Source organism: Larsenimonas salina (assembly GCF_023736155.1).
Lineage (GTDB): Bacteria > Pseudomonadota > Gammaproteobacteria > Pseudomonadales > Halomonadaceae > Larsenimonas > Larsenimonas salina.
The window spans coordinates 344,480-402,150 of sequence record NZ_JAMLJJ010000003.1 but is presented as its reverse complement, the minus strand read 5'-3'; the positions used below and the strand labels follow the sequence as shown (position 1 = coordinate 402,150).

Below are 57,671 nucleotides of genomic sequence, written 5' to 3'. Positions count from 1 at the left end.
AAAATGGCGCCGAAGATGATCCAGAGGATCGACAGGGTCAGTAAAAGCCCCTGAATAATGGAGGCACCTACTCGAATCGCGCTCATCTGCCAGACGATTAGGGCAAGGGCCACGGTCACGGCCAGCACCAACGGCATGGCGCGTTTGGCAGGCCAGTTCAATCCCAATAGCAAGATCCCCGCCAATACCAGCGGAGTAAAGGCTACCGCCTGAATCCACATGCTCCCCATAACTTCGCTTCCTGATCTATAAGGCCGCTGCCTTGGTTGTGATTATTGTGCTGCGTGATAGAAACGTGCTGCTGCCGTTGGAATTGGATGGCCATGGCAGCCTGGCCGGAAATCAGTCAGACCGTGTGATCAAGAGCACGACCAGCGCTTTCGGGCCGTGCGCCCCGAACACCAGCGTCTGTTCGATGTCAGCGGTCTTGCTCGGCCCCGAAATCAGCAACGCATTGCTGGGCAACCCCTTGTGCCAGGACTGAGCCGATTGCAGCTCGAAAAAGCTCGAGTAAATGTGGCGTTCATCGACCACCACAATGTGGACAGGCGGAATCAGACTCAGGCTTCGGGGTTCATCAGCGTCAGGCCAAAGACAGACCGAACCGGTCTCTGCAATGGCACCGCAGGATGACGTCAGACCCGCCTCGAGACGCTCGAATGCCTCACGCCCTTTAACCGACGCAAACGACACCAGCCGCCGGCGGCCGTCCTTTAGGTCACGCCGCGCTGCTTGCGCCCAGGGGTGAATCTCGCCCAGCCCCAGCGCAGTGATTTCTCGTGAATCGAGCACTTTTGCCAGTGCATCCGTCCAGGTCGCTTCCGTGGTTTCGATGACCTCGGCTCGGGCTGCACGAAGCGATTCAAGGAAACGGGTCTTGCGCACGGCCGCATCAAGCGGCCGATGCATGACGCTGTAATCAAGCTCAGTAAACTGTGTAGGCGCTGGTGCGGCGCGCTCACGCAACCGCGAAAGGATACGATCGCGTGCACTCATGAGCGCCTCCGCTGTGCCAGTTGTTGTTTGAGCGAGGTTGCAGCCGGCGTCGGTCGCACTCGGTTGTCGGTCCAGGGCGCGACCCGCTTCGGCACCGCCGAACGGCACGCCTGCACGACTCGCACTCCCACCCGCCAGCAGCGGGGATGTCGAGCCAGCCAGGAAAACAGTTTCCAGCCCATGGCCTCCATCGGCCGACGTGCACTGCCGGCGCCTTCGATGTTGCCCTTGCCCTCGCCCACCGCCTCGTTTCGAAGCCGAACCAGCAATTTCGGGATGGGGATGCGCACCGGGCATACTTCTCCACAGGCCCCGCATAAACTTGAGGCTGTGGGTAAGTTTTTGGTGGTGTTAAGCCCTAGAAGATGCGGCATCAGGATCTTGCCGATCGGCCCTGGATAGGTCGTACCGTAAGTATGGCCACCCACCCGGGTGTACACCGGGCAGTGGTTCATGCAGGCGCCGCAGCGAATGCACTGAAGCGTCTCGGCATACTCCTCATCCTGATACATACGGGAGCGGCCATTATCGACCAGCACCAGATGCACTTCTTCCGGACCATCCACTTCCTGGCCCCGCCGAGGGCCACTGATCATGTTGAAGTAGGTAGTAACGTTCTGGCCGATGGCCGAACGGGTAAGAAGCGCATAAAGCGGCGGTACATCCTTGAATTCAGCCACCACCTTTTCGATCCCGGTGATCGCGATGTGCACCGGCGGCACCGTCGTGGTCAAACGGCCATTGCCTTCGTTTTCCACCAGACACAGGGTACCGGTTTCGGCCACCGCGAAATTGACCCCGGAAATGCCGACATCGGCCGTCTGAAACCGGTCGCGGAGTTGCGCCCGTGCGGCATGCGTCAGCTCCTCGGCATCATTTGTCTCACGAGTACCGGTGCGCTGATGCATCAATGTCGAGATGTCGGCGGTGTTCTTATGAATCGCCGGCATGATGATGTGCGAGGGCGTTTCCTCCGCCATCTGCACGATGTATTCCCCCAGATCGGATTCGAGCGCCTCGATACCGGCCTCGGCCAGCCGGGCGTTGAGCTCAACCTCCTCGGACACCATCGATTTGCCCTTGATCACGCTTTGAGCGCCGCGGGCCTTGCAAAGCTCCGTGATCACGCGGCCAGCATCGTCGGCGCTCTCGGCCCAGTGCACGGTAATGCCGTTACGCTGACAGTTGGCTTCGAGCTGCTCGAGAAGATCTGGAAGGTAGCGCAGCGCCTTTTGACGAATGCCCTGACCAAGATCACGCAGGGCCTCGATGTCCCACGAATCGAATGAGCCAAGACGCTTGGCCATCAATCCATCCATGGCGCCCCGGAAGTTATGCCTGAGCTGAGGGTTGGAAAGCGCCTGTGCCGATTGGTGGTGAAACGCTGCCGGGGTGAAGGTTTTTACACTCATGAGCTGCGCCGCCATAGATAGCTTGCAATGTGCTCACCTTGAACCTTGGCCTTGCGGTACTTAAAGTGCCCATCGATATTCATGAGACACCCGCAATCAGACGTGACCAGATGCTCCGCCTGCGCCGCTTCGATCGCTGCACATTTATCCTCAACCATGGCCTGAGAGACCTTGCCATGCTTGACCGAAAAGGTACCGCCGAACCCGCAGCACTCCGAAGCACGCGCCTGCTCGACCAGAGTAACGTTGCTCAACTGACGTAGAAGCGCCGGGCCGGTATCGGCAAGGCCCATCTCTCGTCGAGCGCTGCAGGACGTATGCATGGCTACCCGCTCATCCGGGCCATGATCCTTAAGCCGAACATGACAGACGTGTACCAGAAATTCGGTCAGCTCAAATATCCGCTCGGCTACTGAATTGGCGACCTGCTCTTCGGGCTGACCGTCAAAGAGTTCCGGATAATGACGCCGCATCATTCCCCCGCAGGAGCCCGAGGGCACGATGATCGGCCAGGGCTCGTCGAACAGACGCAGCTGATGACGAGCCACGTCGATGGCCTGGGCGCGATACCCTGACGTAAAGGCCGGCTGACCGCAGCAGGTCTGGCCGTCGGGAAAGAGGACCTCGATGTTTTCTCGTTCAAGCAACGAAACAGCATCCAACCCCGCGCCGGGATAGAACACATCGATCAGACAGGTTCCGAAGAAATACACCTTCTCCGGTTTTGGGGGATACAGCTTCACTGTGCTCATCCGAACGCCCACGGCTGATAATTGGTAAAACCAATTTATAGTTGGTGTAAGTTACGGTAGGCGCTTCGCTTGACCACGGTCAACGCCTTGTCAGCGAAGCCGGCGTATCAATTAGTATAACGCTATAAAAGATCAACAATTACAGGGCATTGCCCAGTCGTCAGCTTTAGATCCCTTACTATATATTGGTAATACCAATTTATACCTTTGGGCCGATTGTGGCTTTTGACACAATGACACCACTGCCGATCCCTGGTTGGCCCATTCTTTATCGAGCGAGAACCGCATGGCCTATCCTCCGCTTCGCCAGCCACGCCTGGCTGATGTCATTACCGAGCGCCTTGAAGCGATGATGCTCGAGGGCAGCCTGCTCCCGGGTCAGAAACTACCGCCGGAGCGGGAGCTGGCCGAGCAGTTCGGAGTCTCACGCCCCTCGGTTCGTGAAGCGATTCAAAAGCTGTCGGCCCGAGGGCTTCTAACCAGTCGCCAGGGCGGGGGCAATTTTGTCAGCGAACGCCTGAACGGCGGGTTCGACGATCCCATGCTCGAGATGCTGGCACGGCACGAGGAATTTCATCTCGATTTGCTGGAATTTCGCTCGGCCATGGAGGGCATTGCCGCGTATTACGCTGCACTCCGCTCGACCCAGGCCGACCGGGACAGACTTCAGGCCTGCTTCGACGCCCTGACCGACAGTTACAACCACCCCTCGAGCGAGCGCCACGCCCAGTCCGAGGCGCAGGCCGATGCCGCCTTTCACTTCGCCATCGCGGAAGCGGCGCATAACGTGTTGGTGCTGCATAACGTGCGCGGCATCTTTCATCTGCTTGAAAAAAGCATCACGGCCAATCTTGCGTTTCTGTTCGAAAAGCCAGGCACGCGCGACGTCTTGATCCAGCAACACCGGACCCTGCTTGAAGCGATTCTGGAAGGACGAGCCGACGACGCCCGCGCCAGCGCGCATGAGCATCTGGCATTCGTCGAGGACAATATTCTGGAGATGGAGCGCGCCGAAACGCGCAACCAGCGGGCACTGAGACGCTCCCAAACCCATCTTCCGCGCTAGGTCAGGTCACAAACAGCGACCAGGTGTGCTGAACCAGCGCCAACAGGGCCTCGGTGGGTGGAAGCCAGGGCGTGAGGGAGGCAAAGGCCAACAGCATCAATACCGCGGTGGCTGGAGAGCCATAATCGAAAAGCTTGAAGGCCGTTCCAAAGGAGCGCTTGATGCGGGTGCCGGCCAGATCGATGCTGTAGCACTCATCAAGCAAAAGATGAATGCAGGCACCGACGAACAGCGCCACACCATGGCACCACGCCTGCGTCGGCGGTTGCTGGAACAACTGATAGCTCAAGCCACTGACGGCGGCGCCACTGACGGCGGCGGCCAATAGTGAGTGCCAGATCCCCCGGTGGACCGAAAAGCGCTTGAAGATGGCGCTGCCCAGATACCGTATTGCGAGAAATGTCCCGGCACCAAGCCCGAGTAGCCACGGCATCGGTAACCTCGACTGATACATCCCGATGCTGATCACCACCCCGAGAATGGCAAGCACCGTGAACATCAACCGAATCGCGTGGGAATTGTCGGAATCGATGTCCGGTAAAATGCCGCCGAGCGCCACCAGCCCCGCAACCGTGAACGCATCCGTCCAGGGCCAAAGACCCGCCTGAAACCCGAGCCCTGCGGTAACAACGCCGCCGACAGTCGCCACACCCAGATGCGTGTTGAAGTTTGCCATAGCTGTTTACTACTGGATAAAAAAACAGAGTATGACCCAGAAAAAACAGCTATAACAATAGGTTGGATTAAAAAAGGCGGTGATATCCGATCACGACGCCAAAAACCGATCCTTGAGCGCGACGTAGTTGTTGGCCGAGTACTCGAAAAAGCGGTACTCCTCTTCCTTCAAGGGGCGAAGCGCCTTGGCCGGGTTGCCCGCGTAGACATACCCCCGCTCAAGCCGCTTGCCCGGCGGCACCATGGCGCCCGCCGCGATCAACACTTCACTTTCGACCACGGCGCCATCCAGCACGATAGCCCCCATGCCAACCAGCACCTTGTCGCCCACCGTGCAGCCATGCAGCACCGCACGATGCCCGACCGTGACGTCTGAACCGATCGTCAACGGGTAACCTTCCGGATTGAAGTCGCTTGCGTGAGTGATGTGGAGCACACAGCCATCCTGGATGCTGGTGCGTGCACCGATTTGGATGCGATGCATGTCGCCCCGGATCACCGCCGTCGGCCAGACCGAGCAGTCATCGCCCAGCTCAACATTACCAATCACCGTACTGGCCTCATCGATGAATACGCGCTCACCGCACTGCGGCGAGTGTCCTTCGAACGTACGAACGCCCATTGTCTCTTCTCCTGATTCATTTCGATCACTGCGGCGCCGAAGCGCCTTAGGTCAGCCAGCTCTTGATCAGTGGCGCCATGAGCACCACCACCACCAGTGGAATCGACACCCATCGCGTCAGCCAAAGCCACGTCTGGCACAGGGCGTTAGAGCCACCCAGCGCCTTGAACACCTCGTCCCTGTCCATGACCCAGACGGCAAAGACCGCAATCAACGCCCCGCCCAGGGGCAGGAAGATGTCGGTCGGCACCGTGGTCACGACGTCAAAGAAGTTGCCATCGCCCCAGAGGTACCAGGATTTCAGCGTGGAAAACGAAAGCGCCGAGGGCAAGCCTACAAGCCATACGCCGCCACCGACCAGCATCGCGGCCTGGCTCCGACTCATGCGATCGGACTTCACCATGGCAACCATCGGCTCGGCCAGATTGATCGAGGACGTCCAGGTCGCCATGGCCAGAAGCAGGAAGAAGGCCCCAAGCCAAAGACTTCCGCCGGGAAGATCGGCAAAGGCGATCGGGAGCGTTACAAACATGAGCCCCGGGCCTGACGCCGGATCCATTCCTTGCGAAAACACCACCGAAAAGATGGCGATACCGGATAATAGAGCTACCAGAATATCCAGCACGGCCACCGTCAGCACCGCCTTGGGCAGACTCTGATGTTCCGGCATGTACGCACCATAGGCCATCAGCGCACACGCACCGATCGCCAGGGTGAAAAACGCATGGCCCATGGCGTTGAGCACGACAGACGTCGTGATCACGCTGAGATTGGGCGTGAACAGCCAGGCAAGCGCGTCCTGAAACCCGGACGTCGTCGCTCCGTAGCCGACCAGCACGAACAGAACAATGTACAAAAGCGGCATCAAGACGTTATTGAGCTTTTCAAGCCCGCCGCCGATACCCGCCGCCACCACGGTCATGGTCATGAGCATGAAGACGGTGTGGTTGAAGATGATCCGAAAGGGATCCGCCAGAAAGCCCTCGAACGACTGGCCGATCACGGCGCCGCTCTGCCCGGCGAAACGCCCGGTCACTGAATCGAACAGATACTCGAGCGACCACCCCGACACCACCGAGTAGAACGAGAGGATGAAAAAGACGGTCACGGCGCCCATAAGCCCGATCCAGCGCCAATGGGGCGAGCGCTGATTATTGACCGCCAGATGCGACAGCGCCTGCATCGGGGTGCGGCGTCCGGCGCGGCCGACCGCGATTTCCGCCATCATGACCGGAAGCCCCAGTATCAGCACGAACATCACGTACAGCATCAAAAAGGCCGCGCCGCCGTTCTCACCGGTCATGTAGGGAAAACGCCAAATGTTTCCAAGACCAACGGCCGCGCCTGTCATCGCCATGATAAACGCCCGCCGTGATCCCCAGCGCTCGGCCACTTCACTCATAGGTCGTTTCCTTAATAATTCTCTGGCCTTGAAGATTCGTCATGAGTGGTGCGATTGAAAGTCGCTCGCCGCACCCTCATTGTTGTGAGTATATCTTTTCGCAGGCTGCGAGGTCTTTCATGTCCGACAATCCATTGCTCGATTCCCACACACTGCCGCCGTTTCAGGCCATTCACCCGGAACACATCGAGCCCGCCATCGATCAATTGATCGATGACAACAAGGCCGAGATCGAGCGACTGGTTGCCCAGAACACCTACAGCTGGGACGCGCTTGCCAAACCGCTGGAAACCCTGAATGACCGCCTTTCACAGGCATGGTCACCGGTATCACACCTCAACGCCACCATGAACACTCCAGAGCTTCGCGAGGCCTATCAGGCCTGTTTGGCCAAGCTTTCGGCATACGGCACCTGGCTCGGTCAGCATGAAGGGCTGTTCAAGGCCTATCAGGCGCTGAAGGACGGAAGCGACTTCGACACGCTGACGACCGCGCAGCAGACGTCCATCGAACATACCCTGCGCGATTTTCGTCTGGCGGGCGTCGCGCTGCCCGACGAGCAAAAAACGCGCTTTGGCGAGATCAAGGCGCGGCTTTCAGAGCTTTCGAACACTTTTTCGAACCACGTACTTGATGCAACGCAGGCGTGGTCGCTCGAGCTTGAGGATGACACGCGGCTGGCGGGCATTCCCCAAAGCGGACTCGATACGCTTAAAGCCAATGCCGAAGCCAAGGGCAAGGACGGGTATCGCATTACACTCGATTTTCCGAGCTTCTACCCGGTCATCACCTACGCCGACGACCGGGCGCTTCGTGAAACGGTCTATACGGCCTTTACCACTCGCGCCTCCGACCAGGGCCCGAACGCCGGCGAATTCGACAACTCACACATCATGAGCGAGATCGTCACACTGCGTCAGGAGCTCGCGAGCATGCTCGGCTTCGAGACCTACGCCGATTACTCGCTCTACACCAAGATGGCCGATAGCCCGCAGCAGGTGCTGGACTTCCTGATCGACCTGGCCGACCGCGCACTCCCCCAGGCGCAGGAAGACATGGCAACGCTTCGTCAGTTTGCCCTCGATGAGCTTGATATCGAGCACCTGAATGCGTGGGACATCGGCTACGTCAGCGAGAAGCTCCGCCAGCAGCGCTACGCCATCTCTCAGGAAGAGCTTCGCCCCTACTTTCCGGCACCCAAGGCCGTCGATGGCCTGTTCAAGGTCACCGAACGCCTGTACGGACTGACGTTCGAAGAACGCACTGACGTACCCAAGTGGCATGACGACGTTCGCTATTTCGATATTCTCGATCAGGGTGACATCATCGCAGGCTTCTACCTCGATCTTTATGCTCGTGAAGGCAAACGCGGCGGCGCCTGGATGGATGAGTGTCGCGTACGCAGAACACGCAGCGATGGCAGCCTGCAGTTGCCGGTGGCGTACCTGACCTGCAACTTCACTCGCCCCGTAGGCGACAAGCCGGCGCTTTTGACCCACGACGAAGTGCTAACGCTGTTCCATGAGTTCGGCCATGGCCTGCATCACATGCTGACCAAGCAGGACGTTGCTGATGTTTCCGGCATCAACGGTGTCGCCTGGGACGCGGTGGAACTGCCGAGCCAGTTCATGGAGAACTTCTGCTGGGAGCGCGAGGGGCTCGATATGATTGCCTCGCACGTCGATACCGGCGAGCCGCTGCCCGATGACCTGTTCGAGAAGCTAAAGGCTGCGCGCAATTTCCAGTCCGCCATGCAGATGATGCGCCAGATCGAATTCTCGCTGTTTGATCTGCGCCTCCACCATGAGCAGAGCGCGCCCTCGGCAGACGCCATTCAAGCGCTCTTGAACCAGGTTCGCGATCAGGTCAGCGTGACTCCGCGCGCCGACAAGAACCGTTTCCAGCACGGTTTCAGCCATATCTTCGCCGGCGGCTACGCAGCCGGGTATTACAGCTATAAATGGGCAGAAGTGCTGTCGGCCGATGCGTTTTCGGCGTTCGAGGAGGCCGGCACGTTCGACCGTGAGACTGGCCAGAGCTTCCGGGAGAACGTGCTCGAAATGGGTGGCGCCCGCGATGCAGCGACGCTGTTCGAAGCCTTCCGTGGTCGTGCACCTAGCATCGACCCCCTGCTTCGCCACTCCGGCATCGTTACCGACGACGTTGCCTGATACTGACGCTTTTTGCTGTACATCGGGGCCGGTCTTCCGGCCCCTTCTTTTAAGGAGGCCGTGAATGTCCACGCCAAAACGTTTTATTGCCGGGGCAATCTGTCCACGCTGCGCCGAGATAGATCGGGTGCGCGCCTGGGAGAGCCAGGGCGTTCGTTATCGCGAATGCGTCAGCTGTGACTTTTTCGAACAGCTTCCGATCGAGGAGCAGCCCGGCAACAACGAGCTCGATACACGGGTCAATCGTCCGCGCGATACCGAACAGAATAACGACATACAGACCGTCAAGATCATCACGCCGTCGTCGAAATCGTGATCGCTTTCCGCTGATCTCGACGTTTATATCGACGGCATCCGGCCGGTTCAGACACAAAAAAACGGCCTATCGATGGATAGGCCGTTTTGCGTTTGGCGGGCTTGATCGGCTCAGTCGGATTCGATGACGCCGCACGCCCAGCGCGCGCCACCGCCGCCGAGCTTCGGCGGTTCACTGTAGATGTCGCCACCTTCGTGGATCACCAGGGCATGACCTGCCAGATCGCTCTCCTTGAGGCGCGGCGCCAGAACCGGTGTGGTCGCATTGCCTTCATCTCCAGCCATCAGTACAGGCAGATCGCCTAAGTGACTGTCTTCGACGTACGGCCCCGCGTGGGTGCCGGTATCGGCCGGGTCGAAGTGACCGCCGGCCGCACCAGCCGGCGTTACCTCTCCGTCCTTGGTGCTCGATTGACAGCTCGGGTTCTGATGCAGATGAAAGCCATGCATGCTGCCGGGCGTTAGGCCGTGGATGTCCGGAGTAATCAACAGGCCGTATTGGGTGTCCTTGAGCGTGACGCTACCCACGCTTTCCCCGGTGCCAGACTCATCGACCTTGTTCAACGTGACATCGACGTCGGCCATGGCCACCGGCATTGCCGCTACGGACAACGCCGCAGCCACTAGAGTTCGCTTCAACATGTCAGTCTCCTTGCCTCGCGCTTTAATGCACCCTACAACGCTAGCTCAGAGCCCGCGGTGATGCGAATCAACGCGGCAGGGACAGCCCATCCAGAATGGCAAGGCTCGGCTCGGCCTGATTGAGCGTGTAGAAGTGGATGCCCGGCGCACCGCCATCGATCAACTGCTGGCTCAGATTCGTCACGAACTCCTGCCCAAAGGCCTGAAGGCTCTGGGTATCATCGCCGTACGCCTCGAGCTGGCGGCGGGCAAAGCGGGGAATTTCAGCCCCGCACAGCTCCGAGAACCGGGCCAGCTTCGAGTAGTTGGTGATCGGCATGATGCCCGGAATGATCGGCACGTCGCAGCCCTTGGCGCGCACTCGGTCGACGAAGTGGAAATAGGCGTCGGCGTTGAAGAAATACTGAGTGATGGCCATGTCGGCCCCAGCCTTGACCTTGTCAACGAAACGGCTGACGTCCTTTTCGATGGTGTCGGACTGTGGGTGGCACTCGGGATACGCCGCGACCGAAAGCTTGAAGTGATCGCCGGTCTCCTCCCGAATGAACTGGATCAGATCGGAGGCGTAGCGAAAATCACCGACGCCCATGGAGCCGGACGGCATGTCGCCGCGAAGCGCGACCAACCGCTCGATGCCAACATCCTGATAACGCTTCAGGAGATCGGAAAGATCCGAGCGCTCGCTTGAAATGCACGACAGATGAGGCGCGGTATCGACACCTAATTCGCGTACGCTCTGAACGGTTCCGAACGTTTTTTCACGGGTGGAACCGCCTGCACCGAAGGTCACCGAGAAGAAATGCGGCGAGCGCTCGGCCAGGCGGTCACGAACGAGGCGCAGTTTTTCCTCCCCGACTTCCGTGCGGGGCGGAAAGAATTCGAAACTGATGCTCAGGGAGGACTCGGTGCTCATGATCTATTCTCGTCTAGCGCCGGTAGGTACCGGATATAAAAGGGCTTATCGATGAGAGAATTGTGCCCGACTCCCCATCAGGAAACGAATGAATGTTTCTTGGAAGCAACTTCAATTTGATTCATACACGGCGTGCGCCCTAGACGGTGTTGCCGAACCTGCGTTGTTGCCTTCGTAGAACGGCGCAGTCGCCAGTACCGTCAGCTCGTAGTCGACCATGTGGAACTGTCCGTCCTTCATTTCCACCAGCGCCGTACAGTGCTCGACCCAATCGCCACAGTTCGCATACAGATACCCGTTGTACTCCCTGAGACTCGGCAAGTGGATGTGTCCACCCATATAGCCTTGCGTCCGCTCGGTTCGCGCCCGCTCGATCGCGGCGGTTTCGAATACGTTGATGTAGCGCTTGGTGCGTTCGGAATGGCGCTTGAGTGCGGCCGACAGTGACCAGTACGGCAGATTGAAGCGCTCGCGTGTCTGCGTGATCCAGCGATTGATCACCCGAAGGCCGTTAAGCATGCGACTCCCAAGCTGGTGAAGCCAGGGCGCCACCGCCTCATGCATCTGCTCGTCGAACTCATCGCCATGAGCGATCAGCATCTTCCGACCATCCTTCATCGTGAAAAAGCATTCCTGCTCGATGCGAATGTTGAAGATTTCCGACCCGCACAAGCGCCGAAAGGCAGCGTCGTGATTGCCGGGAATGTAGATCATGTCGCAATCGGTGCGGGCACGTTCGATCAACATTGAAATCAGCTGCTGCTGCGCAGGCGTCAACACCGCGCGGCGGCGCATGGCGATCAGATCGAAGATGTCACCGACCAGATAGATCCGGCTCGGGTTAATGCGCTCGAGCACGCTGATCAATCGACTGGCCTGGCAGTCGGGCGTCCCCATATGAAGATCGGAGATGAACAGGGTTTCGACGCTTTCGGTATCCAACGTCATCAAGGCTTATCCTTTATTTCGACTTCAATACGAAAGACACCCGCTGAACCCTTCGGTTCTCGGCGCCTTCCGCTCGCTATAGCTGCGGCAATTTTCCACGGCCTCGTTGTGGTTACGCCCCTTTTGAGCCCCTATCCTCGAAAAGGCAGCGTCCCGATACATCTGACGTTTAAACCTAGGAGGCCCCATGGCACCGAGCAAGCCGACACCCCGCGTCTTCATCAGCCCATCACGGTATGTACAAGGCCCGGGTATTCTCCTCGACAGCGCCGAGCACCTCAAGAAAATCGGTCAGCGCCACCTCATCGTCGCCGATGAATTTGTCTGGAACATGACGGGCAACGCCCTGCTGGGCCATTTGGATCAGGCCGGCATCCATGTCCACCATGAGCAGTTCAACGGGGAAGCCTCGGCGGGCGAAATCGAGCGACTCTCCGCGCTTGCCGAGCGCTTTGACGCCGACGTCATTGTCGGGCTCGGCGGCGGCAAGACCCTCGATACTGCAAAAGCCATCGCAGATGATATCGGCAGCGCCTGCGCGATCTTTCCAACCACAGCCTCGACCGATGCGCCCACCAGCGCGCTGTCGGTCATCTATGACGATCAGGGGCGGTTCGACCGCTACCGCTTTTACGACAAGAACCCCGACCTCGTCCTGGTCGACACCGAGATCATCGCAAAGGCACCAGCGCGTTTTCTGGCCTCCGGCATCGCCGACGCCATGGCAACCTGGATCGAGGCGCGCTCATCAATTGCCGCCAATTCGATCACCATGGCAGGCGGACAGAGCACTCTACTCGGCGCCGCCATCGGCGAAACCTGCGAAAAAACCCTGTTTACCTACGCACGCCAGGCCTTCCAGGCCAATCAGGCCGGCATCGTAACGCCCGCACTCGAGGCTGTGGTCGAAGCCAATACGCTGCTCAGCGGGCTCGGATTCGAAAGCGGCGGACTTGCCTGTGCGCACGCGATTCACAACGGGTTTACTGCGCTTTCCGGTGATATCCATCACCTGACCCACGGTGAAAAGGTCGCCTACGGTACGCTGTCTCAGCTGATGCTTCAGGGCACCTCGGATGAAGAGTTCGAACGTTACCTGGCGCTCTACATCGAACTCGGCTTGCCGGTCACGCTCGAGGCGCTGTCGTTGGACAGCAACGACACCAAGGCCTTGAACGCGGTCGCGACCGCCGCACTGAAAGACGGCGAGACCAGCCATAATCTTTCATTCGAGCCCACACCCTCGATGATCGTTGGCGCCATGATCGCGGTGGACCGCTACGCCCAAAGCTATAAGACGCGTCACGGCCTTTGAGCCTTTAGCGCGGGCGTGCGTAAGTAACCGCCGCCATTCAAAAAAAATGCCGCCCCATGGGGCGGCATTTCGCGTTCAGGATCCGTTTAACTCAGATCGTTGAACAGCGCCGATCAATAGCGGTACTCGTCCGGCTTGAACGGCCCTTCCTGCGGCACGCCCAGGTACTCGGACTGTTTGGCCGTCATCTTGGTCAGCACACCGCCGAAGCCTTCGACCATGTAACGTGCGACTTCCTCGTCGAGCTGCTTGGGCAGCACTTCGACCGTCAACCGCGCGCTGCGCTCGCTTTCCTCGAGGTCGGCGAACTTGCGCTCGTACAAGTGAATCTGCGCCAGCACCTGGTCGGCGAAGGAGCCGTCCATCACGCGAGACGGGTGACCGGTCGCGTTGCCCAGGTTGACCAGGCGCCCTTCGGAGAGCAGCAGCAGGTAGTCGTCGCTGGTCGGGTCGAAGTTGTCCTGCGAGCCGTCGCGGTAAATCTTGTGTACCTGCGGCTTCACTTCTTCCCAGCCCCAGTGCTTGCGCATGTAGGCGGTGTCGATTTCGTTATCGAAGTGACCGATGTTGCAGACGACCGCGCCTTTCTTGAGCGCCTTCAGCATGCCGGCGTCGCAGACATTGACGTTGCCGGTCGTGGTTACCACCAGATCGATCTTGCCGAGCAGGGTCGTATCGACCGCATCGTCACGTTCGGTGTTGGCGCCATCGACGTAGGGCGAGACAACTTCATAGCCGTCCATGCACGCCTGCATCGCACAGATCGGATCGATCTCGGAGACCTTGACGATCATGCCTTCCTGACGAAGCGAGGCCGCAGAGCCCTTGCCCACGTCACCGTAGCCGATCACCAGCGCCTGCTTGCCGGAGAGCAGATGGTCGAGCGCGCGCTTGATCGCATCGTTCAGCGAGTGGCGGCAGCCGTACTTGTTGTCATTCTTGGACTTGGTCACCGAGTCGTTGACGTTGATGGCCGGCACTTTCAGCGTGCCTTTCTTCATCATCTCGATCAGGCGGTGAACACCGGTGGTGGTTTCTTCACTGATACCGTGGATGGCGTCAAGCAGCTGCGGGTACTTGTCGTGCAGCAGTTCGGTCAGATCGCCACCGTCGTCCAGTACCATGTTGGGCTGCCAGCCATCGGGGCCTTCCACGGTCTGCTCGATGCACCACCAGAACTCGTCCTCGGTTTCGCCTTTCCAGGCAAAGACCGGGATGCCTGCCGCCGCGATGGCCGCTGCCGCCTGATCCTGGGTTGAAAAGATATTGCAGGAGGACCAGCGCACGCTCGCACCCAGCTCGATCAGTGTCTCGATCAACACCGCCGTCTGGATGGTCATGTGAATGCAGCCCGCGATCCGGGCGCCCGCGAGCGGCTGCTCGGCACGGTATTTCTCGCGAATTTTCATCAGCGCGGGCATTTCGGTTTCCGCGATGCGAATTTCGCGACGGCCCCAGTCGGCCAGCGACAGATCCGCGACCTTGAAATCACCGCCTTTGGTCGTGTCATACGCCATTGCGCACATACCTTTCTCCATTCTTAGCGAATGGGCGCCGTTGCCTCTTCATGAGCGCCCCTCGAGCCTCGCGGTCACCCGCTGCAGCGCCCCTCGAGCGGCACGTAATCAACCTGTCGACCGCCTGAATCCGTCAAAAGGTCCACAAGACGTCAGTATAACGAAGATGACTCGAATGCCGAACCGTCGGACTCGGCACCTGTTCACACGCCTAGTCCTTCTTTTCCATCTCTACTTCGCCTATCCCTGCTTCTTCGGCCATGAGGCAGCGGAGTTTAGATGATAAGCAATACGCAGTATCCCGCTGTGGATGATTTTCCCATGACACCGGCTGTGGATAGATCACATTGCCCGGGCCGCGCCGCTACTTGTGAGGCAGTACCGCCTTGACCAGTTTCCCGATCGTCAGACCCTGCACCAGAATCGAGAACAGCACGATGATGTAGGTGATGACCACAAGCGTTTCCCGGTACGGACTCTCGGGCAACCCCAGCGCCAGTGCCACCGAAATGCCACCGCGGAGCCCGCCCCAGGTGAGTACACGCGTCGTGCCCGCTCGAAAATCGAATGTCTTGCGCAACAGCGTGGTCGGAAGCCCGATGGTCAGAAAGCGCACGCACAGGATCAACGCAATCAAGGGCGCGGCAATCCAGAGGTAATCGAGTGTCAGCGGAATCAGTAAAAGCTCGAGGCCGATCAACACGAACAGAACCGCGTTCAGAATTTCATCGATCAGCTCCCAGAAGCCATCGACGTAACGACGGGTGTTATCGGACATCGCCCCGGTGCGGGCCATGTTGCCGATGATCAGCCCGGCCACCACCATCGCAATCGGGCCGGACACATGAAGGCTCGAGGCCAGGGCGTAGCCGCCGATCACCAGCGCCAGACTCAGCATCACCTCGACCTGATGCTGATCGATGCTTTTCATCAGGGAATAGACCAGCCCGCCAAGCGCCAGGCCAAATGCGATGCCGCCGCCGGCCTCTTCGAGAAACAGCAGACCAACGCCCGAGGGCGTGAGTGCATGGCTTGACGAGGCGCTCGCCGCGCCCAGAAGTGCGGTAAACACCACCACCGCAACGCCGTCATTGAACAGCGACTCCCCGACGATCTTGATTTCCATGTCGTCCGGTGCCCCGGCATTTCGCATGATGCCAAGCACCGCAATGGGGTCGGTCGGCGAAATCAGGGCACCGAAGGTCAGGCAGTAGAGATAAGGCACATCGACCCCGAACTGGGCAAACAGCCACCAGGCCGCCGACCCGATCGCCACCGTCGAGATAAGAACGCCAAAGGTCGCCAATAGCCCGATCGAATAGCGGTAGCGCTTGAGCTTGTCGAGATCAACGTGCAGGGCACCTGCAAACAGCAGAAACGACAGCATGCCGTCCATCAACAGGGCATTGAAGTTGATCTGGTTGAGCCAGAACTCGGCGTGATCGGTAATGGCGGTCATCCCGAAGTGATTGAGATTGACCAGCACCAGCGATAACGCAAACCCAATCACCATCACGCCGATGGTGGGCGGCAGCCGCAATACCTTGTAGTTGAACCAGAGAAAGAGCGCCGTGATGGAAATGAAAAGCGCGGCGATGTTCAACATGACCTTTTACTCGATCGATAAACGAAAATCGCCAGGGTGAATCCAGCCCTGACGGCGCATGAAAAGATAGCTTGCGAAGGCGATGAGTGCCGGGCCGAGCACACACAGTACCGCGATGCCTAAAAGCGATACACTTGAAACGCCCATCGTCTGAACCACCATGATTGGCCCGACCAGCCCACTGGTGCCCATGCCCGCACCGGCGGCGTTGCTGCTCAGCGAAAATACGGTCGTTCCCAGCGGCCCGAGCAGCGCCCCTGCAAGCGTCGGCGGCACGAGAATCAGCGGCTTGCGGGCGATATTGCCGATCATCAGCATCGATGTACCCAGCCCGAGCGCAAGCGCGGGCCCAACGCCGTTATCCCGATACCCGGCTGCTGCGAAGCCGATCATCTGTGCGGCACAGCCGACCGTGGCCGCACCGGCAGCCAACCCGTTCAGATCAAGCATGATCGCGATCGCCGCGCTCGAGATCGGCGCCGTCAGCGCAAGGCCCATGACGGTTGCAACGATTGCGCCCATCAGAATCGGGCGAAGCTCGGTGGCCCAACTGATTGTCTGCCCAAGCCCGGTCAGCGCCGAAGCGATGGGTGGCGCCACCAGCACCGAAACCAGATACCCAAGCACAAGCGTCACCAGCGGCGTAACCACGATGTCCAGTGGCGTTTCCTTGGCAACCAGCTTGCCTCCTTCGACCGCGACCAGTGTCGCGAGCAATGCGCCCGCCGGCCCGCCGAGCGCGGCGCCGAGGCCTCCGGTGACCAGCGCACTGTAAAGCACCAGCGGCGGCGCGCCGAGCGCATAGGCCACCGCCACGCCGATGGCCGCCCCCATCAGACCCATGGCGGTGGTACCAAGCGTCACCAACGCCTCGACGCCAAGCCCGTTACCCAGCGTCTTTAAAATCAACCCGATGATCAGCGAGGCAAAAAGCCCCAGCGCCATATGGCTCAAGCACGTGACACCGTAGAGCTTGAGCCCAGGCGTTACGCCCTTGCGTTGAGCGAAAGTCTTGAACGACACGCGTAATCCTCACTCGACGTCATCGAGCGCCAGGCGCTCATGAACAGGAAACCCACATGAAAAGACCCGAACGAAGTCGGGTCTTGGAAACGGCGTACAGCAATTGGTCAGAGGCCGGCGGCCGCCTTGAGATCATCAGCCTTGTCGACCTTTTCCCACGGGAAGGCCGTGAAGGTTTCGGTCTGGGCCTGGCCATTGACGTCGGTCCAGCTGTAGCTGTGCTCGAACGGCTCACGGCCAAAGTGACCGTAGGACGCTGTCAGCTGATACATCGGGTGCAGCAGATCGAGCATTCGCGTGATCGCAAACGGACGCAGGTCAAAGTGCTCGCGCACCAGCTCGATGATCCGGTCGTCGCCGATCTTGCCGGTGCCGAACGTATTGATCGAGACAGAGGTGGGCTCGGCCACACCGATGGCGTAGGAGACCTGAATCTCGCATTTGTCGGCCAGACCCGAGGCGACGACATTCTTGGCCACATATCGGCCAGCATAGGCCGCGCTGCGGTCGACCTTTGACGGATCCTTGCCGGAGAACGCTCCGCCGCCGTGACGCGCCATGCCGCCGTAGGTATCGACAATGATCTTGCGACCGGTCAGACCGCAGTCACCCACCGGGCCACCGATCACGAACTTGCCGGTCGGGTTGATGTGAAACTTGGTGGAATCAGTGATCCACTCGCTTGGCAGCACCTTGCGGATAATAAGCTCTTCCACCGCCTGGCGGAGCTCTTCCTGAGAAATGCCGTCGTCGTGCTGAGTGGACAGGACTACCGCATCAACCGCCACTGGCTTGCCATCGGCGCCGTAGCGAAAGGTCACCTGGCTCTTGGCGTCCGGACGCAGCCAAGAAAGCGTGCCGTTCTTTCGAAGCTCGGCCTGACGCTCGACCAGACGATGCGAGTAGTGGATCGGCGCCGGCATGTAGGACGGCGTTTCATTGGTGGCGTAGCCAAACATCAGGCCCTGATCGCCTGCGCCCTGATCTTCGGGCTTGGAACGATCAACCCCTTGGGCAATGTCCACACTCTGCTTGCCGATCAGGTTCAAGACGCCGCACGTCGCGCCGTCAAAGCCAACCGCGGAGGAGGTGTAGCCGATGTCGTTGATGACACGGCGCACCAGATCCTCAAGATCAACCCAGGCCGAGGTAGTGATCTCACCGGCAACAATCGCAACACCGGTCTTGACCAGTGTTTCGCACGCCACGCGGGCCTGCTTGTCGCGCGCGATCAGCGCGTCTAATACGGCGTCGGAAATCTGATCGGCTATCTTGTCAGGATGCCCTTCAGACACCGATTCGGAAGTAAACAGTGAGTATTCGCTCATGAAACGTCCTTGATCCTCACGTCCAGGAAGAAAAGACCGCTAGCAAACCGTTTTGCCGCGCGCGACTTTGTGAAAGATGAGCCAAAAAGTGTACACGCTGACCGATAACGTGCCTAGCGCGCGACACACACCTCGGTAACTCGGCCATACGTCGAGCAAGATCAAGGCTCTACGATCACCCTAACCTTCTGTTTTAAACGCAGGCGTTTAGTATCGAATGCGCCCCGGATTTGTGATCGAGGCGATCAAATCACACCGGCCTATCTCATACGGGGCTGAAACGCTATTCTGAGGGTTCGAAAGTCTTTGAACGGGAGAACCAGGCAGGTTCTTCTGATAATCACAAGCAGGAGCGTTAACGACATGTCATCTCGTCGCCAACTTGCCAATGCCCTTCGCGCCTTGTCCATGGATGCCGTACAGAAGGCAAACTCGGGCCATCCGGGCATGCCCATGGGTATGGCGGACATTGCCGAAGTTCTCTGGAACGATCACTTGAAGCACAACCCGGCCAACCCTGACTGGGAAGATCGCGACCGTTTCATTCTATCCAACGGCCACGGCTCGATGCTGCATTACGCATTGTTGCACCTGAGCGGCTACGACCTGCCGATGGAAGAGCTGAAAAACTTCCGCCAGCTCGGCTCCAAGACGCCAGGTCACCCTGAGCACGGCTACACGCCGGGCATCGAGACCACGACCGGGCCGCTGGGCCAAGGTCTGGCCAACGGTGTCGGCATGGCCGTAGCCGAGCGCACGCTTGCGGCACAGTTCAACCGTGACGGGTTCGACATCGTCAATCACCGCACCTGGGTCTTCGCGGGCGACGGTTGCCTAATGGAAGGCATCAGCCATGAAGCCTGCTCACTCGCGGGCACGTTGGGCCTTGGTAATCTGGTCGTGTTCTACGATGACAACGGCATCTCCATTGATGGCGAGGTCAAGGACTGGTTCACCGACGACACCGCCGGCCGCTTCCGCGCCTATGGCTGGCACGTCATCGACACCATCGATGGCCACGACCATGAGCAGATCAACCGAGCCATTGAAGAAGCAAAAGACGTTACCGACAAACCGACCCTGATCATCTGCAAGACCGTCATCGGCTTCGGCTCGCCCAACAAGGCCGGTAAGGAAGAATCTCACGGCGCCGCCCTCGGCGACGATGAGATCGTCGAAACCCGCAAGCAGCTTGGCTGGGAATACGGCCCCTTCGAGATCCCGGACGAGATCTACAGCGCATGGGATGCCCGCGAGCAGGGCCAGACGCTTGAAGACGAGTACAACCGTCAGATGGCCGAGTACGAGAAGGCCAACCCGGGACTGGCCCAAGAACTGAAGCGTCGCTATAGCGGTGAGCTGCCGCCTGACTTCGACGGTGACAAGATCATCAAACAGGCTCAGGAAAAACAGGAAAAGACCGCATCGCGCAAGGCGTCACTCGGCGTTCTCAACGAAGTCGGCCCGAACATGCCGGAACTCTTCGGCGGCAGTGCCGATCTCGCCCCCTCCAACCTGACGCTTTGGGAGGGTGCCAAGGCAATCCGCAAGGACGATTTCGACGGTAACTACCTGCACTACGGTGTACGTGAGTTCGGCATGGGTGCCATCGCCAACGGCATCGCGACCCACGGCGGTTTCGTGCCCTATGACGCGACCTTCCTGGTCTTCATGGAGTACATGCACAACGCCGTACGCATGTCTGCCCTGTCGCACACGCGCATCCTCCACGTTTTCACCCACGACTCCATTGGTCTTGGCGAAGACGGCCCGACGCACCAGCCGATCGAGCAGCTGGCGGATCTGCGTAACCTGCCGGGTCTGCACACCTGGCGCCCATGCGATGCTACCGAAACGGCTGCAGCCTGGGTCGAGGGACTCAAACGTGAAAAAGGCCCGACGGCACTGATCTTCTCGCGTCAGAACCTGGCCGGACAGGCCCGTAACGATGAGCAGTTGGCCAACATTCGCCGCGGTGGCTACGTCTTGAAGGATGCCGACGGCGGCGCGCCGGAGCTGATTCTGATCGCCACTGGTTCCGAAGTCGAAATCGCAATGGACGCCGCTCAAGCGCTCGAGGAAAAAGGCCGGAAGGTACGCGTGGTCTCCATGCCTTGTACCACGCTATTCGATGAGCAGGACGCCGAGTATCGCAACGCCGTTCTACCGAACGACGTGCGCAAGCGTCTGGCGATCGAAGCCGCAATTCCCTCGACTTGGTACAAGTACGTCGGCCTGGACGGCGATGTAATCGGCATGACCAGCTATGGCGAATCCGGCAAGGCCGAAGACCTGTTCAAGCATTTCGGCTTTACCGTCGACAATGTCATCAAGCGTGCCGAAGCGTTGAGCTAATCAACTCATCGAATTCGGACATGAAAAAGCCCGGCATCTGCCGGGCTTTTTTTGATCACGCACTTCGTATCCGAACGATGAAGCGATCAGGCGATCGTTACATCGTTTGACAGATAGACGTCCTGAATGGAGTTCAGGAGCTGAACCCCTTCCTTGAACGGCTTCTGGAACGCTTTACGACCGGAGATCAGACCCATGCCGCCCGCGCGCTTGTTGATGACCGCAGTACGTACGGCTTCGCCAAGATCAGATGCGCCCTTGGAACCGCCGCCTGAGTTGATCAGCCCTGCACGGCCCATGTAGGCGTTGGCAACCTGATAGCGGGCCAGATCGATCGGGTGATCCGAAGTCAGCTCGCTATAAACCTTGTCGTGGGTGTGACCAAAGCCGACTGCCGTGTAGCCACCGTTATTTTCAGGAAGCTTCTGCTTGACGATGTCGGCCTTGATGGTCGCGGCCAAATGTACGGCCTGGCTGCTCAGATCGGAAGACACGTGGTAGTCGGTGCCGTCTTTCTTGAACGCCGGGTTACGCAGGTAAGACCACAGTACGGTGACCATGCCAAGCTCATGCGCACGCTCGAAGGCTTCGCTGATTTCGGTGATCTGACGACGGCTTTCCGGCGATCCGTAATAGATGGTGGCACCCACCGCAGCACAGCCCATGCGATGAGCCTGTTCGACCTGCGCAAACAGCGTCTGGTCGTAGATGGCCGGGTAGGTCAGCGTTTCGTTATGGTTCAGCTTGACCATCATCGGAATCTTGTGTGCATAGCGGCGCGAGACGCTGGACAGAACACCCAGAGTGGAAGCGACGCAGCTGCATCCGCCTTCGATGGCGAGCTCGACGATGTTTTTCGGATCGAAGTACATCGGGTTGGGTGCGAAAGAGGCGCCTGCGGAATGCTCAATGCCCTGATCGATCGGCAGCATGCTGACGTAACCGGTGCCGGCAAGGCGGCCTGTATTGAACAGTGCCTGCATGTTGCGCAATACGTGCGGGCTGCGATCGCTGTCTGACATGACGCGATCGATGTAATCGTGTCCAGGCAGATAGAGGTCTTCTTTCTTGAAACCGGTACAGGTGTGATTCAGCAAATGATCGGCTTCGTCACCCAGCAGCTTCGCAATATCGGTCATTGATGCTACTCCTTGGCTTTTGATAGGGAACATGCCTTTACGGTCATGCTCATTGGGCACTCGGGCCCACTCTCTCGATTATTGTCCGACGGTCCATCGCGCACGGTTGAGCGCTACCTTACACACTACGTGCGGCACACTATCATGCAGGAGTGACCAATGATCGTGTGAACGCCCTCTCTTTATACAAAAGTAGAATACGATACAGTGCCAGCGCGACATTTCGAGCCGATACCTCTGCCGACAACTGCGTTACCATGCGTATTTACCGCCATCATGACGACAGACACATGCGCTATAGAATCGCCATAAACGGGTACGGCCGCATCGGGCGCAGTGTCTTGCGGGCGCTGTTTGAAAATAGGCTCGATGACCGCTTCGAAGTGGTCGCGATCAACGATCTGGCCGCACCGGACACCCTAGCCTACCTTACCCGCTTCGACTCGACCCACGGACGGTTTCCAGGAAGCGTTGAGCTCGAGAACAGCGCGTTGATGATCGATGATCACCCTCCGATTCGACTTCTCAGGGAGCCATCCGTGACGCTGCTGCCCTGGGCGTCTGAGAGCATCGATCTGGTCTTTGAGTGTTCGGGCTATTCAAGCACCCGTGAGTACGGCGAACAGCACTTGGCCGCCGGCGCCGGAAAGCTGCTCTTTTCGAATCCGGCCCGCGATGATGTAGATGCCACGATTATCGATGGCGTCAACCATGACACGCTCATGCCTGACGCCCGTATTGTCTCGACCGGCTCGTGTACCACCAATGCGCTTATTCCAATTCTGACCGAGCTTGATCGAGCGTTCGGCATCGCCCATGGCGTCACGACCACCATGCATTCGGCCATGAATGACCAGCCGGTAATCGATGCTGCCAATGGCAACGATCTTCGCCGCACCCGCTCGGCCTTGAGTTCGATGGTGCCGATCTCGACAAGCCTTGATATTGGCATCGCCCGGCTCATGCCTCATCTCGCCGGCCGCTTCGAGTGCCTTCATATTCGTGTACCGACGATCAACGTCTCCATGATCGATATGGCCATCACGCTTGAAAGCGATGTCGATACAGCCGCCATCAATGCCTGCCTTGAGCAGGCTGCTCGCACCCACTTGAAGGGCCGTCTAGGCTTTACCGACGAACCCGTGGCCTCAATCGATTTCAACCATGACACGCGCTCAAGTATTGTGGATGGCACCCAGACACGCGTGGCCGGCAAGCGCCTGGTCAAACTGGTCTGCTGGTTCGATAACGAGTGGGGCTATGCCAACCGTATGCTGGATGTCGCACAACGCTGGGTAGACCTATGTTGATCAACTGCCCTTCAATCAAGCCGTTTGATTCATCGCAATAAAAGAGGAGTACACCGTAATGGATGTTCGCAAGATGAGTGATCTGTCTCTGGACGGACAGCGTGTATTGATTCGCCAAGACCTGAACGTTCCGGTCAAGGACGGTCGAGTGACGTCGGATGCTCGCATTCAGGCAAGCCTTCCAACCATCAAGGCTGCTCTTGAGCAAAACGCGCGTGTCATGTTGATGAGCCATCTGGGTCGCCCGACAGAGGGCTCTCCGGAAGACGAGTTTTCAATGGCGCCGGTGGCAAACCGACTCAGCGAACTGCTGGGCGTGACTGTACGTCTTGAAAAGGACTACATGAACGGTGAGCCGCTGAATATCGAGGCAGGAGAAGTCGTTCTTTTGGAAAACGTGCGGTTCAACACAGGCGAAAAGAAGGACGACGAGGCGCTTTCGAAAGCCTACGCGGCCCTGTGTGATATCTACGTGATGGACGCCTTTGGTACGGCCCATCGTGCTCAGGCATCTACGCATGGCGTGGCACGTCATGCGCCGACAGCCTGTGCCGGCCCACTGCTTGCGAAGGAACTGGACGCACTCGAGAAGGCCCTGTCTCATCCCAACCGCCCCATGGTTGCAATCGTTGGTGGCTCAAAGGTCTCCAGCAAGCTGGATGTGCTCGTTGCCTTATCCGAAAAATGCGATCAGCTGATCGTTGGCGGCGGCATTGCCAATACCTTTATCGCTGCAGCGGGCTATAACGTCGGTAAATCTCTGCATGAAGCAGATCTTATCGATCAAGCCAAGGCTCTGATGGACAAGGTCAGCGTGCCGCTGCCGGAAGATGTGGTCGTTGCAAAAGAGTTTTCGGAAAGCGCCGAAGCCACTACCAAGCTTCTGAACGAACTCGACGATGATGACATGATTTTGGATGTAGGCCCCAAAACGGCAGCAAGCTTTGCGGCAACGCTCAAGGAAGCGGGCACAATTCTTTGGAACGGTCCGGTCGGTGTGTTTGAAATCGAACAGTTCGGCCACGGAACCAAAGCAATGTCTGAAGCGGTCGCTGAAAGCAACGCATTTTCCATTGCAGGCGGCGGAGACACGCTGGCTGCCATCGATAAATACGGGGTATCCAACGATATTTCCTATATTTCAACTGGTGGCGGTGCATTTCTAGAGTACGTCGAAGGCAAGGAGCTTCCAGCCGTTCAGGCGCTTAAAGCCGCGGCTAAAAGCTGAGGGGTTGGTAAGCTCTTCTACCATAGAAAACGGGCGCTCCACTGGAGCGCCCGTTTTGGCATTACTGCTTAAAAGAAGGTTAATGAGCCTATCTAGGCAGCATCGCGATGATTGAAGAAGCTTGGCTGTACGTCTGCCTGGTCCGCCGGATGGCTTACCGCGTACGCCAGCTGCTCTTCACGCTCACTTGTACGGCCCGATACCATCATTGCTCCAGCCATGAACAGGATAAGAAGGGCATAGAGCGCGCCGCCAACGATCAACAGTGTCATAATTATTTCTCCTCAGCCTAGTCTTAGGGCTATTAATAGTGGAGCCACCGCTTTCGGATCGAAGTAGTCCATCAGGCCGCACGTTCCTATGCGCTAATGCCGCTGTTTTCACAGCCCTGCCTGGAATTACCCGTTAACTTCTTGATCTTGAGCCAGTTTCATCGACAAGAAAATCGGCTGAAAATGGGTTTCTTTAACACCCTACCGTTATCTTTCTATGAATCTATATTGGCAAAAGCATGACTACATGCAGCACTACTTTAGTCACTCGATACATAAAAACACATTACCTATTAGTATGATAAAAGTACTAACTTTTACTTACAAAGCTAAAAAAGCTTTGCCATCTCTATAAAACTATTAAATTTCAATAATTTATTTTTAAAAACCATCAGAAATAGGTCGATCTTTTCATTTAGGCTAATGCTCTATTGAACCTAATGTAACAGTTCGTTCGCTGACAACCCCACTAAACGCTTACCTTCTGAAACATTAGAGAAGTTTTTTTCCGAGGATAAACCGCTGATGCCCAGGGCCTTAAGCCATTCTGACCGGCTTGGCGCTGACTTTTCCTTAAATATTGTTACTAAACGCGAGGCACGGCGTTTAGAAATGCCCGCTTCTATCAAGGTGTCGTACTCGAAATACATCCAGTCATCTAACCGCGTCACCAGTCCATGTTCGATCAGTGACACCCACGTCTTTTTACCAATACCGCGCATATCAAGCCCTTTTACTGAAGATAGCCATACCAATCTCGCCAGGAATTGCTGCATGCAGTGAGCGCTCAAGGTTAGACAGGAGGTCTCGTGGTAGCGGCGCTCATCGGGCGCTTCAGTCGTTGGTTTACTACCTGTAAGCAGCACTGAGTCGAGGACAGGAATCACATTGCCCGCTAAGCGGATCGTAATGACCGCGCCGGGTCCGATGCCGCTTTCCTTCCATCGCGTTACGGAACCGAGGCTTATGCGAGCAATTGATCGATCATCTAAAAGAGTAGGCTTTATAGTAACTACGGGGGTGATTCGGCCGGTGCGTCCGACGGTAAATTCAACACTCTCGACCGTCGTGAGGCTTTTTAATGCCGGGTATTTCCATGCACGCGCACGATCCACAGAGGGCGAAAGAAACGTTTTGTGCAAAACGACCCCATCGGTTGCAAAAGGAAGCCCGGTATTCCACCAATGAGCTCTAAACTCAGCAACGTCCTTAATATCAAATACATCATGGGTAAAGCGTGAACTGGTAGTGAATCCCCACTGGCGAAGCGTGGCTAAACGGTCTTCAAGGGAGGCATCCGACACCAGACGCCATGCGAAAAAACCGATCTTCTCCTGAACGGAAGGTGATAGTGAGGATTGGTTCATCCAACCAACAATCTCGCGCCTTGCGCCTTTTGTACCAAGCTTTTGAACATGCTGATGGCGCTTTGAATAAAGCTCCCCCTGAATGATTACGCTTGAATCAAAGGGACGAGGCAGCATTAATGGAACGGCAGCACCCGATGAAAGCTTATCGCGCCACTCTTGGCCGCGCTGGCCATCTCCTCGACTGATGATATGGGCAAGTGCGCCCTGCTTATAGACCAGTGTTACCGCAACACCATCTACCTTGGGCTGGACATAGAGCTTTTGATCGGACGCCGCTATCCAGCGTTGTAACTCGTGGGCATCGCGAACTTTCTTGAGCCCTGTCTGCACATACGGATGGCGAACGCGTTCTTCTATAGGGGGTTGGCCGGATACTGGGGCCTCGGATACCAATGCCTCTTCTCCAGTCGTTTTTGAACACTGCGCAAGCTGGTGACGCGCACTGTCATAGACGTCGTCACTTACAACGCGTCTTCCCTGTTCATGGTAGGCCTTGCGCCAGTTCTCGACGTTTTCACGAAGGATGCTTAACGTCTCTGGTTGAGAGCACGCCACTCTCTCGGACGACCAGGCAAAAACCGGCAGTATCCACCATAATGAAACAATCAAAATCGTAGTACGCATGAACCGTTCCATAAGCAAGTAACTTATTTAACGGCCAAGGATATTCAAGTTTCACTGACAAGGACGCACACTATGAGTACGAGAACAATCGAGTGGGATTCCCCGGAACATGAAGGTGTCACTGAGCACTATGACGATCTTTATTTTCTGAAAAAGAAGCCTTCAGAAGGAAGCATTGTTACTGCACGCTACAAGAGCACCAATGTCCGACTGAAAGTCGTCGAACGCCAGGGGGATTCAACATCGGTCGCCGAAGTCATTAGCGTCAACTCTACTGATGCAACCAATAACGGCGTCGACCTTCATGTGGGAGAGCACGTGCTGCTGCCCGATGATAAGCGTGCCTTTGTGAGCGGAAGCGACGAAGACGAGTAACCGCATTAATGGATTGATTCCATGAAAAAAGGCTTCCCGAACGGGAAGCCTTTTTTTAGTCGAACTGAGCAGTCGTGAGCGTTAGCTTCGTCTGCGCAGTTGATGAAGCGCACGCAGTTTGGCACTTGCTTCAGCAAACTGTGCCAAAGCGATAGAGTGCTGCTCGGCAGATTCATGCTCGCTAAGCTCACGCTGAGCTTCTTCACGAGCGCGTTCCGCTTCGGCTTCATCAATATCACGAGCGCGCATCGCCGTATCGGCCAGAAGAGAAACCACGTCTGGCTGGATTTCAAGAAATCCGCCGGAGACATAGTAAACTTCTTCGCGACCGTCTTCACGTATGACACGTACTGGGCCAGGCGCTAACTCGGTCAACAACGGCGCATGACCCGGGCGGATACCGAGATCGCCTTCGGTGCCGGCGGCAATGACCTGCTCGGCGTCGCCAGAAAAGATACTCTTTTCAGCACTCACGATATCGCAATGGATCTTCGTAGCCATATTGATGTCCTCTAGCCAGGCACTGGCTTACTTCATGTTTTTGGCTTTCTCGATCGCTTCATCCATGGTGCCGACCATGTAGAACGCCTGCTCAGGCATATCGTCATAATCGCCATTGAGGATGCCCTGGAAGCCACGAATGGTTTCTTTCAGCGAAACGTACTTACCAGGTGCGCCGGTAAAGACTTCAGCAACGAAGAACGGCTGCGACAAGAAGCGCTGGATCTTACGCGCACGCGCAACGACCTGCTTATCTTCATCGGAAAGCTCGTCCATACCCAGGATCGCGATGATGTCCTTGAGCTCTTTATAGCGCTGCAGAACACCCTGGACCTGACGCGCGATACCGTAGTGCTCCTCACCCACAACCAGCGGATCGAGCTGACGCGAGGTGGAATCCAGCGGATCAACGGCCGGGTAGATACCAAGCTCGGCGATCTGACGGGAAAGTACGACAGTCGCATCAAGGTGCGCGAACGTGGTCGCCGGCGATGGGTCAGTCAAGTCATCCGCAGGAACATAAACGGCCTGAACAGACGTGATCGAGCCCGTCTTGGTCGAGGTGATACGTTCCTGAAGCTGGCCCATCTCTTCAGCCAGAGTCGGCTGATAACCTACGGCCGACGGCATACGACCAAGCAGTGCCGATACTTCGGTACCTGCCAGGGTATAGCGGTAGATGTTGTCGACGAACAACAGAACGTCGCGGCCTTCGTCACGGAATTTCTCAGCAACGGTCAGACCGGTCAGAGCGACACGAAGGCGGTTTCCGGGCGGCTCGTTCATCTGGCCATAAACCAGTGACACCTTGTCCAGAACGTTGGATTCCGACATCTCGTGATAGAAGTCGTTACCCTCACGTGTACGCTCACCGACACCTGCAAAAACCGAGTAACCGCTGTGCTCGATAGCGATGTTACGGATCAACTCCATCATGTTGACCGTTTTACCAACACCGGCACCACCGAACAGACCGACCTTACCACCCTTGGCGAACGGGCAGACCAGGTCGATAACCTTGATACCGGTCTCGAGCAGCTCGCTCGATGACGACTGCTCGGCATAACTCGGCGCTGCGCGGTGGATCGGCATGCGCTCTTCTTCGCCGATATCGCCGGCTTCGTCGATCGGCTGACCCAAAACGTTCATGATGCGGCCGAGCGTCTTGGTACCAACCGGTACTGAAATCGGTGAACCGGTGTTCTTGATTTCGAGACCGCGCTTAAGGCCTTCGGTGGAGCCCATCGCGATGGCGCGAACCGTGCCGTCACCCAGCTGCTGCTGGACTTCGAGAACTGTTTCGCTGTTCAAGACTTCTAATGCGTCGTAGACCTTGGGCACATTGTCCCTCGGAAACTCGACGTCAATCACCGCACCGATGATTTGTACGATACGTCCGTTCATCTTGTTTCCTCTTAAACCTGCTTAAAAACCTGTAGACCCCAACCGTTAAACGGCGGCTGCGCCGCTCACGATCTCGGAGATTTCCTGTGTGATCGCTGCCTGACGAGCCTTGTTGTATTCCAACTGCAGCTCATCGATCATGTTGCCTGCGTTATCTGTCGCGTTCTTCATGGCGATCATTCGAGCAGCCTGCTCACAGGCAATGTTTTCCACGACGGCCTGATAGACCTGGGATTCGACATAGCGCACAAGCAGTTTATCGAGCAACGCCTTTGCGTCCGGCTCGTACAGGTAATCCCACAATGCGCGCTCACGAGTATCGGAGGCGTCATCGTTCGCGGGCTCGTCCACCGTAAGAGGCAACAACTGACGGACGATGGGTTTTTGGGTCATGGTATTGACGAATTCGTTGCAGACGACGTTGAGTCGATCCAATTCGCCGTTATCAAAAGCATCCAGCATGACCTTAACGCTACCAATCAGATCCTGGGTGGTAGGCGCGTCACCGACTCCGGTCTTGGCCGCCAATAGCTCACTGGCATTGTACTTGCGGAAGAAGGTACTGCCCTTGCTACCTACGGTGCAAAAGCGTACTTCCGCGCCCTGATCACGCCACTGCTTCACGTCACGCATGACCGTTTTAAGCAAATTGACGTTCAAGCCACCACACAGTCCGCGATCGGATGTCACGACGATGTAACCAACACGCTGCACATCTCGAGGCTGCATGTAGGGGTGGTGGTACTCAGGGTTAGCCTTGGACACATGGCCAACGACCTTTCGAATCTGGCGGGCATAAGGCTGACTGGCTGCCATGCGATCTTGCGCCTTACGCATTTTAGACGCAGCAACCATTTCCATGGCACTGGTAATCTTCTGCGTATTCTTGACGCTCCCGATCTGGGATTTAATCTCTTTTCCGGCTGCCATAGCGTTATCCTATTCGAGCAACTTTGGAAAGAACCCGCAGGGCGGGTTCTCTCGAGTCGTTAGTAGCTCTGGGTCGACTTGAAACCTTCGACGCCCGACTTGAGGCCCTGCTGGATTTCGTCATCATATCCACCTTTCTCGTCAATCTTGGCAAGAAGGCTTGAATGCTGAGATTTCATGTACTCAAGCAGCGCACGTTCGAAGTCCAGAACCTTGTCGACGGGCACGTCTTCAAGGAAGCCTTCGTTGGCGGCATAAAGCGACACAGCCATCTCAGAAACAGACATGGGAGAGTACTGTTTCTGTTTCATGAGTTCAGTTACGCGCTGACCATGCTCAAGCTGCTTACGTGTCGCTTCGTCAAGATCGGAGGCGAACTGAGAAAACGCGGCCAGTTCGCGATACTGAGCCAGTGCCAGACGCACACCGCCACCCAGTTTCTTGATGATCTTGGTCTGGGCCGAGCCACCGACACGCGATACGGAGAGACCCGCGTTGATCGCCGGACGAACGCCCGAGTTGAAGAGGTTGGTTTCCAAGAAGATCTGACCGTCGGTGATCGAGATCACGTTGGTCGGAACGAACGCGGAAACGTCACCGCCCTGGGTTTCGATGATCGGCAGCGCCGTCAGAGAACCAGTCTTGCCCTTGACTTTACCGTCGGTGAACTTCTCAACGTACTCTACGTTAACGCGAGCAGCGCGCTCGAGCAGACGAGAGTGGAGATAGAACACATCACCCGGATAGGCTTCACGGCCCGGCGGGCGCTTGAGCAGCAGCGAAATCTGGCGGTATGCCCATGCCTGTTTGGTCAGATCGTCATAAACGATCAGGCCGTCTTCGCCACGATCACGGAAGTATTCGCCCATGGTGCAGCCGGCGTAAGGCGCCAGGAACTGCATCGCGGCCGGATCGGCAGCGCCAGCGACAACAATGATCGTGTGCTCCATCGCACCGTGCTCTTCGAGCTTACGAACGATGTTGGCGATCGTGGACTGCTTCTGACCAACGGCTACATAGACGCACGTAACGCCTTTGCCTTTCTGGTTGATGATGGCATCGATCGCGATCGCCGACTTACCGATCTGGCGGTCACCGATGATCAACTCACGCTGACCACGACCGATCGGCACCATGGCGTCGATCGCTTTCAAACCGGTCTGCACCGGCTGGTCAACGCCCTGACGCGTGATAACGCCCGGCGCGACCTTTTCAACCGCGTCGGTTTCAGTGGTCTTGAGATCGCCCTTGCCGTCAATCGGGTTACCGAGTGCGTCCACAACGCGACCGACAAGCTCCTTGCCGACCGGCACTTCAAGAATGCGGCCGGTACATTTACCTGTCATACCTTCCTGAAGGCTCAGGTAATCGCCGAGCACAACAACGCCAACGCTGTCACGCTCGAGGTTCAATGCCATACCGAAGACGTCGCCGGGAAACTCGATCATTTCACCAAACATGACGTCGTTCAGGCCATGCATCTGGATGATGCCGTCTGCCACGCTGACGATCGTGCCTTCATTGCGCGCTTCGGCATCAACGTTCAGGTTTTCGATGCGACTTTTGATAACGTCGCTAATTTCGGAAGGATTCAGTTGCTGCATGCCATGTCCCTCGAACTCAGATATTCAAAGTGCTTGCTAGTTTGGCCAGTCGACCCCGCACGGAACCGTCGATAACGGTATCCCCTGCGTGAATGACGACACCGCCCAGCAGCGACTTGTCTACCTGAGTAGTAATAGAGATTTCGCGGTTCAAACGCTTTTTAAGCGCGCTTGCCAACGTGTTCTTTTGCTCGTCATCCAACGGATACGCTGAGATGATGACCACATCGATACGCTGCTCATACTCGGCACGTTCGTGCTCGAACAGTTCAGCGATTTCGGGTAATAACGCAAGGCGCCCTTGCTGAGCCAAGACATGAATGAAATTCCTGGCACGCTCCTCGAGATCATTACCGCAAACGTCGATCAAAAGCTCCGCTTTCTCTTCACGGGACTTGCGTGGGTCATGCAGAATCTCGTGAATCTTGTCTTCCAACGTGACGCTGGCGACCGTGGTCAGCATGGCTGACCACTGATCCAGGCTTGCGGACTCCCGGGCCAAATCAAATGCGGCCTTGGCATAGGGACGAGCAAGTTGTGACGTATCAGCCATGTGGCCTCCCCTTAGAGTTCAGCCGCGAGCTTGTTCAGCATTTCGCGATGCGACTGTTCGTCTACAGAGGATTCCAACACGCGCTCTGCACCAGCGATCGCCAAGGCAGATACCTGGGACCGCAAATCTTCCTTGGCACGATTGATTTCCTGCTCGATCTCGCTTCGTGCATTGGCAACCATTCGTTCGCCTTCGGCACGCGCCTGTTCACGAGCTTCTTCAATCATCTGATTGGATCGTGTACGTGCCTGTTCAAGAATCTTTGCAGCTTCGTCCCGGCTTTCGCGCAAGGTCTGCTCAGCTTGCTGGTTCGCCTCTTCGAGCTTTTGCTCGGCGTGGCTCGCCGCGTTCAGACCATCTTCGATTTTCTTCTGGCGCTCATAAAGTGCTTTGGTGACCGGCGGCCACACGTACTTCATGCAAAACCAGACGAAAACGGCGAAGGCGATGGACTGACCGATAATGGTTAGGTTCAGGTTCACGCCAGTACCTCTCGCTTCGTTTATAGGGTGAGTGACTTTCCGATGGCCTTAGGCCCCGGTGCCATTAGCCCGTAAACGGGTTAGCGAAGGTGAAGAACAGGCCGATACCGACACCGATCATGGAAACAGCGTCCAGAAGACCAGCGACGATGAACATTTTGACCTGAAGCTGCGGGATCATTTCCGGCTGACGTGCTGCGCCTTCGAGGAACTTACCGCCCAGAAGACCGAAGCCAATGGCAGTACCGAGTGCGCCCAGGCCGATCAAAAGAGAAACGGCGATAGCAGTCATACCGAGAATTAATGGATCCATGGTTACTCTCCAAAGTTGTGAATCGTCAGTGATGGTTTAAGGGTTAACGGTTATCCGATCAACGTCAGTGTTCTTCACTTGCCTGGCTGAGATACACGATCGTCAGCATCATGAAGATGAAGGCCTGAAGTACGATGATCAGAATGTGGAATGTTGCCCAGGCAAAGTGCAATGGCAGCTGCCAAAGTCCCAGAAGGGCAATAAGGATGAAGATCAACTCACCCGCATACAGGTTACCGAACAGACGCAGCGCCAGTGATACAGGCTTCGCGAGCAGAGTAACCAGTTCCAGCAACAGATTGACCGGGATCAGGATCAGTTGCGCCAATTTGTTCGAGCTGGAAAAAGGATGAAGCGTTAGCTCACCGATGAATCCGGAAAGCCCTTTCATGCGAATGGAGTAATAGATGATCAGTGCAAAAACGCTCAAGGACATGCCGAAGGTGGCGTTAATGTCTGTAGTCGGTACGATGCGGAAGAATACATGATGCGGATCCGCCCCGAAGAAATCGGTGCCAATGCGCTTGGCAAGCTCTGGAATCCAGTCAACAGGCACCAAATCCAGTAGGTTCATCAGGAAAATCCAGCAGAAGATAGTCAGCGACAAAGGCGCAATCAATTTGCTCTTGCCGTGGAACGTTTCCTTGACGGAGCTGTCAACAAATTCGACAAGCATTTCCACCATGTTCTGAAGGCCGCTGGGAACACCAGTGCTTGCCGCTTTTGCCGCCTTGCGGAAAACGAAAAGAAAAACCACGCCGCAGATAATTGACCATAGCATGGTGTCTACATGGATGGCCCAGAACCCCATATCCGCTGCTTGCTGCGCGTTATGAGCAAATGACAAGCCATTATCGGGATGATAGCCGAATGTCAGATTCTGAAGATGGTGTTGAATATAGCCCGATGAGGTCGGATTACTGCCTGCCATAACTCTGCCTCGGTTCTAGGGCGACGTAGTGCGCTTCACCAGTAAGGGACTTAACCAGTGAACGCCCAGTGCCGCCACGTATGCGCAAAAAAAATAAGCTGGGTTTGAGGGCGGCACTGCAGCGAAGATCAAGATGAACAACGCCACCGTCAAACCGAACTTACCGGCTTCTGCACGGTAGAAGTTGGTCATGATTTGTCGAGCATGTCGCGCGCCCTGAAGTCTGAATGCACGCCATGCAAAGTAGAAACCGGGCAAGAGACAGACCAGGCCGCCCTTAAGCGACGATAGTGCACCTGATGCACCATGTGTCCATCCACTCACGCCGATCATGAGTACGACGACTGCTATTTGTACTGCCAGGAGACGAACGACTATCGGTCGTCTGATCGCAGCGGGTTGTTGATTCGCCATGTCGTCGATGCTCGGTTACTAAGGCCCAGTGCACTTACCTTGCATCCAATGGGCAAAGCTCGGCGGATTATAAGAGAGCGGCGTCAGTGCTTCAATGCAAAAGGGCCTAAATTCCGTGATTTTTCGTTCGGTTACCACCAAAGTCCATCAATCTCCAAAACCTTGCCCCGAAATCCCTTTTGTCAATTAAGGCCGCCTTAAAACACCTTATTTTATGTGCGACAAAATGCCATCAAGCTCATCAAGGCTTGAGTAGCGGATCGTCAGTCGGCCCTTGCCAGTCTTGCCATGATTGATTTGCACGGCCGCGCCCAACAGATCCCCCAACTGCCCTTCCAGTTTCTTGACGTCAGATGAGCCCGGCGCTTCCTGTGTAGCCTGTGGTTTCGAGTCGGCCTGGATGCGCTTGACCAGCTCCTCGGTCTGCCGAACGGTCAGGCCGCGAGCCACTACATCTCTGGCCGCGTGACGCTGCTTTAGTCCCTTGAGCGCTAACAGCGCCCGGGCATGCCCCATATCCAGATCCCCTCGCTCTAGGAGCATCTGAACCTCGTCATCAAGGGCCAAAAGCCTCAATAGATTGGCGATTTGTGCTCGGGAACGCCCCACGGCATGAGCAGCCTGCTGCTGTGTCAGTTCGAACTCATCGATCAAACGCTTGAGTGCGACCGCCTCTTCGATGACATTGAGGTTTTCCCGCTGGATGTTTTCGATCAGCGCCATTGCAAGCGCCGTTTCATCATCCATGCTGCGCACAATGGCAGGAATCACGTTTAGCTCGGCGAGCTGAGCAGCCCGCCAGCGCCGCTCTCCAGCAATGATTTCGTAGTTGACCGCGCCGCGGTCGGTGACCGGGCGCACGACAATCGGCTGCATCACACCCTGAGCACGGATGGAATCGGCCAGTTCCTCAAGTCGTTCAGGTTGAATATCGCGTCGCGGTTGGTATTTGCCACGGCGCAACTGATTGACCGGGATAGATGTCAATGTATCGCCCTGGTCGCCGGTATCGGAGGCGGTTTCTTCAACGGGGGTCAACAAGGGCGTTGAGGCGTCGTGTTCCAGAGGGGCCTGCATTTGAGAGCGTTGTTTGGCACCGGAACCGATAAGGGCATCCAAACCTCTGCCTAGACCGCGCTTACGTGTCATTGGAATTCCTCACGTCAAAGCGAAAGACGACGACTTAATTCTTTGGCAAGCACGCGATAGGCATGGCTGCCTCGCGATAGCTTGGCGTACTTGGTAACGGGCAGACCATGGCTTGGCGCCTCGGCGACCCGGACATTTCGAGGGATGGCGGTCTTGAAGAGCGCCTCTCCAAAATAGTCCGACAGCTGTTTGCTGACATCGCGCGTCAAACTGTTCCGATTATCGAACATGGTCCGGATGATGCCGTAGATCTCAAGTGTCGGATTCACGCTGTCGCGAATCTGTTCGACGGTATCCAAAAGCGCAGAAAGGCCTTCAAGGGCATAAAATTCGCATTGGAGGGGAATCAGAACGCCATGGGAGGCCGTCAGCGCATTGACCGTGAGCATGTTCAACGACGGTGGACAGTCGATCAAGATCACATCGTACTCGTCGGCAACCTCGCCAAGTGCGCCATCAAGGCGCCGTTCTCGGCCCTGCTGATCAAGCAGATCCACTTCGGCTGCGGTCAGGTCACCGTTACCGGGAAGAACGTCGTAGCCTGCTTCTTCTGCAGAAACGATCACGTCCTTCGCCTGGCGTTCTCCCAGAAGAACATCCAACACGCTACCAGCACTGAGGTCGTGCTTATCGATGCCACTGCCCATGGTGGCATGTCCCTGCGGATCCAGATCCACCAACAGAATACGGTGCTTCAATCCGGCAAGTCCGGCCGCCAGATTAACCGCCGTAGTGGTCTTGCCGACACCGCCTTTCTGGTTGGTTAGGGCAATGATGTGGGACACGTTTACATTCCTTATTGACAGGCCGATCTGCACGCACGGTGGTCAGGCCGATAATTGACGCACCCGGATCAAGTGGCGTTGCCCTGATTCGTTCGGCACGTTCAGTTCGATCGTCTCGATCAGCTCGATGCCCAAAGGAAGTTCGTCGGGCTCAGAGTCCAGCCGCCCTTTCATCGCAAGCCATTCTCCGTCGGCTGCAAGCAGATGCTGACTCGTCTCGGTGAACTGACTCAACGTGGAAAACGCGCGACTGATGATCTGATCGAACCCCTGTTCGGGGTGGTACTGCTCAAGACGCTCGTGCACGGGTTCGACGTTTTCAAGACCCAGAGTCCGGCAGGCATGCTGCTGAAAGCGCACCTTCTTGCCATTACCGTCAAGCAGCGTTACCTGAAGCTCCGGTCGGGCGATGGCCAAAAGGATACCGGGGATGCCTGCGCCTGAACCCACATCGAGCACACCAGGCCCTTTCACCCAGGGCAGCACGCTGAGGCTATCCAGTACATGACGCGACACCATCTGGTCAGGGTCTCGTACGGCGGTGAGGTTATAAGCCCTATTCCACTTATGCAACAAGGCCACGAATTCACTCATTTGCTCGATGGCCTCGCTCGATAGCGGACAGCCCATCGCATCAATGCCTTGCTCAAGCCGAGTCTTGATGCTGGTCATGCCGACCGTTCCTGAGACGTTGCCACCAAACCGTGCTTTTTTAGATGCACCAGCAGAAGGGATACGGCCGCGGGCGTCACGCCTGAAATTCGGCTGGCCTGAGCGAGGGTCTCGGGACGGGCGGCGTCAAGCTTTTGTCGGATTTCGTTCGATAGCCCGTCGATACGGGTGTAATCAAGCGATGCCGGCAGAGTCATGGACTCGTGTCGACGCAGTTTGTCGATGTCCTGTTGCTGGCGAACGATGTAGCCCTCGTATTTCGCCTGGATCTGCACCTGCTCGATGACGGCTTCATCCTCGAGCTGTTCGCCGGTAACCGACGCCACATCGTGGTAGTCGAGTTCGGGGCGTTTCAAGAGATCAATAAGCCGATATTCGCGAGGCAGTGTACCGATTTTGGGTTCAAGCTGTTTGGCCTGGTCACTGCCTGCCTGGACCCAGGTCGATGCCAGACGCTCGGTTTCCGCTTCCATTTGTGCCCGCTTCTGCTCGAATCGGGTGAACCGGGTGTCATCGACAAGCCCTAGCTCACGGCCGATTGGTGTCAGTCGAAGATCGGCGTTGTCTTCACGAAGCAGCAAACGATACTCGGCGCGCGAGGTGAACATCCGATAAGGCTCTTGAGTCCCCATGCGGATCAGATCATCAACCATCACACCGAGATACGCTTCATCTCGGCGTGGCGTCCACGCGTCCTTGCCCTGGGCACGCCGTGCAGCATTCAAACCCGCCAGAAGTCCCTGCGCGCCGGCTTCTTCGTAGCCCGTAGTGCCGTTGATTTGACCGGCAAAATACAGGTTGTCGATGAACTTCGTTTCCAGCGAGTGCTTCAAGTCGCGGGGGTCGAAGAAATCATACTCGATGGCGTAGCCGGGACGCGTGATGTGCGCGTTTTCCAATCCCTCGATGGAGCGCACCAGTGCCAGCTGCACATCGAAGGGTAACGACGTCGAAATACCGTTCGGATAGAGCTCATGGGTATCGAGCCCTTCGGGTTCCAGAAAGATCTGGTGGCTCGTCTTGTCAGCAAATCGATGGATCTTGTCTTCGATCGACGGACAGTACCTCGGCCCTACGCTTTCGATGCTGCCCGAGTACATCGGAGAGCGGTCCAGATTCTTACGAATGATGTCGTGAGTGCGCTCATTGGTGTAGGCAATGTGGCAGCTGACCTGAGCCGGATGTTGATTCCGCGAGGCCATGTAGGACATGACTGGGACGGGTGTATCGCCCGGTTGCTCGGCAAGCCTTGAGAAATCCACGGTACGGGCGTCGATTCTGGGCGGCGTGCCTGTCTTGAGACGACCGACGTTGAACGGTAATGCTCTGAGTCGTTGTGCCAGTGCATTGGCTGGAGGGTCGCCCGCGCGCCCCCCGGTTTGACGCTCCATACCGATATGGATAATGCCGCCTAGGAAGGTCCCGGTGCAGAGCACAACGGTTTGACTTGTAAACCGAATGCCGCCGCTGGTCACAACGCCTTTGACACTTCCGCTTTCAACGATCAGGTCATCGGCAGCTTGTTGAAATAGCGTCAGATTCTCTTGGTTTTCCAGCATATGCCGGATTGCTGCCTTGTAACGCACTCGATCGGCCTGAACGCGCGTTGCACGAACAGCAGGGCCCTTGCGTGCGTTCAGTACACGAAACTGGATACCCCCTTGATCCGTGGCAAGTCCCATGGCGCCACCGAGCGCATCGATTTCCTTGACCAGGTGGCTTTTTCCGATGCCCCCGATAGCAGGATTGCAGGACATCTGTCCGAGCGTCTCGATGTTGTGTGTCAGAAGTAGGGTTTTGGATCCTGTACGAGCGGCGGCAAGTGCGGCTTCGGTTCCTGCATGGCCACCGCCGATGATGATGACATCAAAGCGGTCCGGATAATCCACGGCGCGACCTCGTCAATACGAATGGGAGTGGGGATAACTGTGTACCTGAATAACGCGCATTATAACGTCCCTGTGTGTAACCGTCAGTCTTTTCCACACCTTCCTGGCTCTACGTCTGAACGACCTTTCTATTAAATATAAAGAGAATTATATAAAGAAGTTTTGTAGTGGTTGTGATTGTAGGGGACGCTATTTCTTGTGGTTAACTCCCCTTTTTACCCACATAACAATGGATTAGACTGTTCAAAATGAGGCAAAAAACTGCGTTAAGCCCTGGTGAAGACGTTCTAATAAGTTGTGTATGAGTTGCCGTTTCATCCACAGGAAAATTGTCCACGTGTTTATCAACGTGCACATACCATGTCTGTTACCAGGGTTTTCAAGAATTACGAGTATCCTGAAATCGGGGCTGCATCGCCTGTATGGCGCGGGAAATACGAAACACGCCTGAAAAGTTATCCACAGGGGGTTTGCGAAATAATTTGCGAAAAATGAGGAAAAAATAAAAAAAGCGGGCCATAAGGCCCGCTTTTATATGCGTACTTGAGTCTACCGATGAGGGTTAGACCATGAATGAAGCTCCACAACCACAGGTCGTGGTGGCATTGGGGTTCTGGATCAGAAACCGCGCACCGGCGAGCCCTTCTTCGTAATCGACGGTAGAGCCAACTAGATATTGATAACTCAGTGGATCAACTGCGAGTGTTACGTTCTCGCGTGTAATTAGCGTATCGTCTTCGGCGGTCGCCTCGGTTAGGTCGAAACCGTATTGGAATCCAGAGCAACCCCCACCAGTTACGTACACTCTAAGCTTGAGAGCGACATTTTGCTGTTCTTGCATCAGCAATTGGACGCGGGCAATGGCCCGATCCGTTAATATCAAGGGCGTAGGAACAAATGAACTTACCCCGCTCATTGCAGACTCCTGCGTTCGCGTGGAAATGATGAACATTATCGTGGGCTTTGTCGCAGTGGGTCAAACTGGATGCCAGATAATTTAGTACGTCGGTCACGTGTCCGGCGTCAAAGGAGAACAGTGTGCGTCGCCGCCTTAATAGGTCCTATTCCTTCACGCTGGATACGTTCCGGCGACAATTAGCCAGTATCGACGCGCTTCCCCAATTATGCATTCTCGGCGTGCTTTCTGGTGCATTGACAGGCGCCATCATGGTCGGTTTTCGAAAGGTCATTTCGTTCGGGGCCGCATTGTTTATGCCCAATGGCAGCTCAGAAGCATTTGAGCTTTTGAATCCATATATCCGCATCGGACTTCCGATTCTTGCTGCACTACTCATCATGACCGGTCTTGCCTGGCAGCCTATGAAGCACCGAAAGCTCGGCATTGGTCACGTTATCGAACGCCTTACTTATAACCAAGGCCAAATGCCGAGCACTAATTGGCTCAACCAGTGGTGGGTGGGCGTACTGTCTGTACTAGGTGGTCTCTCTGCGGGCCGCGAAGGGCCCGCCATACATTTAGGCGCGGGTGCGTCGAGTTGGATGGGCGAGCGATTGCGTCTACCTCATAACAGTTTGCAGGTGCTGGTTGGCTGCGGTACCGCCGCCGGAATATCGGCGTCTTTCAATACGCCAATCACTGGCGTCATCTTTGCCATGGAAGTGGTCATGATGAGCTATACCCTGACAGGGTTCATGCCGATTATTCTTGCTTCGACGATGGGGGCGGTCGTGGCTCAGTTGACCTATGGCGTGGAGCCAGCTTTCACGGTTCCAGACAACATTACCGGCCACTTGATCGATCTGCCCTGGATTATCGTTATGGCACTGGTTATTGGGTTTCTGGCCGGATGCTTCATTCGATTAGTACGCTTTGCTCAACGTAAAAGTGGTATTCACTGGTCTTTGAGAGCTTTAGTGATCGGCGTGGCGACTGCAGCCGTTGCATGGTGGTATCCGGAAGTTCAAGGCATTGGCTACGATACGGTCGGTTTTACGCTGACCAAAGACCCCTCGCTTGGTCTTTTGTTGGTCGTAGCCGGCGGTAAGTTGATATTGACTGCTCTGACCTTCGCTTGGGGCATTCCCATCGGCGTGATCGGTCCCATTATGGTGATCGGTGCGACCGCCGGGGCCCTTTGTGGTATGGCCGGTGTGGCACTTTTCCCGTCGCTTGCCTCTGACCATGATCTTTATACGATGCTTGGCATGGCGGCAATGCTTGGCGCCGTGCTGCAGGCGCCGCTGGCGGCGCTGATGGTGTTGATCGAGCTGACTCACAATACCGAAATCATTCTCTACGGCATGCTGGCGGTGGTCGTATCGGGTTTGACCAGTCGCCAGTTCTGGCATTGCCGAGGGTTTTTCATTTCGACACTGACCCAAGAAGGCCTGCATCCGCTCCAACAGCCGCTCATGCAGGCGCTGTCTAGGGTAGCCGTACCCGCCGTGATGGATCGATCGATCGCGCGGGCAGTACCTGTTATTGAGCGGGCTAAGGCGCAGCGGTTAATGGAAGGCAAACCGGTTTGGATCATTGTCACTCCGGACGACGACGATAAATCGTCGGTGGCCCTGGCAGCAGCGGATCTGGCGCGTGTATTGCTTGATGAGCACTGGGAAGAAGTTGAGTCGATCGATCTGATGGATATCCCCGCGCAGCGACTAGCACTGGCTCCGATCGATCTGCAAGCAACGCTTTCCGAGGCGTTTGATCAGCTCAACGAATATGGCGTCGATGCCTTATATGTCGAGCACACCACGGCGCCCCTCGTGCGTAAAATCTCAGGTATCATCACGCGGGAAGCCATAGAAAACTATTATCGATACCGGCGCTGAACAGCAGTCGGGTCTTGTTGAGGAGAAGGCATGTTTCTTTGGGTCAAGGCGTTTCACCTCATCTCACTGGTGGTGTGGTTTGCGGCGCTCTTTTATCTACCGCGCCTGTTCGTATATCACACAAGTGCCCTTAAGCAAGGTGACGTGCAGGGCGGTGAGCGATTCAAGCTGATGGAGCGCAAGCTCTATCGCGGCATCATGACGCCGGGCATGATCGCGACGCTCGTATTCGGGCTCTGGCTGGTGGTGCTTGCGCCCGGCGTACTGCAACAGGGGTGGTTCTACGCAAAGCTTGCCCTGGTCGTGGCGTTGATCGGGTTTCATCATATGTGCCTTGCGCAGGTGAAACGGCTTGCAGCCGATGAAGCGCCGAGAAAAAAAGTGTTTTACCAACTGCTCAATGGTGTTCCCATCCTCGTTTTGGTCAGCGTGGCGATTTTGAGCGTGGTCAAGCCGTTTTGACTCGTCCGGTCATTCTTGTACTCAGCGGGCACGACCCCACGGGCGGCGCCGGGCTAATGGCCGATGCCGAGGCAATCGCGGCCAATGGTGGGTGGCCGGTGACTCTTGCAACCGCCATGACCGCTCAGAACACCTACGGGGTCGAGGCCGTCTGGCCTACCCCGGTAGCGGCGTTGGAACGGCAGCTGTCGGCGCTGGAAGCCGATATAGCATTTGATGCCATAAAGATCGGGCTGATTGCGGACGCCGAGGTGCTCGAGTTCGTGGCTAAGGTGCTTGCCCGTTACAGCGCGCTGCCAAGCGTGCTTGACCCGGTCGTGGCATCCGGCACGGGGCAGGCGATGAATAGCAATGTGCCTCCCGGTGCGCTTCGAGCGTTGCTCGATAACGTGACACTGACTACTCCAAATACGGCGGAGCTACTGCGCATGAGCGTGGCGCCCGACACAGAACGCGCCATCGAGCGGCTTTCAGCGCAGAACGCGCACGTACTGGTCACTGGAACCGACGTCGATCCGAGCACTGACCGAGTTACGCATTCTCTCTTTCATGCCGGCCGTGCGATCGAACACTGGTCCTGGCCGCGCCTGCCCGGCAGCTACCATGGATCGGGGTGTACGCTGGCGGCAAGCTGTGCGGCGCTACTGGCAAAGGGGTGTTCCATCGAGCGCGCCTGCGCGCGTGCCCAGAACTACACCTGGCATGCGCTCGAACACGGCATCGGACTCGGCGGCGGGCAATTCATGCCCGGCCGATTCTGGCGTTACCCTCTGTCAGCCACGGAGCATAACGATGACTGAGTCCCTTTCCTGGCAGCGCGGACTCTACGTGCTGACCGATGAAACGCTTTTGCCGGATGACGAGCGTTTGTTCAACGCCGTCGATGAGGTGCTGGCGGCAGGCATTGCCCTGCTTCAATATCGTAATAAACGTGGCAGCGCCGACGAGCGGCTTCGTCAGGCGCAAGGGCTTTACGCGCGCGCTCAAGCGGCAGGCACGCCGCTGATCATTAATGATGACGTTGAACTGGCGTATACCGTCGGCGCCGGAGTGCACCTGGGGCAAGGCGACGGCTCGATTCGAGACGCCCGGTTGCGGCTTGGACCTGACGCCATCATCGGTGCCACCTGCCACGATTCGCTTGAGTTTGCGCGTGCAGCTCTCGATGAAGGAGCGGATTACGTCGCGTTCGGCCGGTTCTTTGACTCTCATACCAAACCCGATACCCCGCCGGCCGCGCTCTCGGTGCTGACCGAGGCGCGCACACTTGGGTGCCCGGTCGTGGCGATCGGCGGCATCGACCATCGGACCACGCCACAGGTTCGAGAGGCCGGGGCCGATCTGATTGCGGTGGTGGGCGCTGTCTTTGGTGGCGGCGGCCCTGCCGATAATGTCGAGCGGCTCAGGCGAGTGCTGGGCTGCTAATCTTTTGAGACCTGATTCACTTTTTTATCGCTTATTCATGGATACGTTATGACGACTTCTGAACAGCTCTTTACCCAAGCGCAGCGCCACATTCCAGGCGGCGTCAATTCACCGGTGCGTGCATTCAAGGGGCTTTCCAGAGCGCCGCTGTTCATCGAGCGTGCCCAACATGCTTATCTGTTTGATGTCGAAGGCAAGCGTTACATCGATTACGTCGGCTCCTGGGGCCCGATGATTACCGGCCACGCTGACCCGGACGTATTGGACGCCGTTCGAAGCCGACTGGACGACGGCTTGTCGTTCGGTACGCCGACCGCCATCGAAACGGATATGGCGGATCTGATCTGCGACATCATTCCCTCGATCGACCTGGTGCGCATGGTCAATTCCGGTACCGAGGCGACCATGTCTGCGGTGCGACTGGCACGGGGCTACACCGGCCGGGATAGAATCGTCAAATTCGAAGGCAACTACCATGGCCATGTGGACTCACTGCTGGTCAAGGCCGGCTCCGGGGCCCTGACGCACGGCGAGCCGAGTTCACCGGGCGTACCGGCCTCGCTTGCCGAGCACACCGTCACGCTCGATTACAACGATATTGAAGGCGTCAAACGCTATTTCGATGTCGAAGGCGATCGGGTCGCGGCCATCATCGTCGAGCCGGTGGCCGGCAACATGAACTGCATTCCGCCCGTCCCCGGCTTTCTGGAGGCGCTGCGCGAGGTGTGCGATCAACACGGCAGCGTATTGATCTTCGACGAAGTCATGACCGGTTTTCGTGTAGCGCTTGGGGGGGCTCAGGCCCACTATCAGGTAACGCCTGACCTCACCTGCCTTGGCAAGATCGTTGGTGGCGGTATGCCGGTGGGGGCCTTTGGTGGCAAGCGCAAGATCATGGAGTACATCTCGCCACTGGGGCCGGTCTATCAAGCGGGCACGCTGGCGGGCAACCCGCTGGCCATGGCGGCGGGCATCGCGCTGCTTAAAAAAGTGCGAGCGCCCGGCTTTCATGACGCGCTGACTCAGCGAGTCGACACGCTGTGTGACGGACTCGAGGCCCGCGCGAAGGCGCACGGCATCAACATGATCACCCAGCGTGCCGGGGGTATGTTCGGTCTGTTCTTCACGGACGCAGAGCAGGTGCAGAACTTCACCGAGGCGACTGGTTGCAATACCGAAGCGTTTCGTCAGTTCTTCTTGGGCATGCTTGAAGAGGGCGTCTATCTCGCGCCGTCAAATTATGAAGCCGGGTTCATGTCCAGCGCGCACAGCGAGGATGATCTTCAAGCGACGCTCGACGCTGCTGAGCGCGTTTTCGCAACGCTTACGCTTTAACGACAAGAACGCACGACGCACGTCATGGGAGACGGATTTTGAGCCAGACGCTGATCAACGCTTTGCAGCAGGCAAAGTGTTACCCCCACCCCGTCGAGGGCTTTGATCTTCGAGAAACGCATATTTCGTGGATCGTGATGACTGGGCGCTACGCCTATAAGATCAAGAAACCGCTGGATTTTGGGTTTCTTGATTTTTCGACGCTCGAAAAACGCCGCCATTGCTGCGATGAAGAGATTCGACTCAACGCACGACTGGCAGGCGATCTTTACCAGTCCGTTGTCCCGATCACCGGTTCTCCCGAGGCACCGGTCATCGGTGGTTTGGGCGAGCCATTCGAGTACGCAGTGTGTATGGAGCAGTTCGATGATGAAGGCTTGTTCAGCACCCTGCAGGCCACCGGACAGCTCACTCAAACTATGATGGATGATCTGGTCGATCAACTGGTGGCGTTTCACGCCCGGGCAGAGCGAGCCGGGGCCGACAGCGAATTCGGAACGCCCGAGGCGGTTATTCATCCGGCGCAGGAAAACTTTGATCAGCTCAAGCCGCTTTTGTCAGACGCTGATGATCTGAAGCGTCTTTCAGAGCTCGAAGCGTGGACACAGAATCTGTTCGAGCGGTTTACGCCCCTGTTTAAGCAACGCCATGATCAAGGTTTCATCCGCAACAACCACGGCGATATCCACCTGGCCAATGCCGTTATGCATGAAGGTCACGCCCTGATTTTTGACTGCATCGAGTTCAACGATCATTTTCGTTGGAACGACGTATGTTGCGAACTGGCGTTCTTGCTGATGGACCTGGAGGCCCGTGGTGAGCAGGAGCTTGCCAACCGGGCTTTGGACCGTTACCTGGAACGAAGCGGGGATTTCGAGCTGGTCAAGCTGCTGCCTTTTTATAAGGCCTATCGTGCGATGGTGCGAGCCAAGGTGGCCATGTTCCGCTATCAGCAACCGGATCTTCACCCTGTGGACCGGGACGCGGTATTGGCTGACTTTAGACGCTACCTGACCCTTGCCGAGCGCTACAGCGAATTCAGTATGCCTTATATGCTGATTGCAGTCGGTGTGTCCGGCAGTGGCAAGAGCCGTTTTACCGAGCAGGCCGTGCGGCAGCTTGGAGGGATCCGGGTACGCTCTGATGTGGAGCGCAAGCGGCTGCATGGTATTGATCCCTTTGCACCCGCAAAGAGCCATGAACTCGGACGTGGATTGTACTCACCAGAAGCGACACGAAGTACGTACGATCGACTTTCAGCACTCAGTGGCATGCTGTTGCAGGCCGGACACAGTGTGTGCGTCGATGGCACCTGTCTATCGCATGCTCAGCGTGAACAGCTTCGATTCGAAGCCGAATCGCGTGGTCTGCCCATGCTTTTGATCAGTTTCGAGGCCGACGAGGCAACTTTGAAACGGCGGATTACCAAGCGCAGCCAGCGCCGCGATTCGGTTTCGGATGCGGGATTAGACGTCCTGGAGCATCAGCTTCGTTCCTTCGAGCCATTCACACCCGATGAACAAGCGCATCTGGTGCACCTGGATACCACGGCCGAAGATGCCAATTTAACGCTTGTTGCTTTGATAAAAGAGCATCTGCAGCTTGCATGAGTCGCGATGCGTCGGTCGTCTGACGATTTAGACCGGCGTATCCGCTTGTTGGCGTAAAAGATTGAGCGCCTGTGCGCGGTTTTTCACTTTCAGCTTTCGAAAGATGTGGTACAGGTGCGATTTTACGGTATGTTCACTGATGCTCAGTTCCTGCGCGATGTCGAAATTGCTCGCGCCTGTTTTCAAAAGCTGAAGAATTTCCACCTCTCGGCGCGTCAAGCTCTTGAACGGCATATTGTCGTTACGTTGGCGCTGCCAGTAGGCTGTCAGCAGCTTTTCCATCAAGGTGCGCGATAGCCACATTTCTTCGTTGAACAGCGCATTGATGCCTTTCGAAATAAGCTTCAAGGGATCGCGTCGATAGAAAATGCCTTGCAGCGGAAAGCGCATCATCAACTGCATGGCATGCTCTTCGGAGTCGATGTTGAATCCGGAGAGGATGATGCGGGTATCGCCGTGCGCGCGCCGTGACCAGGCTTGAGCAATGTTGTCATCAACATAATCCTGATCCAGCAGTACGAGCATCCTGTCGGCATCCGGCGCCGCTTCTTGTGCGTCCGGCTCCAAATCCATGACCTGACAATCCTGTTCGCTTCTCAAATAGTCGAGAAACAACTCGTTTTGCGGATTTTTAGACGTCACCATCACGATGACAAAAGATTCTTGAGTCATTTTCGGCTCTAACTTTTCTTAGGCTGGATGCTGAACAAGACCATTAAGATACCTGCGTTAACATTTAACCTGTAAATTATAAAAGTTTAATTTAATCTGATTTTTTAATTTATATAGTTAAACTCTGTTTAAGTACTTTGATCTAGCCTAGAAGATCATTTTGAATAAAGGTAATCACTCCGAGCTGTTTTGTAGACAAGTTAAGCACTTGAGTAATTATACTTTAAAAAGAGCGTAACCCCAGAGTTTGCGCAAATTTTCGGTTCAAATGGCGCAATAGGCACAAGGCAAAGTGGGAGTCCTCATGAAAAAGCGTTGTATGTCTTGATAGGGCTCAGAAGAAAAGATGAATGCTATCGTCATAAGGTGGGTGGCACGCCTACTTAGACGACGTATTTCATTGAAAACCAAGTCCGATCTGTTAGAGCAGGTCTGATAAAAAAAGTGGTATTGCATACTCCGGTTTATGTTGATCAACACAGGCCAGTTACAGTGATTAACTAAGGAAGCAGTGGATGAGAATTAGTTAAGCCTGATGCTTTGTTTGGTTAATTTGCCTTTGAGGACGCATGCTCGAAAACGTTATAGATAATAATGAAGATGAAAATCGCGTTTATTAGGCCGCAGCACTGGTTTGTTGAGCGTCTTCTTTTAGAATTTATTATTTAATTTATTGAGTGGTGCCATTAAAAAGGTGAGTCCTTTTTAAATATAAAAAATAAAAGAGCGGGCCAGGATTGTGCTTACTTCAAGTTGCTCGATTTTAAGGCAGTAAAGAAAGCGTTGAGCAAGGGGCAAAGCGCATAGTTTATACGAGGCGCGGGAACGCTTAGAAAGCCTGGATACAAGCTGGCTCGATGAGAGCTACCTGTTCATTACTTATCAAAGGAGGGCGCATGCCTGCCTTTCCGTTTACGCTCAAGCACTGTGCTCGCGATATACCCGCTGGCGCAGTGGTGTTTCTTGTAGCGATTCCCCTGTGTTTGGGAATCGCGCTCGCCTCTGGAGCACCGCCGATCTCGGGGCTTTTGGCCGGTATTGTCGGAGGCGTTGTAGTATCCCTGTTCAGTGGCTCTGCGTTAAGTGTCAGTGGTCCTGCTGCAGGCCTTACCGTCATCGTGCTCGGGGCCATATCGACCGTCGGGTTCGAAAAGCTGATGATCGCGACGGCTCTGGCCGGCGTTATTCAAGTGGTATGTGGCTATCTGCGCCTTGGCAAGATCGGCTCGTACGTGCCCAATGCCGTCATCAAGGGGATGCTTGCGGCTATTGGCCTGATTCTCATCATGAATCAGCTGCCTACTGCGTTTGGGCTCGATGTCGATGCAGCACTTGATCTGAGTGCGCCTGCACAATGGCTGAGCGCGATGGCGCCGCTGGCTATCCTGATTGCGGGCGTGTCGTTGGCAATACTCTGGTTCTGGGAGCAGCCGGCCAGCCGTGTGCTTGGCCCACTTCGGCGGATACCGGCACCGCTTTTAGCTGTGTTGGTTGCGCTTGCGCTCGATCATCTCGGACCAATGATGGGGCTTGGCGCGCTCTCGGCCAATCAACACGTCTCTTTACCGGGTCTTGAGGGGCCTGCCTCGTTTCTTTCTCAGATCGCGTTACCTGACCCGAGCGCCCTTTTGGACCCGGCGGTACTGACCACCGCCTTGACCATTGCGCTTATTGCAAGCCTTGAAACGCTTTTGAGCATTGAGGCTGTGGATAAGATAGATCCCCTTGCGCGCCATTCGCCGCCCAACCAGGAATTAAAGGCACAGGGGGTGGGTAACTTTGTGTGTGGTCTCATTGGGGCGCTTCCTATCACAGCCGTCATTGTCAGAAGTTCGGCCAATGTGCAAGCTGGGGGGCGGACACGCCTTGCAAGCTTTATTCACGGCGGGCTCTTGCTGATTAGTGCAATGTTTCTGGCCTTTGCGCTTGAATGGATTCCACTTGCCTGTCTCGCGGCAATCTTGATTCATACAGGATTCAAGCTTGCCAAACCTGGCATGATAGCGTCGCTTTATCGCGCCGGGTGGAATCGTTTCATTCCCTTCATTGTGACTGTTGGTACGGTCGTGATGACCGATTTAATCAAGGGTGTGGCCGCCGGTGTTATCTGCGGGTTGTTTTTCCTTCTTAAATCAAGCCACCGTTCGACGATCTCCTTTACCAAGAACGGCAAGCAATGTGTCTTGAAGATTCATCAGGGTATTTCCTTCATCAACCGTGCTCGAATGCGGCAATACCTGGATTTAGTGCCCGAAGGAAGTCATCTGGTCATCGATGCGCGCAACGCCTCCTTTATTGACCCCGACATTCAGGAGGACATGGATGCTTTCATTGCGGCGGCAGAAAGGCGAGACATTACCGTCGAACTTCAGTCCTTAGATGGTGTGACGGCGACCTTCTCTCCACAGACGCTGCGTTTGCAGCACGCGGCTTGAAGTCAACCAGTATAGGGTGATGCGACCGCTCGCCCCCGGGGTTTAAAACGGGGGCGTGTTTTTGGCGATACGGTCAAAGCATCAAGAGTAGTAGAGCGCTGTGTCAGGCCAAGAACGACTGGCCTTCTTAAGAACGAGACAGGGACTGTATGAAGATTCCAGCGTCATCAGCCTTGGCTTAATACTAGACGTGATGCCGGTCAGTTCGATTTTGCGATTGTCGTAAGCTGCTTTGGCCCAAAATGTCGCGACGAGGCATTCAGGGGGTGTAACACTTGTCAGCCATTATTGGCAGATGAGGTATATCCAAGGTTTTGTCGGACCCAGTTCATTGCTTGAATGCGATTTTTGACCTTCAGCTTTCTAAAAATATTGTACAAGTGAGACTTGACCGTATGCTCACTGACAAAAAGCTGATTCGCGATCTCGGTATTCGATGCGCCTGTCCCCAGTAAGCGAAGAATCTCGAGTTCACGATGGGTCAGACCACATGATGGCCGATAGGCATTGATCTGTTGACGGCGATAGAATTTGATCAACCGTGTCATCAGAGTCCGCGACATCCATAATTCGCTGTTGATAAGCTTGGCAATGCCCTTACAGATCAAGGCCAAGCTATCTCGGCGATAGAAGACACCTTGAAGCCTAAACGTGGTGGCCAGCGTCAGCGCCTGGTTTTCATCGCCCAGGTTGAATGCGGCCATCGTCATGTTCGAGTCTTCTTTCGCCGTGCACTCTTCCCACTGATGCATGTCTTTTTCATTGACGTGGTCGGCGTCCAACAGCACCACGAAGTGTGTTTCCAGATCTTCGGGTACGTTATCCTTTGGCCCCATTGCTTCTACGTCGCAATTCAGCTTGTCACGTACGTACTGTACGAAAAGCTCGCTTTGGGGATTGATTTCTGTCACGAGAAGAACAGTGACGTTGATATCTGTTTCCACACAGCCTCCTGAATGCTGTAGGCGCAAAGGAAGATCACTTGCTCCAGCGGAGGAAAGAATATCCATTTACTTGGATCATACGCCTAGTTTGTAAATTAAAGTAACATTTTTTCGAGGCCATCGCTTCACGAAAGCATGCCGGAGTGCTCAAAGCGCTCCCGATATTTTCTAATGCCGGATCCAGCGATCGCCCTTTAGCTCATGATGCTATTACGGCACATCTATGCCATTTTAAAGCGGAAAGTTTATCGCACCCCCGCTTTTTGAGCATTTTCGAGGAGGGCTTTCGCAGAGCTGGTATGGCTCATCAACAGACAAAAGGCCCCATGCATGTCTTCTTCACTGGTTCTTGCAAGTGGTAACAAGGGCAAACTCGACGAATTTCATCAACTGCTTGCGCCACTTGGTGTCCGTGTTCACGCTCAGTCTGAATTTAATATCGATTCTGTCGAAGAGACTGGTCTTACCTTTGTCGAAAATGCCTTGTTGAAAGCACGCCATGCATCACGACTTTCTGGATTACCAGCTCTCGCTGACGATTCGGGGTTGGCGGTCGATGCCTTGAACGGCGCGCCTGGTATTTTTTCGGCACGCTTTAGCGGCGTAAATGCGACGGACGCGCAAAACAATGATGCCTTGCTGAAGGCGCTTAGCGGCACAGCTCCCGATAATCGTCGGGCACGTTACTGGTGTGTTCTAGTCTATCTCGCTCATGCTGATGACCCGGTTCCATCGATCGTTCAAACCTCATGGACAGGCCGGATTCTGACAGTGCCTCAAGGTAATAACGGCTTCGGCTACGATCCTCTTTTCTATCTTCCGGAGCTTGGACGGACGGCGGCCGAACTCGAGTCAGTTGAAAAAAACAGACTCAGCCACAGGGGCCGGGCCATGCAAGAACTGCTCAAGATGCTTTCAACCCGATGATCTTACCTTCTATTTCACTCTATATACATGTGCCTTGGTGTATCAGAAAGTGTCCTTATTGTGACTTTAACTCACATGAGGTAGGCGCTCATGGAGTAAACAATGAAACCGATTACGTCGAGGCGCTGATTGCTGATTTTAAGCGCGATGCTGAGCTGCTGAACGGTCGACGCATCAATTCGATTTTCATTGGTGGGGGAACGCCGAGCCTTTTCTCTGACGCAGCCTATGGCCGGCTGCTCGAGGCGGTTTCAAGCATGGCAACGCTTGAGGCAGGCGCCGAGATAACGCTTGAAGCCAACCCTGGCACCACCGAGCGTCGCTATTTAGCCGGGTATCGCCATGCCGGTATCAATCGATTGTCTCTTGGTGTGCAAAGTTTCAATGAGCAGGCGCTTTCGGCACTTGGGCGTATCCATGGTCGAGGTGAGGCGCTCAGCGCCGTTGACGATGCGCGCCGGGCAGGGTTTGATAATTTAAATCTTGATCTCATGCACGGTTTGCCACAGCAGAGTGTCGAGCAAGCGCTCGAGGACCTCGATACGGCGATCGGCCTTTTCCCTGAACATCTCTCCTGGTATCAACTGACGTTTGAACCGAACACTGCGTTTTACTCCCAGCCGCCGGAGCTTCCCGACGAAGACAGTCTGATCGATATTCAAGAGCTTGGACATCAGCACCTTGAGCAGGCCGGTTTCAAACGCTACGAAATCTCGGCCTATGCAAAAAGCGATGCGCTGCGCTCAAGGCATAACCTCAATTATTGGCGCTTTGGCGACTATCTCGGCATCGGTGCCGGTGCCCACGGTAAAGTCAGCCGCGCCCAGGACCAAACACTTTTGATCGAGCGTTACTGGAAGACGCGTCAGCCGGAAGCCTATCTTCGTCGCCGCAATGATCCGAGAGGGTTTCTGGCCGGATCACGGATGCTTGAGACAGAAGAGATCCCGACCGAGTTTCTGATGAATGCGTTGCGCCTTGTGGATGGGGTTCCATCATCGCTATGGTATGAACACACAGGTCTTTCGCACGACACGCTGCGTGCGCACTTGAGTCAGGCCCGAATGCGTGGGCTCATAAATGATAACGACGCTGTTATACAGGCGAACGAGAAGGGATTGCTCTTTTTGAACGACGTGCTCGAACTTTGCGACAGCACCCCAACCTGATGGAGTAAGGATGAAAAAAATAGCCTGGATTGCGCTACCTCTGACCATGGCAGTCGGTTTGGCCGGGTGTAGTACCTATAACCCCTATACCAACGAGCAGCAGACCTCGAGCCTTGCCAAGGGTGCCGGTATTGGTGCAGCAGTCGGCGCCGTGGCCGGTGCGACCAAAAGTGGCAACCATCGTACCGACAAGGCCCTGATCGGCGCAGCCCTCGGCGCGGCGGCCGGCAGTGGCATTGGGTACTATATGGACCGTCAGGAAGCGCAGCTGCGTCAGAAAATGCAGGGCACCGGTGTAAGCGTGACCCGCTCTGGTGACCAGATCATCCTGAACATGCCGGGCAGCATCACGTTCGCCTCCGATTCGACCCAACTGACGCCGCAGATTCAAAACGCGCTCAATGGCGTCAACGAAGTACTTAAAGAGTACGGCGATACCAACATCAACATCACAGGCTACACCGACTCCACCGGGGCGGCGTCCTACAACCAGCGTCTGTCCGAGCAGCGCGCACAGTCGGTTGGAAATTACCTGGCGCAAAGCGGCGTCGATTATAATCGCCTCAATATTCGTGGCGGCGGCGAGCAAAACCCGATTGCAAGCAACGATACGGAATCGGGTCGCGCTCAAAATCGGCGTGTCGAGCTGACGTTGACGCCCAAACAAGGCTGATTGCGTTTTCCCTCGAAAAGAGGCGCCTGTTAAGGCGCCTCTTTTTTTGACTCTCGTGTTTTCATCAAGGAATCAACACCGTGCTTTCCTACCAGCATGCCTATCACGCAGGTAATTTTGCGGATGTCCATAAGCACCTCGGTGTCCACGTCATGATGGAACATCTTTTACGTAAAAAATCATCCATTACGTATATAGACACGCATGCAGGACGTGGCCTGTATCCGCTCTCCGGTAAGGAGATGACACGGGGTGCAGAGTATCAAGACGGCATCGTTCCGCTGTTGAAGCACGCCACCGATCATTCTGACGTCGCCTCATGGCTTGCCGCGCTCGATACGCTACAAGCCAGTGGTAATTCTTCACCGTCTCTGCGCTTCAAGCGTTATCCCGGCTCACCCTGGTGGCTGGCTCGTGGTCTGCGTTCAGGCGATCAGGCGCATTTCTTCGAGTTGCATCCAGGAGAGTTCAAGCACCTCGAGGCGCAGTCATTTGTTGGCAGTGCGCATTGTTACCAGCGTGATGGGCTGAACGACGTCGTTGCGATGCAGCCGGTTGCCACGCCGCGTCTACTTTGCGTGATTGACCCATCTTACGAGGTTAAAACGGATTATCAGCAGGTGGCTTCGACGCTTGGCAAATTACTCAGCAAGTCGCGGCACGCGGTCGTGATGGTCTGGTATCCCTTGTTGCCGGATGGCCGTCATCAGGTTCTTCTGGATCACGTAAAGGCATCGGGACACAAGAAAATCTGGAAAAGTGAGCTGATGCGCTGGCCTGAAGGCCATACGCGAGGCATGCATGGTTCAGGTCTTTTGATCGCGAATCCGCCCTGGCAGTGCCCGGAGACGCTCACCGAGGCGTATACGAGCGTTGCTCGTGTGTGGGGCGGCTCGGCTCGCCATCACGGCACTTGGCTTTGCCCGGAATAGTTGCGCTTTCAGCGTATGTTTCGTTGCGCCCGCTGCCTGTCGTGTTGAACTGCCGCCACTAAGCAAGTGGCTATCAGCATGCGAGCGCGAAAGGAAATGGCTGTTATTGAGATTGCTCTTCCGTGGCGGTTTCTGTGTTAGGCGAGCTGGTTGGTGAAGGCGTGCTCTGTACTGCTTTGATGCGCGCAGCAATCTGGTCGCTGCTGCGCGACCAGGCCGTGCCGAGGGCCCGAACCAGAGCCGGATAGCCGTCTTCGGCAAGAGGCACGGTATGTTGAAACCGGTCCTGAATTCGCACATCGCCATCAGCATTCGTGACACGGTACTGGCCGGAAGCAACCGCCTGGCCATCGAAGCGCCCCTGAAACTGCTCCACATCGACTGTCAGGGTCATTCCATCGCCTGGCTGTGAATCTATGCGTGTCGCGGGCAACGCGTGTTGAAGCGACGATTGAAGGCGCTGGGTGAGCTGGTGGCCCAGCTCACCCGCCCACAAATTCTGCTGGGCCGCCTGCAATTCGATGTCGCTCACCTGCATGACGATGCCATTGCCTGCCAGCATGCCCGAAAGGCGGACACCGGGCACCGCCAATACATGCAGCGCCGGGGAGGGCGCCGAGCTGCTCGGCACTTCTGCAAGCGCATAGCGATGAAATTCAGTGCTGCCACCGCTGACGCACCCGGTTAGAGTGAGCGCTGTAATCGCCAGCGTGCAGCCGCGCGTGAAGTGTGAAAGCGATCGCATCATGGGGCCGCCTTGGGTTGGGGGTCGGTGATGACCTCTCGGTTGAACAAGAGGGCGTTCGGCTTTTCGCTCAGCGTGCGCGCCGCGGGCTGCAAGTCGTTCAGAAGCTGCTGCAGTGACTTGAGCGTCTGCGTCAGCTCGCCGTAGGCCGGTGTATCCTGTGAATAGCTATCCAGCGTGCCCTGGACCGATTCAAGGGTCTGGCGCGTCTCTGAGGGCAGCGCGCGAGTGGATGGATCATCCAATAGCTCATTGAGGCGCGTACTGGTCGCCGTCAGCTCCTTGACCAGCGCATCGGAGCTTGCAAGCGTCTGATCCAGGTGATTCAGGGCAGGCTCGATTTGAAGATCATTGAGCTTGTCGAGCAGCGCCGATACCTTCTGTTCGATCTGCGCGAAGCTGCCCGGCTGGCTTGGCAGAATATCGATGCCTTCAAACTGATTAATCGTATCGACAGGCTCTGCGCTGTCGTCGAAGTTCAGATCCACAAACAGCGCGCCGGTAAAGAGATTACCCGCCTTGAGTGAGGCACGAAGCCCTTCCTTGACCAGGCGGTTGACCCGAGCGCGCCACTGCTCGATGCCTTGCTTATCGAGGTTGCTTTGGATGCGCTGAGGCTCGATGCGAATCAGTACCGGAATGCTGAAGTTGGTCAGCGAGCGTTTTTCGACCTTGATCAAATGGTACGCCACGGTATCGACGGTGCCGATACGAACTCCTCGGTACTCGACCGGTGCCCCCTTGTGCAGGCCGCGTACCGTGTCATCGACCATCACGATGTACTTGAGGTAATGGCTGAAGCTGCCCTGCCGCGCGGTTTCTTCATCGCCGTAGAGCTCGAACGTATTGTCGGTCTGCGCGATGGGATTGCCGGGGGCAATGTCTTCAGGCACACCAAAGGTGACGCCCCCACTGATCAGGGACTCGATCGAGGCCAGATCCAGGGTAAAGCCTTCCGTGCTCAGATCGAACCGCACGCCTGAAGCGGACCAAAAACGGGTATTGGTCGTTACAAGTGAGCGATAGGGTTTGAAAATGTAGAGGCGATAATGCATCTGGCGGTCCGAGGTGTCGAAGTTGGACGCCTCGACTCGGCCCACCGTGAAGCCCTGAAAGATGACCGGGTCGCCCACGCTCAGTGCGTTGGCGTTGGCGCTGGTCAGGTTGATGCGAAGGCCGCCGGCATCCGGGGGTGCGACCGGTGGCTTTTCGAGCATGTCAAAGCGGCGTTTGGTTTGCTCGGCGCGCCCGGGCTGGAGCTGAATGTAGGGGCCGGAAAGCACGGTATTCAGGCCACTGATGCCCTCACGACCGACGCGCGGCTTGACTACCCAGAACCGGCTGTCGGTCTTCAACAGGTTTTCGGCGTCTTCATGCATGCGCGCCGTGACCACTGCGTGACTGGTATCGTCGGACAACGACACCGAATTGACCCGGCCCACTTCGACGTTGCGCGCCTTGATCAGTGTCTTGCCGGCCTCGATGCCTTCGGCGTTATCCATGATCAGGGTGATCTCGGGCCCGCGTGAGGTGAAGGTGTGGTAGAGCATCCACCCCCCGATGAGCACGGCCAGAAGTGGTACCAGCCATACGGGAGAGATCGATTTTTGCCGTTTACGAAGTGCTTGTGGGAGCGACGAACTCATTCACACTGTCCTGTTGATCTCGAGGGTTGTCCCACAGTAAGCGGGGATCGAAGCAGATAGCTGCCAGCATAGTAAGAATGACGACCCCGGCAAAGGCGATCACGCCTAAACCCGGGTAGACCGACATGACAGACCCAAGGCGCACCAGGGCGACCAGAAGTGCCACCACGAACACATCGATCATCGACCACCGTCCGATCAGCTCGGTCATGCTGTAAAGCCGATGGCGCAGCAGCGGCCTGGAGGGATAAGGCCGCCAGACCTTCCAGCTCAGCCACCCAAGCGCCAGAATCTTGGCAATGGGGATGACCACGCTTGCCACGAAAATGATCAGGGCGATAGGCCAGTCACCGGAGCCCCAAAGGTGCATCACACCCGCGATCACGGTCTGGGGAGAGCTGTCGCCGAGGGTGGTTACGGTCATGATCGGAAGCGTCATGGCCGGAATGTAAAGAATGATTGATGTAACCAGCAGGGCAAGCGTGGTCTGAAGGCTTCTGTACTTGCGAAGCCGCAGGGCGCCACTACAGCGACGACAGTGTCCGCGTTGATCCGAATCAAGCTCATTCAAGGTGTAGCACACCGGGCAGCCCGTCATGTTCTGCTGGCGGCCTGTCCTGCCGGCGCGGGCGTGTCTTAGCGGCCGGTCGGGCCCGCCAATGAAGGTCCAGAGCCAGTCGTGGTCCATCACTCGCGTCGTTTTAAGCACCAAGATCACGAAGGCGGAGTAGGCCCAGAACGACACGCCGAAGCCGATCTCGGCAAGGGCCAGAATCTTGACCATGCTGACCAGCACCCCGATCAGAAAGACATCGGCCATCATCCAGGGCTCCATGCGCTTCAAGAGCCTGCCGAAGCCACGGCGCGCCACCGGAGTATAGTTCCAGAGCGGTCCCA

The 57,671-nt window shown here is 56.4% G+C and carries 55 protein-coding genes and 1 riboswitch (2 of these 56 running past the window's edge); of the genes, 19 read left to right on the top strand and 36 right to left on the bottom strand.

Annotated features, from left to right (window positions below; all coding sequences use genetic code 11):
• The 4 genes from NAT23_RS08915 to NAT23_RS08900 all read right to left on the bottom strand — a co-directional run.
• Positions 1–230, bottom strand: the start of a protein-coding gene (locus NAT23_RS08915; RefSeq protein WP_251927582.1) for an L-lactate permease. It extends 1,471 nt beyond the left edge of the window; only the first 230 of its 1,701 coding nucleotides appear in the window; its start codon is at positions 228–230; its stop codon lies beyond the left edge, outside the window.
• Positions 231–342: 112 nt separating this feature from the next.
• Entirely contained in the window at positions 343–996 is a 654-nt protein-coding gene (locus NAT23_RS08910) for a LutC/YkgG family protein (protein ID WP_251927581.1), read from the bottom strand.
• A complete protein-coding gene (locus tag NAT23_RS08905) occupies positions 993–2,408 on the bottom strand; it encodes a LutB/LldF family L-lactate oxidation iron-sulfur protein (protein ID WP_251927580.1) in 1,416 nt (471 codons plus the stop codon). Before NAT23_RS08905 ends, NAT23_RS08910 begins: the two co-directional genes overlap by 4 nt.
• Entirely contained in the window at positions 2,405–3,160 is a 756-nt protein-coding gene (locus NAT23_RS08900; RefSeq protein WP_251927578.1) for a (Fe-S)-binding protein, read from the bottom strand. Before NAT23_RS08900 ends, NAT23_RS08905 begins: the two co-directional genes overlap by 4 nt.
• A gap of 286 nt (positions 3,161–3,446) precedes the next feature.
• On the opposite strand from NAT23_RS08900, the gene NAT23_RS08895 reads away from it, so the two are divergent.
• Positions 3,447–4,226: a GntR family transcriptional regulator gene (locus tag NAT23_RS08895; protein WP_251593527.1), complete on the top strand. Its 780-nt coding sequence runs from the start codon at positions 3,447–3,449 to the stop codon at positions 4,224–4,226.
• Position 4,227: 1 nt separating this feature from the next.
• Here the strand turns inward: NAT23_RS08895 and NAT23_RS08890 are convergent, their stop codons facing one another.
• From NAT23_RS08890 to NAT23_RS08880, 3 genes are all read right to left on the bottom strand, one after another.
• Entirely contained in the window at positions 4,228–4,902 is a 675-nt protein-coding gene (locus tag NAT23_RS08890; RefSeq protein ID WP_251927576.1) for a metal-dependent hydrolase, read from the bottom strand.
• Between the two features lie 90 nt (positions 4,903–4,992).
• The gene (locus tag NAT23_RS08885) at positions 4,993–5,523 is read right to left on the bottom strand and encodes a gamma carbonic anhydrase family protein (protein ID WP_251927574.1); all 531 of its coding nucleotides are present in this window, start codon (positions 5,521–5,523) and stop codon (positions 4,993–4,995) included.
• 46 nt (positions 5,524–5,569) lie between these two features.
• Positions 5,570–6,925, bottom strand: a complete 1,356-nt coding sequence (locus NAT23_RS08880) for a sodium-dependent transporter (RefSeq protein ID WP_251927573.1) — start codon at positions 6,923–6,925, stop codon at positions 5,570–5,572.
• 119 nt (positions 6,926–7,044) lie between these two features.
• On the opposite strand from NAT23_RS08880, the gene prlC reads away from it, so the two are divergent.
• Positions 7,045–9,096 carry an oligopeptidase A gene (gene prlC / locus NAT23_RS08875; protein WP_251927571.1) on the top strand — a complete coding sequence of 684 codons (2,052 nt, stop codon included), beginning with the start codon at positions 7,045–7,047 and terminating at the stop codon, positions 9,094–9,096.
• Positions 9,097–9,160: 64 nt separating this feature from the next.
• Positions 9,161–9,412 (top strand): YheV family putative zinc ribbon protein, encoded by a 252-nt coding sequence (locus NAT23_RS08870; RefSeq protein ID WP_251927569.1) that lies wholly within the window; start codon positions 9,161–9,163, stop codon positions 9,410–9,412.
• A 110-nt stretch (positions 9,413–9,522) separates the two neighbouring features.
• Here the strand turns inward: NAT23_RS08870 and sodC are convergent, their stop codons facing one another.
• The 3 genes from sodC to NAT23_RS08855 all read right to left on the bottom strand — a co-directional run bounded on the left by sodC (position 9,523) and on the right by NAT23_RS08855 (position 11,914).
• Positions 9,523–10,053, bottom strand: a complete 531-nt coding sequence (gene sodC / locus NAT23_RS08865; protein WP_286009989.1) for a superoxide dismutase [Cu-Zn] SodC — start codon at positions 10,051–10,053, stop codon at positions 9,523–9,525.
• A 67-nt stretch (positions 10,054–10,120) separates the two neighbouring features.
• Positions 10,121–10,966, bottom strand: a complete 846-nt coding sequence (gene metF, locus NAT23_RS08860; protein WP_251927567.1) for a methylenetetrahydrofolate reductase [NAD(P)H] — start codon at positions 10,964–10,966, stop codon at positions 10,121–10,123.
• Between the two features lie 111 nt (positions 10,967–11,077).
• On the bottom strand, positions 11,078–11,914 hold the full coding sequence (locus tag NAT23_RS08855; RefSeq protein WP_251927564.1) for a UDP-2,3-diacylglucosamine diphosphatase: 837 nt from the start codon (positions 11,912–11,914) through the stop codon (positions 11,078–11,080).
• A gap of 187 nt (positions 11,915–12,101) precedes the next feature.
• Here NAT23_RS08855 and NAT23_RS08850 point away from each other — a divergent pair, with 187 nt between their 5' ends.
• On the top strand, positions 12,102–13,229 hold the full coding sequence (locus NAT23_RS08850; RefSeq protein ID WP_251927562.1) for a glycerol dehydrogenase: 1,128 nt from the start codon (positions 12,102–12,104) through the stop codon (positions 13,227–13,229).
• A gap of 113 nt (positions 13,230–13,342) precedes the next feature.
• Here the strand turns inward: NAT23_RS08850 and ahcY are convergent, their stop codons facing one another.
• The 4 genes from ahcY to metK form a co-directional block, all read right to left on the bottom strand.
• Complete coding sequence (ahcY, locus tag NAT23_RS08845) at positions 13,343–14,755, bottom strand: adenosylhomocysteinase (RefSeq protein ID WP_433962197.1); 1,413 nt, start codon at positions 14,753–14,755, stop codon at positions 13,343–13,345.
• 16 nt (positions 14,756–14,771) lie between these two features.
• A riboswitch (S-adenosyl-L-homocysteine riboswitch) is annotated at positions 14,772–14,847 on the bottom strand.
• Positions 14,848–15,110: 263 nt separating this feature from the next.
• Positions 15,111–16,352 carry a cation:proton antiporter gene (locus NAT23_RS08840; RefSeq protein WP_251927557.1) on the bottom strand — a complete coding sequence of 414 codons (1,242 nt, stop codon included), beginning with the start codon at positions 16,350–16,352 and terminating at the stop codon, positions 15,111–15,113.
• Positions 16,353–16,358: 6 nt separating this feature from the next.
• Positions 16,359–17,375, bottom strand: coding sequence for a PTS sugar transporter subunit IIC (locus NAT23_RS08835; protein ID WP_251927555.1), 1,017 nt, complete (start codon positions 17,373–17,375; stop codon positions 16,359–16,361).
• A 107-nt stretch (positions 17,376–17,482) separates the two neighbouring features.
• Entirely contained in the window at positions 17,483–18,703 is a 1,221-nt protein-coding gene (gene metK / locus NAT23_RS08830; RefSeq protein WP_251927553.1) for a methionine adenosyltransferase, read from the bottom strand.
• A gap of 363 nt (positions 18,704–19,066) precedes the next feature.
• Between metK and tkt the strand changes: the two genes are divergently transcribed.
• A complete protein-coding gene (tkt, locus tag NAT23_RS08825) occupies positions 19,067–21,058 on the top strand; it encodes a transketolase (protein WP_251927551.1) in 1,992 nt (663 codons plus the stop codon).
• An 86-nt stretch (positions 21,059–21,144) separates the two neighbouring features.
• Here the strand turns inward: tkt and NAT23_RS08820 are convergent, their stop codons facing one another.
• Positions 21,145–22,197, bottom strand: coding sequence for a class I fructose-bisphosphate aldolase (locus NAT23_RS08820; protein WP_251927549.1), 1,053 nt, complete (start codon positions 22,195–22,197; stop codon positions 21,145–21,147).
• A gap of 290 nt (positions 22,198–22,487) precedes the next feature.
• Here NAT23_RS08820 and NAT23_RS08815 point away from each other — a divergent pair, with 290 nt between their 5' ends.
• Together NAT23_RS08815 and NAT23_RS08810 are read left to right on the top strand one after the other, a co-directional pair.
• Positions 22,488–23,507 carry a type I glyceraldehyde-3-phosphate dehydrogenase gene (locus tag NAT23_RS08815; protein ID WP_251927548.1) on the top strand — a complete coding sequence of 340 codons (1,020 nt, stop codon included), beginning with the start codon at positions 22,488–22,490 and terminating at the stop codon, positions 23,505–23,507.
• Positions 23,508–23,565: 58 nt separating this feature from the next.
• Entirely contained in the window at positions 23,566–24,735 is a 1,170-nt protein-coding gene (locus tag NAT23_RS08810) for a phosphoglycerate kinase (protein ID WP_251927545.1), read from the top strand.
• A 92-nt stretch (positions 24,736–24,827) separates the two neighbouring features.
• Here the strand turns inward: NAT23_RS08810 and NAT23_RS08805 are convergent, their stop codons facing one another.
• Entirely contained in the window at positions 24,828–25,007 is a 180-nt protein-coding gene (locus NAT23_RS08805) for a hypothetical protein (RefSeq protein WP_251927543.1), read from the bottom strand.
• A gap of 437 nt (positions 25,008–25,444) precedes the next feature.
• Positions 25,445–27,001, bottom strand: coding sequence for a DNA ligase (locus NAT23_RS08800; protein ID WP_251927541.1), 1,557 nt, complete (start codon positions 26,999–27,001; stop codon positions 25,445–25,447).
• Positions 27,002–27,073: 72 nt separating this feature from the next.
• Here NAT23_RS08800 and NAT23_RS08795 point away from each other — a divergent pair, with 72 nt between their 5' ends.
• Positions 27,074–27,376: a hypothetical protein gene (locus NAT23_RS08795; protein WP_251927538.1), complete on the top strand. Its 303-nt coding sequence runs from the start codon at positions 27,074–27,076 to the stop codon at positions 27,374–27,376.
• A gap of 81 nt (positions 27,377–27,457) precedes the next feature.
• On the opposite strand, the gene NAT23_RS08790 is transcribed toward NAT23_RS08795, so the two are convergent.
• The 14 genes from NAT23_RS08790 to erpA all read right to left on the bottom strand — a co-directional run bounded on the left by NAT23_RS08790 (position 27,458) and on the right by erpA (position 39,919).
• Positions 27,458–27,877: a F0F1 ATP synthase subunit epsilon gene (locus tag NAT23_RS08790; RefSeq protein ID WP_251593501.1), complete on the bottom strand. Its 420-nt coding sequence runs from the start codon at positions 27,875–27,877 to the stop codon at positions 27,458–27,460.
• 27 nt (positions 27,878–27,904) lie between these two features.
• Positions 27,905–29,281, bottom strand: coding sequence for a F0F1 ATP synthase subunit beta (gene atpD / locus NAT23_RS08785; protein WP_251593499.1), 1,377 nt, complete (start codon positions 29,279–29,281; stop codon positions 27,905–27,907).
• A 45-nt stretch (positions 29,282–29,326) separates the two neighbouring features.
• Entirely contained in the window at positions 29,327–30,211 is an 885-nt protein-coding gene (gene atpG / locus NAT23_RS08780; RefSeq protein ID WP_251927536.1) for a F0F1 ATP synthase subunit gamma, read from the bottom strand.
• 59 nt (positions 30,212–30,270) lie between these two features.
• A complete protein-coding gene (gene atpA, locus NAT23_RS08775) occupies positions 30,271–31,815 on the bottom strand; it encodes a F0F1 ATP synthase subunit alpha (RefSeq protein WP_251593495.1) in 1,545 nt (514 codons plus the stop codon).
• 16 nt (positions 31,816–31,831) lie between these two features.
• Entirely contained in the window at positions 31,832–32,368 is a 537-nt protein-coding gene (locus NAT23_RS08770) for a F0F1 ATP synthase subunit delta (protein WP_251593494.1), read from the bottom strand.
• A gap of 11 nt (positions 32,369–32,379) precedes the next feature.
• Entirely contained in the window at positions 32,380–32,850 is a 471-nt protein-coding gene (locus NAT23_RS08765; RefSeq protein ID WP_251593492.1) for a F0F1 ATP synthase subunit B, read from the bottom strand.
• A gap of 64 nt (positions 32,851–32,914) precedes the next feature.
• Positions 32,915–33,163, bottom strand: coding sequence for a F0F1 ATP synthase subunit C (gene atpE, locus NAT23_RS08760; protein ID WP_251593490.1), 249 nt, complete (start codon positions 33,161–33,163; stop codon positions 32,915–32,917).
• Between the two features lie 64 nt (positions 33,164–33,227).
• Entirely contained in the window at positions 33,228–34,094 is an 867-nt protein-coding gene (gene atpB / locus NAT23_RS08755; RefSeq protein ID WP_251927534.1) for a F0F1 ATP synthase subunit A, read from the bottom strand.
• Positions 34,095–34,109: 15 nt separating this feature from the next.
• The gene (locus tag NAT23_RS08750; protein WP_286009988.1) at positions 34,110–34,508 is read right to left on the bottom strand and encodes an ATP synthase subunit I; all 399 of its coding nucleotides are present in this window, start codon (positions 34,506–34,508) and stop codon (positions 34,110–34,112) included.
• Between the two features lie 207 nt (positions 34,509–34,715).
• Positions 34,716–35,657: a ParB/RepB/Spo0J family partition protein gene (locus NAT23_RS08745; RefSeq protein WP_251927532.1), complete on the bottom strand. Its 942-nt coding sequence runs from the start codon at positions 35,655–35,657 to the stop codon at positions 34,716–34,718.
• 14 nt (positions 35,658–35,671) lie between these two features.
• Entirely contained in the window at positions 35,672–36,442 is a 771-nt protein-coding gene (locus tag NAT23_RS08740; RefSeq protein WP_251927531.1) for a ParA family protein, read from the bottom strand.
• A gap of 42 nt (positions 36,443–36,484) precedes the next feature.
• The gene (rsmG, locus tag NAT23_RS08735; protein ID WP_251927530.1) at positions 36,485–37,114 is read right to left on the bottom strand and encodes a 16S rRNA (guanine(527)-N(7))-methyltransferase RsmG; all 630 of its coding nucleotides are present in this window, start codon (positions 37,112–37,114) and stop codon (positions 36,485–36,487) included.
• The gene (gene mnmG / locus NAT23_RS08730; protein WP_251927529.1) at positions 37,111–39,003 is read right to left on the bottom strand and encodes a tRNA uridine-5-carboxymethylaminomethyl(34) synthesis enzyme MnmG; all 1,893 of its coding nucleotides are present in this window, start codon (positions 39,001–39,003) and stop codon (positions 37,111–37,113) included. Before mnmG ends, rsmG begins: the two co-directional genes overlap by 4 nt.
• 562 nt (positions 39,004–39,565) lie before the next feature.
• Positions 39,566–39,919, bottom strand: a complete 354-nt coding sequence (gene erpA, locus NAT23_RS08725) for an iron-sulfur cluster insertion protein ErpA (RefSeq protein WP_251927528.1) — start codon at positions 39,917–39,919, stop codon at positions 39,566–39,568.
• A gap of 122 nt (positions 39,920–40,041) precedes the next feature.
• On the opposite strand from erpA, the gene NAT23_RS08720 reads away from it, so the two are divergent.
• From NAT23_RS08720 to NAT23_RS08695, 6 genes are read left to right on the top strand one after another with little or no spacing between them, the layout of a single operon-like run.
• Positions 40,042–41,799: a chloride channel protein gene (locus NAT23_RS08720; RefSeq protein WP_251927520.1), complete on the top strand. Its 1,758-nt coding sequence runs from the start codon at positions 40,042–40,044 to the stop codon at positions 41,797–41,799.
• Between the two features lie 30 nt (positions 41,800–41,829).
• On the top strand, positions 41,830–42,261 hold the full coding sequence (hemJ, locus tag NAT23_RS08715) for a protoporphyrinogen oxidase HemJ (protein ID WP_251927519.1): 432 nt from the start codon (positions 41,830–41,832) through the stop codon (positions 42,259–42,261).
• Positions 42,258–43,061 carry a bifunctional hydroxymethylpyrimidine kinase/phosphomethylpyrimidine kinase gene (gene thiD / locus NAT23_RS08710; RefSeq protein ID WP_251927518.1) on the top strand — a complete coding sequence of 268 codons (804 nt, stop codon included), beginning with the start codon at positions 42,258–42,260 and terminating at the stop codon, positions 43,059–43,061. Before hemJ ends, thiD begins: the two co-directional genes overlap by 4 nt.
• Positions 43,054–43,686 carry a thiamine phosphate synthase gene (gene thiE / locus NAT23_RS08705; RefSeq protein WP_251927517.1) on the top strand — a complete coding sequence of 211 codons (633 nt, stop codon included), beginning with the start codon at positions 43,054–43,056 and terminating at the stop codon, positions 43,684–43,686. The genes thiD and thiE overlap by 8 nt, the downstream gene beginning before the upstream one ends.
• A gap of 48 nt (positions 43,687–43,734) precedes the next feature.
• Positions 43,735–45,021, top strand: coding sequence for a glutamate-1-semialdehyde 2,1-aminomutase (hemL, locus tag NAT23_RS08700; protein ID WP_251927506.1), 1,287 nt, complete (start codon positions 43,735–43,737; stop codon positions 45,019–45,021).
• A gap of 38 nt (positions 45,022–45,059) precedes the next feature.
• A complete protein-coding gene (locus NAT23_RS08695; RefSeq protein ID WP_251927503.1) occupies positions 45,060–46,631 on the top strand; it encodes a bifunctional aminoglycoside phosphotransferase/ATP-binding protein in 1,572 nt (523 codons plus the stop codon).
• A 27-nt stretch (positions 46,632–46,658) separates the two neighbouring features.
• Here NAT23_RS08695 and NAT23_RS08690 read toward each other — a convergent pair whose 3' ends face one another.
• Positions 46,659–47,303, bottom strand: coding sequence for a response regulator transcription factor (locus NAT23_RS08690; RefSeq protein ID WP_251927500.1), 645 nt, complete (start codon positions 47,301–47,303; stop codon positions 46,659–46,661).
• A gap of 896 nt (positions 47,304–48,199) precedes the next feature.
• Between NAT23_RS08690 and NAT23_RS08685 the strand changes: the two genes are divergently transcribed.
• On the top strand, positions 48,200–49,738 hold the full coding sequence (locus NAT23_RS08685; protein WP_251927498.1) for a SulP family inorganic anion transporter: 1,539 nt from the start codon (positions 48,200–48,202) through the stop codon (positions 49,736–49,738).
• Between the two features lie 278 nt (positions 49,739–50,016).
• On the opposite strand, the gene NAT23_RS08680 is transcribed toward NAT23_RS08685, so the two are convergent.
• On the bottom strand, positions 50,017–50,748 hold the full coding sequence (locus NAT23_RS08680; protein WP_251927495.1) for a LuxR C-terminal-related transcriptional regulator: 732 nt from the start codon (positions 50,746–50,748) through the stop codon (positions 50,017–50,019).
• Positions 50,749–51,012: 264 nt separating this feature from the next.
• Here NAT23_RS08680 and rdgB point away from each other — a divergent pair, with 264 nt between their 5' ends.
• The 4 genes from rdgB (at position 51,013) to NAT23_RS08660 (ending at position 54,383) form a co-directional block, all read left to right on the top strand.
• The gene (gene rdgB / locus NAT23_RS08675) at positions 51,013–51,609 is read left to right on the top strand and encodes an RdgB/HAM1 family non-canonical purine NTP pyrophosphatase (RefSeq protein WP_251927491.1); all 597 of its coding nucleotides are present in this window, start codon (positions 51,013–51,015) and stop codon (positions 51,607–51,609) included.
• Entirely contained in the window at positions 51,606–52,778 is a 1,173-nt protein-coding gene (gene hemW / locus NAT23_RS08670; RefSeq protein ID WP_251927488.1) for a radical SAM family heme chaperone HemW, read from the top strand. The genes rdgB and hemW overlap by 4 nt, the downstream gene beginning before the upstream one ends.
• Positions 52,779–52,788: 10 nt before the next feature.
• The gene (locus NAT23_RS08665; protein WP_251927486.1) at positions 52,789–53,451 is read left to right on the top strand and encodes a YiaD family glycine zipper/OmpA-like lipoprotein; all 663 of its coding nucleotides are present in this window, start codon (positions 52,789–52,791) and stop codon (positions 53,449–53,451) included.
• Between the two features lie 80 nt (positions 53,452–53,531).
• A complete protein-coding gene (locus NAT23_RS08660; RefSeq protein ID WP_350028323.1) occupies positions 53,532–54,383 on the top strand; it encodes a 23S rRNA (adenine(2030)-N(6))-methyltransferase RlmJ in 852 nt (283 codons plus the stop codon).
• Between the two features lie 103 nt (positions 54,384–54,486).
• Here NAT23_RS08660 and NAT23_RS08655 read toward each other — a convergent pair whose 3' ends face one another.
• The 3 genes in view from NAT23_RS08655 to NAT23_RS08645 are tightly spaced (each overlapping or abutting the next) and all read right to left on the bottom strand, a layout consistent with a single transcriptional unit that may run on beyond the window.
• Positions 54,487–55,131 (bottom strand): PqiC family protein, encoded by a 645-nt coding sequence (locus NAT23_RS08655; RefSeq protein WP_251927480.1) that lies wholly within the window; start codon positions 55,129–55,131, stop codon positions 54,487–54,489.
• Positions 55,128–56,774 carry an intermembrane transport protein PqiB gene (pqiB, locus tag NAT23_RS08650; RefSeq protein ID WP_251593455.1) on the bottom strand — a complete coding sequence of 549 codons (1,647 nt, stop codon included), beginning with the start codon at positions 56,772–56,774 and terminating at the stop codon, positions 55,128–55,130. The genes NAT23_RS08655 and pqiB overlap by 4 nt, the downstream gene beginning before the upstream one ends.
• On the bottom strand, positions 56,743–57,671 hold the 3' portion of the coding sequence (locus NAT23_RS08645; protein WP_286009987.1) for a PqiA/YebS family transporter subunit. 382 nt of this gene lie beyond the right edge of the window; the window shows 929 of its 1,311 coding nt (coding positions 383–1,311); its start codon lies beyond the right edge, outside the window — the gene reads right to left on this strand; its stop codon occupies positions 56,743–56,745. Before NAT23_RS08645 ends, pqiB begins: the two co-directional genes overlap by 32 nt.

Coding starts and splice junctions, on each gene's coding strand:
- NAT23_RS08910 (WP_251927581.1), bottom strand. CDS start 996: ATGAGTGCACGCGATCGTATCCTTTCGCGGTTGCGTGAGCGCGCCGCA.
- NAT23_RS08900 (WP_251927578.1), bottom strand. CDS start 3,160: ATGAGCACAGTGAAGCTGTATCCCCCAAAACCGGAGAAGGTGTATTTC.
- pqiB (WP_251593455.1), bottom strand. CDS start 56,774: ATGAGTTCGTCGCTCCCACAAGCACTTCGTAAACGGCAAAAATCGATC.
- NAT23_RS08805 (WP_251927543.1), bottom strand. CDS start 25,007: ATGACACTGTTGATCGTTGGCGGCGCGCTCTATGCCCTTCTTATCCTG.
- NAT23_RS08685 (WP_251927498.1), top strand. CDS start 48,200: ATGCCTGCCTTTCCGTTTACGCTCAAGCACTGTGCTCGCGATATACCC.
- NAT23_RS08850 (WP_251927562.1), top strand. CDS start 12,102: ATGGCACCGAGCAAGCCGACACCCCGCGTCTTCATCAGCCCATCACGG.
- NAT23_RS08810 (WP_251927545.1), top strand. CDS start 23,566: ATGGATGTTCGCAAGATGAGTGATCTGTCTCTGGACGGACAGCGTGTA.
- NAT23_RS08745 (WP_251927532.1), bottom strand. CDS start 35,657: ATGACACGTAAGCGCGGTCTAGGCAGAGGTTTGGATGCCCTTATCGGT.
- NAT23_RS08880 (WP_251927573.1), bottom strand. CDS start 6,925: ATGAGTGAAGTGGCCGAGCGCTGGGGATCACGGCGGGCGTTTATCATG.
- erpA (WP_251927528.1), bottom strand. CDS start 39,919: ATGAGCGGGGTAAGTTCATTTGTTCCTACGCCCTTGATATTAACGGAT.
- NAT23_RS08905 (WP_251927580.1), bottom strand. CDS start 2,408: ATGAGTGTAAAAACCTTCACCCCGGCAGCGTTTCACCACCAATCGGCA.
- NAT23_RS08895 (WP_251593527.1), top strand. CDS start 3,447: ATGGCCTATCCTCCGCTTCGCCAGCCACGCCTGGCTGATGTCATTACC.
- hemL (WP_251927506.1), top strand. CDS start 43,735: ATGACGACTTCTGAACAGCTCTTTACCCAAGCGCAGCGCCACATTCCA.
- NAT23_RS08665 (WP_251927486.1), top strand. CDS start 52,789: ATGAAAAAAATAGCCTGGATTGCGCTACCTCTGACCATGGCAGTCGGT.
- ahcY (WP_433962197.1), bottom strand. CDS start 14,755: ATGTGCGCAATGGCGTATGACACGACCAAAGGCGGTGATTTCAAGGTC.
- NAT23_RS08655 (WP_251927480.1), bottom strand. CDS start 55,131: ATGATGCGATCGCTTTCACACTTCACGCGCGGCTGCACGCTGGCGATT.
- NAT23_RS08680 (WP_251927495.1), bottom strand. CDS start 50,748: ATGGATATTCTTTCCTCCGCTGGAGCAAGTGATCTTCCTTTGCGCCTA.
- NAT23_RS08820 (WP_251927549.1), bottom strand. CDS start 22,197: ATGACCGATATTGCGAAGCTGCTGGGTGACGAAGCCGATCATTTGCTG.
- atpG (WP_251927536.1), bottom strand. CDS start 30,211: ATGGCAGCCGGAAAAGAGATTAAATCCCAGATCGGGAGCGTCAAGAAT.
- rsmG (WP_251927530.1), bottom strand. CDS start 37,114: ATGACCAGCATCAAGACTCGGCTTGAGCAAGGCATTGATGCGATGGGC.
- metF (WP_251927567.1), bottom strand. CDS start 10,966: ATGAGCACCGAGTCCTCCCTGAGCATCAGTTTCGAATTCTTTCCGCCC.
- NAT23_RS08750 (WP_286009988.1), bottom strand. CDS start 34,508: ATGGCGAATCAACAACCCGCTGCGATCAGACGACCGATAGTCGTTCGT.
- NAT23_RS08815 (WP_251927548.1), top strand. CDS start 22,488: ATGCGCTATAGAATCGCCATAAACGGGTACGGCCGCATCGGGCGCAGT.
- NAT23_RS08870 (WP_251927569.1), top strand. CDS start 9,161: ATGTCCACGCCAAAACGTTTTATTGCCGGGGCAATCTGTCCACGCTGC.
- metK (WP_251927553.1), bottom strand. CDS start 18,703: ATGAGCGAATACTCACTGTTTACTTCCGAATCGGTGTCTGAAGGGCAT.
- thiE (WP_251927517.1), top strand. CDS start 43,054: ATGACTGAGTCCCTTTCCTGGCAGCGCGGACTCTACGTGCTGACCGAT.
- NAT23_RS08770 (WP_251593494.1), bottom strand. CDS start 32,368: ATGGCTGATACGTCACAACTTGCTCGTCCCTATGCCAAGGCCGCATTT.
- hemJ (WP_251927519.1), top strand. CDS start 41,830: ATGTTTCTTTGGGTCAAGGCGTTTCACCTCATCTCACTGGTGGTGTGG.
- hemW (WP_251927488.1), top strand. CDS start 51,606: ATGATCTTACCTTCTATTTCACTCTATATACATGTGCCTTGGTGTATC.
- atpE (WP_251593490.1), bottom strand. CDS start 33,163: ATGGATCCATTAATTCTCGGTATGACTGCTATCGCCGTTTCTCTTTTG.
- sodC (WP_286009989.1), bottom strand. CDS start 10,053: ATGTTGAAGCGAACTCTAGTGGCTGCGGCGTTGTCCGTAGCGGCAATG.
- NAT23_RS08855 (WP_251927564.1), bottom strand. CDS start 11,914: ATGACGTTGGATACCGAAAGCGTCGAAACCCTGTTCATCTCCGATCTT.
- NAT23_RS08795 (WP_251927538.1), top strand. CDS start 27,074: ATGAGTACGAGAACAATCGAGTGGGATTCCCCGGAACATGAAGGTGTC.
- atpD (WP_251593499.1), bottom strand. CDS start 29,281: ATGAACGGACGTATCGTACAAATCATCGGTGCGGTGATTGACGTCGAG.
- tkt (WP_251927551.1), top strand. CDS start 19,067: ATGTCATCTCGTCGCCAACTTGCCAATGCCCTTCGCGCCTTGTCCATG.
- rdgB (WP_251927491.1), top strand. CDS start 51,013: ATGTCTTCTTCACTGGTTCTTGCAAGTGGTAACAAGGGCAAACTCGAC.
- atpB (WP_251927534.1), bottom strand. CDS start 34,094: ATGGCAGGCAGTAATCCGACCTCATCGGGCTATATTCAACACCATCTT.
- atpA (WP_251593495.1), bottom strand. CDS start 31,815: ATGCAGCAACTGAATCCTTCCGAAATTAGCGACGTTATCAAAAGTCGC.
- NAT23_RS08790 (WP_251593501.1), bottom strand. CDS start 27,877: ATGGCTACGAAGATCCATTGCGATATCGTGAGTGCTGAAAAGAGTATC.
- NAT23_RS08890 (WP_251927576.1), bottom strand. CDS start 4,902: ATGGCAAACTTCAACACGCATCTGGGTGTGGCGACTGTCGGCGGCGTT.
- NAT23_RS08690 (WP_251927500.1), bottom strand. CDS start 47,303: ATGACTCAAGAATCTTTTGTCATCGTGATGGTGACGTCTAAAAATCCG.
- NAT23_RS08800 (WP_251927541.1), bottom strand. CDS start 27,001: ATGCGTACTACGATTTTGATTGTTTCATTATGGTGGATACTGCCGGTT.
- NAT23_RS08840 (WP_251927557.1), bottom strand. CDS start 16,352: ATGTTGAACATCGCCGCGCTTTTCATTTCCATCACGGCGCTCTTTCTC.
- NAT23_RS08885 (WP_251927574.1), bottom strand. CDS start 5,523: ATGGGCGTTCGTACGTTCGAAGGACACTCGCCGCAGTGCGGTGAGCGC.
- prlC (WP_251927571.1), top strand. CDS start 7,045: ATGTCCGACAATCCATTGCTCGATTCCCACACACTGCCGCCGTTTCAG.